At 65.9% G+C, this 57671-nt stretch carries 49 protein-coding genes (1 of these 49 only partly in view); 39 read left to right on the top strand and 10 right to left on the bottom strand.

Annotation, left to right across the window (positions count from 1 at the left end):
- On the bottom strand, window positions 1–848 hold the 5' portion of the coding sequence (locus ACVOMC_RS11560) for a pyridoxal phosphate-dependent aminotransferase (RefSeq protein WP_481524054.1). 346 nt of this gene lie to the left of the window's left edge; the window shows 848 of its 1194 coding nt (coding positions 1–848); its start codon is at window positions 846–848; its stop codon lies beyond the left edge, outside the window.
- A gap of 104 nt (window positions 849–952) precedes the next feature.
- On the opposite strand from ACVOMC_RS11560, the gene ACVOMC_RS11555 reads away from it, so the two are divergent.
- The 9 genes from ACVOMC_RS11555 (at window position 953) to hslU (ending at window position 8604) form a co-directional block, all read left to right on the top strand.
- A complete protein-coding gene (locus ACVOMC_RS11555; RefSeq protein WP_481524053.1) occupies window positions 953–3064 on the top strand; it encodes a S9 family peptidase in 2112 nt (703 codons plus the stop codon).
- An 18-nt stretch (window positions 3065–3082) separates the two neighbouring features.
- Window positions 3083–3490 carry a YbaN family protein gene (locus ACVOMC_RS11550; protein ID WP_054658502.1) on the top strand — a complete coding sequence of 136 codons (408 nt, stop codon included), beginning with the start codon at window positions 3083–3085 and terminating at the stop codon, window positions 3488–3490.
- A gap of 51 nt (window positions 3491–3541) precedes the next feature.
- Window positions 3542–3796, top strand: coding sequence for an LPS translocon maturation chaperone LptM (lptM, locus tag ACVOMC_RS11545; protein ID WP_481524052.1), 255 nt, complete (start codon window positions 3542–3544; stop codon window positions 3794–3796).
- A complete protein-coding gene (gene dapF / locus ACVOMC_RS11540) occupies window positions 3789–4640 on the top strand; it encodes a diaminopimelate epimerase (RefSeq protein WP_481524051.1) in 852 nt (283 codons plus the stop codon). The genes lptM and dapF overlap by 8 nt, the downstream gene beginning before the upstream one ends.
- Complete coding sequence (locus ACVOMC_RS11535) at window positions 4637–5314, top strand: DUF484 family protein (protein WP_481524050.1); 678 nt, start codon at window positions 4637–4639, stop codon at window positions 5312–5314. The genes dapF and ACVOMC_RS11535 overlap by 4 nt, the downstream gene beginning before the upstream one ends.
- Window positions 5315–5330: 16 nt before the next feature.
- Window positions 5331–6209: a tyrosine recombinase XerC gene (gene xerC, locus ACVOMC_RS11530; RefSeq protein WP_481524049.1), complete on the top strand. Its 879-nt coding sequence runs from the start codon at window positions 5331–5333 to the stop codon at window positions 6207–6209.
- Window positions 6210–6335: 126 nt separating this feature from the next.
- Window positions 6336–6548: a DUF3079 domain-containing protein gene (locus ACVOMC_RS11525; RefSeq protein ID WP_481524048.1), complete on the top strand. Its 213-nt coding sequence runs from the start codon at window positions 6336–6338 to the stop codon at window positions 6546–6548.
- Window positions 6549–6649: 101 nt separating this feature from the next.
- Window positions 6650–7201 (top strand): ATP-dependent protease subunit HslV, encoded by a 552-nt coding sequence (gene hslV, locus ACVOMC_RS11520; RefSeq protein WP_481524047.1) that lies wholly within the window; start codon window positions 6650–6652, stop codon window positions 7199–7201.
- 29 nt (window positions 7202–7230) lie between these two features.
- Window positions 7231–8604 carry an ATP-dependent protease ATPase subunit HslU gene (gene hslU, locus ACVOMC_RS11515; protein ID WP_481524046.1) on the top strand — a complete coding sequence of 458 codons (1374 nt, stop codon included), beginning with the start codon at window positions 7231–7233 and terminating at the stop codon, window positions 8602–8604.
- A 94-nt stretch (window positions 8605–8698) separates the two neighbouring features.
- Here hslU and ACVOMC_RS11510 read toward each other — a convergent pair whose 3' ends face one another.
- A complete protein-coding gene (locus ACVOMC_RS11510; protein ID WP_481524045.1) occupies window positions 8699–9376 on the bottom strand; it encodes a TetR family transcriptional regulator in 678 nt (225 codons plus the stop codon).
- 223 nt (window positions 9377–9599) lie between these two features.
- Between ACVOMC_RS11510 and ACVOMC_RS11505 the strand changes: the two genes are divergently transcribed.
- Entirely contained in the window at window positions 9600–10781 is a 1182-nt protein-coding gene (locus tag ACVOMC_RS11505) for an efflux RND transporter periplasmic adaptor subunit (RefSeq protein ID WP_481524044.1), read from the top strand.
- Window positions 10782–10793: 12 nt separating this feature from the next.
- On the top strand, window positions 10794–13937 hold the full coding sequence (smeE, locus tag ACVOMC_RS11500) for a multidrug efflux RND transporter permease subunit SmeE (RefSeq protein WP_481524043.1): 3144 nt from the start codon (window positions 10794–10796) through the stop codon (window positions 13935–13937).
- 236 nt (window positions 13938–14173) lie between these two features.
- Here smeE and ACVOMC_RS11495 read toward each other — a convergent pair whose 3' ends face one another.
- Together ACVOMC_RS11495 and ACVOMC_RS11490 are read right to left on the bottom strand one after the other, a co-directional pair.
- The gene (locus tag ACVOMC_RS11495) at window positions 14174–14422 is read right to left on the bottom strand and encodes a hypothetical protein (protein ID WP_481524042.1); all 249 of its coding nucleotides are present in this window, start codon (window positions 14420–14422) and stop codon (window positions 14174–14176) included.
- Window positions 14423–14544: 122 nt separating this feature from the next.
- Window positions 14545–14997, bottom strand: a complete 453-nt coding sequence (locus ACVOMC_RS11490; protein ID WP_054658102.1) for a nucleoside deaminase — start codon at window positions 14995–14997, stop codon at window positions 14545–14547.
- Between the two features lie 103 nt (window positions 14998–15100).
- Here ACVOMC_RS11490 and ubiE point away from each other — a divergent pair, with 103 nt between their 5' ends.
- The 4 genes from ubiE (at window position 15101) to ACVOMC_RS11470 (ending at window position 19471) form a co-directional block, all read left to right on the top strand.
- Complete coding sequence (ubiE, locus tag ACVOMC_RS11485) at window positions 15101–15865, top strand: bifunctional demethylmenaquinone methyltransferase/2-methoxy-6-polyprenyl-1,4-benzoquinol methylase UbiE (RefSeq protein ID WP_481524041.1); 765 nt, start codon at window positions 15101–15103, stop codon at window positions 15863–15865.
- Window positions 15866–16008: 143 nt separating this feature from the next.
- On the top strand, window positions 16009–17940 hold the full coding sequence (locus tag ACVOMC_RS11480; protein ID WP_481524040.1) for a M1 family metallopeptidase: 1932 nt from the start codon (window positions 16009–16011) through the stop codon (window positions 17938–17940).
- 151 nt (window positions 17941–18091) lie between these two features.
- Complete coding sequence (locus ACVOMC_RS11475; RefSeq protein WP_481524039.1) at window positions 18092–18826, top strand: hypothetical protein; 735 nt, start codon at window positions 18092–18094, stop codon at window positions 18824–18826.
- Window positions 18827–18835: 9 nt separating this feature from the next.
- Window positions 18836–19471, top strand: coding sequence for an HAD family hydrolase (locus tag ACVOMC_RS11470; RefSeq protein ID WP_481524082.1), 636 nt, complete (start codon window positions 18836–18838; stop codon window positions 19469–19471).
- A 128-nt stretch (window positions 19472–19599) separates the two neighbouring features.
- Here ACVOMC_RS11470 and ACVOMC_RS11465 read toward each other — a convergent pair whose 3' ends face one another.
- Complete coding sequence (locus ACVOMC_RS11465) at window positions 19600–20532, bottom strand: carbohydrate kinase family protein (protein ID WP_054658096.1); 933 nt, start codon at window positions 20530–20532, stop codon at window positions 19600–19602.
- A gap of 277 nt (window positions 20533–20809) precedes the next feature.
- Here ACVOMC_RS11465 and ACVOMC_RS11460 point away from each other — a divergent pair, with 277 nt between their 5' ends.
- The 8 genes from ACVOMC_RS11460 to ACVOMC_RS11425 all read left to right on the top strand — a co-directional run bounded on the left by ACVOMC_RS11460 (window position 20810) and on the right by ACVOMC_RS11425 (window position 30825).
- Window positions 20810–21856, top strand: a complete 1047-nt coding sequence (locus tag ACVOMC_RS11460) for a rod shape-determining protein (RefSeq protein ID WP_005419402.1) — start codon at window positions 20810–20812, stop codon at window positions 21854–21856.
- 126 nt (window positions 21857–21982) lie between these two features.
- Window positions 21983–23074 carry a rod shape-determining protein MreC gene (gene mreC / locus ACVOMC_RS11455; protein ID WP_481524038.1) on the top strand — a complete coding sequence of 364 codons (1092 nt, stop codon included), beginning with the start codon at window positions 21983–21985 and terminating at the stop codon, window positions 23072–23074.
- The gene (mreD, locus tag ACVOMC_RS11450) at window positions 23071–23556 is read left to right on the top strand and encodes a rod shape-determining protein MreD (protein WP_481524037.1); all 486 of its coding nucleotides are present in this window, start codon (window positions 23071–23073) and stop codon (window positions 23554–23556) included. The genes mreC and mreD overlap by 4 nt, the downstream gene beginning before the upstream one ends.
- Before the next feature lie 2 nt (window positions 23557–23558).
- Window positions 23559–25613, top strand: coding sequence for a penicillin-binding protein 2 (mrdA, locus tag ACVOMC_RS11445; RefSeq protein WP_481524036.1), 2055 nt, complete (start codon window positions 23559–23561; stop codon window positions 25611–25613).
- Window positions 25610–26713, top strand: coding sequence for a rod shape-determining protein RodA (gene rodA, locus ACVOMC_RS11440; RefSeq protein WP_481524035.1), 1104 nt, complete (start codon window positions 25610–25612; stop codon window positions 26711–26713). The genes mrdA and rodA overlap by 4 nt, the downstream gene beginning before the upstream one ends.
- 389 nt (window positions 26714–27102) lie before the next feature.
- The gene (mltB, locus tag ACVOMC_RS11435) at window positions 27103–28239 is read left to right on the top strand and encodes a lytic murein transglycosylase B (protein WP_481524034.1); all 1137 of its coding nucleotides are present in this window, start codon (window positions 27103–27105) and stop codon (window positions 28237–28239) included.
- Window positions 28236–29507 carry a septal ring lytic transglycosylase RlpA family protein gene (locus ACVOMC_RS11430; protein ID WP_481524033.1) on the top strand — a complete coding sequence of 424 codons (1272 nt, stop codon included), beginning with the start codon at window positions 28236–28238 and terminating at the stop codon, window positions 29505–29507. The genes mltB and ACVOMC_RS11430 overlap by 4 nt, the downstream gene beginning before the upstream one ends.
- A 103-nt stretch (window positions 29508–29610) precedes the next feature.
- Entirely contained in the window at window positions 29611–30825 is a 1215-nt protein-coding gene (locus tag ACVOMC_RS11425; RefSeq protein ID WP_057505739.1) for a D-alanyl-D-alanine carboxypeptidase family protein, read from the top strand.
- Window positions 30826–30891: 66 nt separating this feature from the next.
- On the opposite strand, the gene ACVOMC_RS11420 is transcribed toward ACVOMC_RS11425, so the two are convergent.
- Window positions 30892–31950, bottom strand: a complete 1059-nt coding sequence (locus ACVOMC_RS11420) for a lipid A deacylase LpxR family protein (protein WP_481524032.1) — start codon at window positions 31948–31950, stop codon at window positions 30892–30894.
- Window positions 31951–32379: 429 nt separating this feature from the next.
- On the opposite strand from ACVOMC_RS11420, the gene ACVOMC_RS11415 reads away from it, so the two are divergent.
- The 14 genes from ACVOMC_RS11415 to folK all read left to right on the top strand — a co-directional run bounded on the left by ACVOMC_RS11415 (window position 32380) and on the right by folK (window position 47747).
- Entirely contained in the window at window positions 32380–34065 is a 1686-nt protein-coding gene (locus ACVOMC_RS11415) for a CsgG/HfaB family protein (protein ID WP_481524031.1), read from the top strand.
- Between the two features lie 371 nt (window positions 34066–34436).
- The gene (locus ACVOMC_RS11410; protein WP_054657866.1) at window positions 34437–35414 is read left to right on the top strand and encodes a CsgG/HfaB family protein; all 978 of its coding nucleotides are present in this window, start codon (window positions 34437–34439) and stop codon (window positions 35412–35414) included.
- A 114-nt stretch (window positions 35415–35528) separates the two neighbouring features.
- Window positions 35529–35807 carry a DUF493 family protein gene (locus ACVOMC_RS11405; RefSeq protein WP_054657872.1) on the top strand — a complete coding sequence of 93 codons (279 nt, stop codon included), beginning with the start codon at window positions 35529–35531 and terminating at the stop codon, window positions 35805–35807.
- A 26-nt stretch (window positions 35808–35833) separates the two neighbouring features.
- Window positions 35834–36496, top strand: a complete 663-nt coding sequence (lipB, locus tag ACVOMC_RS11400; RefSeq protein ID WP_481524081.1) for a lipoyl(octanoyl) transferase LipB — start codon at window positions 35834–35836, stop codon at window positions 36494–36496.
- Window positions 36497–36512: 16 nt separating this feature from the next.
- Window positions 36513–37523 (top strand): lipoyl synthase, encoded by a 1011-nt coding sequence (lipA, locus tag ACVOMC_RS11395; RefSeq protein WP_481524030.1) that lies wholly within the window; start codon window positions 36513–36515, stop codon window positions 37521–37523.
- Between the two features lie 207 nt (window positions 37524–37730).
- Entirely contained in the window at window positions 37731–39905 is a 2175-nt protein-coding gene (locus ACVOMC_RS11390) for a carboxy terminal-processing peptidase (protein WP_481524029.1), read from the top strand.
- 136 nt (window positions 39906–40041) lie between these two features.
- Window positions 40042–40596 (top strand): DUF2242 domain-containing protein, encoded by a 555-nt coding sequence (locus ACVOMC_RS11385; protein WP_481524028.1) that lies wholly within the window; start codon window positions 40042–40044, stop codon window positions 40594–40596.
- Window positions 40597–40643: 47 nt separating this feature from the next.
- Entirely contained in the window at window positions 40644–41858 is a 1215-nt protein-coding gene (locus ACVOMC_RS11380) for a hypothetical protein (RefSeq protein WP_481524027.1), read from the top strand.
- An 8-nt stretch (window positions 41859–41866) separates the two neighbouring features.
- A complete protein-coding gene (gnd, locus tag ACVOMC_RS11375; RefSeq protein ID WP_481524026.1) occupies window positions 41867–42775 on the top strand; it encodes a phosphogluconate dehydrogenase (NAD(+)-dependent, decarboxylating) in 909 nt (302 codons plus the stop codon).
- Window positions 42776–42820: 45 nt separating this feature from the next.
- The gene (locus tag ACVOMC_RS11370; RefSeq protein ID WP_481524025.1) at window positions 42821–43177 is read left to right on the top strand and encodes a BON domain-containing protein; all 357 of its coding nucleotides are present in this window, start codon (window positions 42821–42823) and stop codon (window positions 43175–43177) included.
- Between the two features lie 151 nt (window positions 43178–43328).
- The gene (locus ACVOMC_RS11365; RefSeq protein ID WP_481524080.1) at window positions 43329–45134 is read left to right on the top strand and encodes a sensor histidine kinase; all 1806 of its coding nucleotides are present in this window, start codon (window positions 43329–43331) and stop codon (window positions 45132–45134) included.
- 10 nt (window positions 45135–45144) lie between these two features.
- Window positions 45145–45585 carry a response regulator gene (locus ACVOMC_RS11360; protein ID WP_481524024.1) on the top strand — a complete coding sequence of 147 codons (441 nt, stop codon included), beginning with the start codon at window positions 45145–45147 and terminating at the stop codon, window positions 45583–45585.
- A 6-nt stretch (window positions 45586–45591) separates the two neighbouring features.
- Window positions 45592–47115: a response regulator gene (locus ACVOMC_RS11355; RefSeq protein ID WP_481524023.1), complete on the top strand. Its 1524-nt coding sequence runs from the start codon at window positions 45592–45594 to the stop codon at window positions 47113–47115.
- 143 nt (window positions 47116–47258) lie between these two features.
- The gene (gene folK, locus ACVOMC_RS11350; protein ID WP_481524022.1) at window positions 47259–47747 is read left to right on the top strand and encodes a 2-amino-4-hydroxy-6-hydroxymethyldihydropteridine diphosphokinase; all 489 of its coding nucleotides are present in this window, start codon (window positions 47259–47261) and stop codon (window positions 47745–47747) included.
- A 6-nt stretch (window positions 47748–47753) separates the two neighbouring features.
- Here the strand turns inward: folK and ACVOMC_RS11345 are convergent, their stop codons facing one another.
- Window positions 47754–48491, bottom strand: coding sequence for a pteridine reductase (locus tag ACVOMC_RS11345; protein ID WP_481524021.1), 738 nt, complete (start codon window positions 48489–48491; stop codon window positions 47754–47756).
- 54 nt (window positions 48492–48545) lie between these two features.
- Here ACVOMC_RS11345 and ACVOMC_RS11340 point away from each other — a divergent pair, with 54 nt between their 5' ends.
- Together ACVOMC_RS11340 and ACVOMC_RS11335 are read left to right on the top strand one after the other, a co-directional pair.
- Window positions 48546–49730 carry a class I SAM-dependent methyltransferase gene (locus ACVOMC_RS11340; RefSeq protein WP_481524020.1) on the top strand — a complete coding sequence of 395 codons (1185 nt, stop codon included), beginning with the start codon at window positions 48546–48548 and terminating at the stop codon, window positions 49728–49730.
- On the top strand, window positions 49718–50113 hold the full coding sequence (locus tag ACVOMC_RS11335; protein ID WP_481524019.1) for a VanZ family protein: 396 nt from the start codon (window positions 49718–49720) through the stop codon (window positions 50111–50113). Before ACVOMC_RS11340 ends, ACVOMC_RS11335 begins: the two co-directional genes overlap by 13 nt.
- A 223-nt stretch (window positions 50114–50336) precedes the next feature.
- Here ACVOMC_RS11335 and ACVOMC_RS11330 read toward each other — a convergent pair whose 3' ends face one another.
- The 3 genes from ACVOMC_RS11330 to ACVOMC_RS11320 form a co-directional block, all read right to left on the bottom strand.
- Window positions 50337–52691 carry a beta-N-acetylhexosaminidase gene (locus ACVOMC_RS11330; RefSeq protein WP_481524018.1) on the bottom strand — a complete coding sequence of 785 codons (2355 nt, stop codon included), beginning with the start codon at window positions 52689–52691 and terminating at the stop codon, window positions 50337–50339.
- A 120-nt stretch (window positions 52692–52811) separates the two neighbouring features.
- Window positions 52812–54284: an outer membrane protein assembly factor BamB family protein gene (locus tag ACVOMC_RS11325; RefSeq protein WP_481524017.1), complete on the bottom strand. Its 1473-nt coding sequence runs from the start codon at window positions 54282–54284 to the stop codon at window positions 52812–52814.
- Between the two features lie 163 nt (window positions 54285–54447).
- The gene (locus ACVOMC_RS11320) at window positions 54448–57396 is read right to left on the bottom strand and encodes a TonB-dependent receptor (RefSeq protein WP_481524016.1); all 2949 of its coding nucleotides are present in this window, start codon (window positions 57394–57396) and stop codon (window positions 54448–54450) included.
- Between the last annotated feature and the right edge of the window lie 275 nt (window positions 57397–57671).

The raw sequence follows: 57671 nt of genomic DNA, 5'->3' as shown, positions 1-57671 counted from the left end.
GCCAGCGCCGCATGCTGGGCCATCGACGGCGCGCTGATGTACAGGTTCTGGGCCAGCTTCTCCAGCTCGGGGACCGCCTGCGGTGGCGCCACTAGCCAACCCAGCCGCCAGCCGGTCATGCCGAAGTACTTGGAGAAGCTGTTCAGCACGAAGGCGCCGTCATCGACTTCCAGCACGCTGGGCGCGTCGAAGCCGTAGGTCAGGCCGTGGTAGATCTCGTCGACCACCAGATGTCCCCCGCGCGCCTTCACCGCGCCGGCCAGCGCCGCCAGCTGCACCTTGTCCAGGGTGGTGCCGGTGGGGTTGGCCGGCGAGGCGAGCAGGGCGCCGACGCTGTCGCGGTTCCAGTGCGCGTCGATCAGCTCCGGGGTGAGCTGGTAGCCGGTGGCGGGCCCCGCCGGCACCAGTTGCGCGGCGCCTTCGACCAGACGCAGGAAATGCCGGTTGCAGGGATAGCCGGGGTCGGCCAGCAGCCAGTGCCGGCCAGGATCGACCAGCAGGCTGGAGGCCAGCAGCAGGGCGCCGGAGCCGCCGGGCGTGATGAGGATGCGCTCGGGGTCGATGTCCAGCCGGTAGCGGTCGCGATAGAAGCCGGCAATGGCCTGGCGCAGCGCTGGCAGGCCGCGGGCGGCGGTGTAGCGGGTATGGCCGGCGGCCAGCGCGGCCTGGCCGGCGGCGATGACCGGCGCGGCGGTGGTGAAGTCCGGCTCGCCGATTTCCAGATGGATCACATCGTGGCCGGCCTGCTCCAGTGCGTTGGCGCGGGCCAGCAGCGACATGACATGGAACGGGGCGATCTCATGACTGCGACGGCTGTAGCCGGAAGGAGTGGGGTCGGATGTTTTCATCGCCGCCATGATAGGCGGGGTCCCCGGCATCGGGCCAACGGTGGGCCGTGGCACACTGTGGCCCGTTGCGCGGGCGGCCCGGAGCCAGCCCGCTGGAGCGCCTGATGAAATCCGCCCTTTGCCTGTTGGTTGCAAGCCTGATGATCAATACCGCCGCTGCTGTCTCCCCGCCTTCGCCGCCGGATGTGGAAAAACGCCCGCATACCGTCACCACGCCGTTCGGTGCGCAGCGCCAGGACGAGTACTACTGGCTGCGCGATGACAGCCGCGAAGATCCAGCGATGCTGGCTTACCTCAATGCCGAGAATGCCTATACCGATGCGCTGATGGCACCGCTCAAGCCGCTGGAGGAGAAGCTCTACGGCGAGATCGTCGGCCGCATCAAGCAGGATGACGCCAGCGTGCCGTACCGCGAGCGCGGTTACTGGTATTACACCCGCTACGAGACCGGCAAGGACTACCCGGTCTACGCCCGCCGCGAGGGCAGCATGGAGGCGGCCGAGCAGGTCCTGCTCGACCTGAACCCGATGGCCGAGGGCAAGGGCTATTTCTCCGTTGGTGACATGCAGGTCAGCCAGGACAACCGCCTGCTGGCCTGGGCCGAGGACGATGTCGGCCGCCGCCAGTACACGATCCGCTTCAAGGACCTGGCCACCGGCCAGATCCTGCCCGATGTGATCCAGGGCGTCTCGCCCAACGTGGTCTGGGCCGATGACAGTAAGACCCTGTTCTATGTCGAGAACGACCCGGAAACCCTGCTTACCGTCCGCGTCAAAACGCATGTGCTGGGCATGCCTGTCAGCGAGGACAAGCTGGTCTATGAAGAACAGGACGACAGCTTCTACATGGGCATCGACCGTACCCGCGACGACCGTTACATCGTCATCGGCGTGGACAGCACGGTGTCTTCGGAGCTGCGCTACACCTCGGCCGCCACGCCGGGCGAGTTCACCGTGCTGGCGCCGCGCGCGCGTGATGTCGAATATGACGCCGACCACTATGACGGCCGCTGGGTGATCCGCACCAATGCCGACGGCGCCACCAACTTCAAGCTGGTCACCGCGCCGGAAGGCGCCACCAGCCGCACGCAGTGGCAGGACTGGGTCAAGCACGATCCGCAGGTGCTGATCGAAGGCTTCGAGCTGTTCGACGGCTACACCGCCATCGCCGAGCGCGCCGAAGCCCTGGAACGCGTGCGCCTGCTGTTCGCCGATGGCCGCAGCCAGTTCGTCAAGGCCGACGAGCCGGCCTACTCGATGGGCCTGTCGGTCAATGCCGAGCCGGACACCGATTGGCTGCGCTACAGCTACACCTCGCTGACCACGCCGGCCACCACCTACGAGCTCAACGTGAGCACCGGCGAGCGCCGCCTGCTCAAGCAGCAGCCCGTGATCGGCTATGACCCGTCGCTTTACCAGACCGAGCGCGTCTGGGTGACCGCGCGCGATGGCGCCCAGGTGCCGGTGTCACTGGTCTACAGGAAGGGCTTCAAGAAGGACGGCACCGCCGCGCTGTACCAGTACGCTTACGGCAGCTACGGCATGTCGATGGACCCGGGTTTCAACCAGAGTGTGGTGAGCCTGCTCGATCGCGGCGTGGTCTACGCCATCGCCCATATCCGCGGCGGTGAGGAAATGGGCCGCAGCTGGTACGAGAACGGCAAGCTGCTGCACAAGCAGAACACCTTCAACGATTTCATTGATGTCACCCGCGCGCTGGTGGCCCAGGGGTATGCGGCCAAGGACCGCGTCGCCGCCTCCGGTGGCAGCGCCGGTGGCCTGCTGATGGGCGCGGTGGCCAACCAGGCCCCCGGCGACTACAAGGTGATGGTGGCGCAGGTGCCCTTCGTCGATGTGGTCACCACCATGCTCGATGCCAGCATCCCGCTGACCACCAACGAGTACGACGAGTGGGGCAACCCGGAGCAGAAGCCTTACTACGACTACATGCTCAAGTACTCGCCTTACGACAACGTGCGCGCACAGGCGTACCCGTCGCTGTTCGTCGGCACCGGCCTGTGGGATTCGCAGGTGCAGTACTGGGAGCCGGCCAAGTGGGTGGCCAAGCTGCGTGACGTCAATACCGGCACCGCGCCGATCGTGTTCCGTACCAACATGGAAGCCGGGCACGGTGGCAAGTCCGGCCGCTTCCAGCGGTACAAGGAGCAGGCCGAGTCCTTTGCCTTCGTGCTGTGGCAGCTGGGTCTGGCCGATTGATGCCACCGGCTTCCCGTGATGTCTGATACACCACCGCCAGATGAGCCCCGCCCACCACGCCTGCGCTGGGCGTGGTGGCTGCTGGCCTACGTCAGCTTGGGGGTGGGCATCGTCGGCATCTTCGTGCCGGGGCTGCCGACCACCGTCTTCGTGCTGATTTCGGCCTGGGCCGCTTCCCATGGTTCCGAGCGCCTGCACCGCTGGCTGCTCGATCACCCGCGCTTCGGCCCGGCCATCAGGGACTGGCGGGCGCACGGCGCGGTCAGCCGCAAGGGCAAATGGATGGCCAGCGCCACCATGCTGGTCTGCGCGCTGATCACCCTGTGGTGCGTACCGCTGGCGTGGGTGAAGTGGACCTCGATCAGCATCATGGCCTGCGTCTGCCTGTGGTTGTGGCGGCGGCCTTTGCCGCCGGGCGATGACTGAGCGCTCGCGGCGCCATCCGGATTTCATGGTCCAATCGCTATACTCGGCGCCATGAACAAGACGTCCCGTTGCCTGATTTCCATCCCCGCCACCCTCCTGCTGCTTGCCTTGGCCGCTTGCGGCAACAAGGGCCCACTGGTGATGCCACAGAAGCCGGTGCCGATCGAGGAGCAGGAAGTCGTCCCGGACGATGTGGACGCGGCCGCTTCCGACACGCCGACCGACCAGGCGGAACCAGAGCCGGTCGACCGCGGCGACGATGCGGGGATCAAGCCGGCAGAAAGTGCTGACACCCCCAATGAGTAAGCCGGTTTCAGGGCGCCTTCGCTTCACCAAGATGCATGGCGCCGGCAACGATTTCGTGGTGCTGGACCTGCGTGACGGCAGCCCGCCGCCGGATACGGCATTGGCGGCCCGGTTGGCCGACCGGCATCGCGGCGTGGGTTGCGACCAGATATTGACCATCGAACCGGCGCGCAGCGACGGCGCGGTGGCGTCGTACCGGATCTGGAATTCCGACGGTTCCAGCTCGCAGCAATGCGGCAACGGCGCGCGCTGTGTCGCGGCCTGGCTGGTGCGTGCGGGTGTGGCGCAGGGCGATGAATTCATCATCGACAGCCCGACCCGCAGCCACACCGTGCAGCGGCTGGGTCCGGACCAGTATGCGGTGGCGATGGGGCGTCCGGTGTTCGCACCGGCACAGATCCCGTTGCTGGGTTTCCCGCGCGCGCGGGAGGAATATGTGCTGTCCTTGCAGGGCGAGAATGTCCGCTTCGGTACGGTGTCGATGGGCAACCCGCATGCGGTGCTGGAAGTGGGCCTGATCGACGCCGCGCCGCTGGAGCGGATCGGGCCGCTGCTGCAGCAGCACGCCTCGTTCCCGGAGTCGGTGAATGTGGGTTTTTCCCAGGTCATGGATGCCGGGCATGCGCGGCTGCGCGTGTACGAACGCGGTGTCGGCGAGACATTGGCCTGTGGCAGTGGCGCCTGCGCCGCGGCGGTGGTGCTGATGCAGCGGGGCCGTCTGCGGCGCGATGCGGTGATGTCATTGCCTGGAGGGGATCTGCGTATCCAGTGGCCGGCCGACGACGCGGAAGTGGTGATGTCCGGTCCGGCGGCATTCGTATTCGACGGAGAATGGACGGGATGAACGACACGGTCGAGAAAATCGGTGCCCACGAAGTCGCCGCCTGGCTGCGGCGTCACCCCAGCTTCCTCAAGCAGTTCCCCGATCTGGCGCTGACCATGGTGGTGCCGCGCGATGACGGCCCCACCGCCTCGCTGGCCAGCTACCAGCTGGAAGTGCTGCGCGACAAGAACCGCGAACTGTCGCGGCGGCTGGCCGACCTGGGCAGCAACGCGCAGATCAACGAGCGGCTGGCCGTGCGCACCCACCAGCTGACCCTGGCGCTGATGCGCCAGACCAGCGCCGCCGCCACGCTCAAGGCGATGGCCGCCTCGCTGGAAGAGGATTTCGCCGGCGATCTGGTCAGCCTCATCGTGTTTGATGCGGTGCCCGAACTGGAACAGGCGCCGTGGTTGCAGGTGCTCGCCCATGACGATCCAGCGCTGGCACCGTTCCACGATTGTCTGCTCGATGGCGAGCCGATCTGCGGCCGCCTGCAGCAGGAAAAGAACCAGGTGCTGTATCGCGAACGCGTGGGCGAGGTCGCGTCCACCGCGCTGCTGCCGTTGCCGGGTGTGGGCCTGATCGCGGTGGGCAGCCATGATCCCAACCGCTTCTACCCGGGCATGGGCACGCTGTTCCTGCGCATGATGGGCGAGGCGCTGGCGGTGGGGTTGCAGCGCTTCCGCAGCACCTGATGGCAGGGATGCGGCGATGAGCGCCGTGCAGGCCTTCCTGTCGTATCTGCGGATCGAGCGGCGCATGTCGGCGCATACGCTCGATGCCTACCAGCGCGATCTGGCGGCGTTGTCGCAGTGGTGCGAAGCCCAGGATCTGGGCGATCCGCAGGCATTGTCGGGCGACCGGCTGCGCGAATTCATCGCCAGCGAGCACCGGCGTGGACTGGCGGCCAAAAGCCTGCAGCGGCGGCTGTCGGCGTGCCGCAGTTTCTATACCTGGCTGCTGAAGAACCGTGCCATCGCCACCAGTCCGGCTGCCGGCCTGCGTGCGCCCAAGGCGCCGCGCAAGCTGCCGCAGGTGCTCGATGCCGATGAGGCGGTGCAGCTGGTCGAACTGCCCACCGATGCGCCGCTGGGGTTGCGTGATCGCGCGCTGCTGGAGCTGTTCTATTCCTCCGGGCTGCGCCTGAGCGAGCTGTGCGCGTTGCGCTGGCGCGATCTGGACGTCGCCAGCGGGCTGGTGCTGGTGCATGGCAAGGGCAATCGCGAGCGCGCGGTGCCCGTCGGCTCGCATGCGTTGGCGGCATTGCAGCAGTGGCGGCGCGACAGTGCCGGTACTGCGGAAAAACCGGTATTCCCCGGACGCGGTGGCGGCCCGATCACCCCGCGTGCGGTGCAGATCCGCATCAAGCAGCTGGCGCAGCGCCAGGGGCTGTTCAAGCACGTGCATCCGCACATGCTGCGGCACAGTTTTGCCAGTCACATCCTGGAGTCGTCCGGCGACCTGCGCGGTGTGCAGGAGCTGCTCGGCCACGCCGACATCGCCACCACCCAGATCTACACGCATCTGGATTTCCAGCACCTGGCCAAGGTCTACGACGCCGCCCATCCACGCGCCCGGCGCAAGTCCTGATCCGCATCGCCACCGGCGGGTCCACCGGGCTGAATCGGCGCTGCCTGATTGCACCTTGTTTGACTTGTGTCAGGGCGTCGGCGATGGCATCTGCCCATTGTGGGCAGGACCCGTGGAGAGATCGACATGGCCAAGCCGTTTCCGCTCAAACCCAAGCACCCCGAGCGCATCTGCTGGGGCTGCGACCGCTATTGCGCCGCCGATGCGCTGGCCTGTGGCAATGGCTCCGGGCGCACGCAACATCCGATCGAAACCCAGGGCGAGGACTGGTACGTGGCCTGGGGTATCGAGCCGGAACCCGGGCGTCCCAATCAGGCCCGCAAGCAGCAACCCTGGTGAGTCCGCGCGGCTGAATGCCGACTGTCGCGGCACGGTGGCGGCCAGGCTTGATCGCTGCGGAAACTGTCCCCATGTCCGTGGAACAGTATCCCGGAGGCCGTATGGACCCCAGTCAGAACCCGAATGTTTTTCACGCCACCACCATCTGCTGCGTCCGTCGCGGCGCGAATGTGGCGATCGCTGGCGATGGTCAGGTCACCTTGGGACACACGGTGATGAAGGGCAACGCGCGCAAGGTGCGCCGGCTGGGTCGTGACGGCCAGGTGCTGGCCGGCTTTGCCGGTGCCGCGGCCGATGCGTTCACCCTGTTCGAACTGTTTGAAGCCAAGCTCGAGAAGCACGGCCAGCTGACCCGCGCGGCGGTGGAACTGGCCAAGGACTGGCGCACCGAGCGCCGTCTGGGCAAGCTGGAAGCGCTGCTGGCGGTGGCCGACCGGGAAACCTCGCTGATCATCAGTGGCACCGGTGATGTGATCGAGCCGGAGGACGGCATCATCGCCATCGGCTCGGGCGGCTCCTATGCCCTGAGCGCGGCACGCGCGCTGCTGGCCCACACCGAGATGGATGCCAAGGCCGTGGCGACCGAGGCGATCCATATCGCCGGCGGCATCTGCATCTACACCAATACCAACGTGGTGGTTGAAGAGCTCTGAGCCCTTCAGTCAACGATTGCGAGTACCCCATGAACCACAAGATCGAAGTTTCCTCCGCCACCATGACGCCGCGGGAGATCGTGCAGGAACTGGACCGGCACATCGTCGGCCAGCACGACGCCAAGCGCGCGGTGGCCATCGCCCTGCGCAACCGCTGGCGGCGCATGCAGTTGCCGGCTGATCTGCGCAACGAAGTGATGCCGAAGAACATCCTGATGATCGGCCCCACCGGTGTCGGCAAGACCGAGATCGCGCGCCGCCTGGCGACGCTGGCCAATGCGCCGTTCGTGAAGGTGGAAGCGACCCGTTTCACCGAGGTCGGCTACGTCGGCAAGGACGTGGAACAGATCATCCGCGATCTGGCCGATACCGCGGTCAAGCTGTACCGCGAACAGGCCAAGGTGCGCGTACGCATGCAGGCCGAGGAGAAGGCCGAAGACCGGATTCTCGACGCGCTGCTGCCGCGCCGCAGTGTCGGCATCGGTTTCGACGCCGAAGCCGCGCGCAACGAGCCCTCGGCGCAGGACAATGAAACCCGCATCAAGTTCCGGCGCATGCTGCGCGCCGGGGAACTGGACGAGCGCGAGATCGAGCTGGAGTTCAGCGCCAACCTCAGCATGGACATCATGACCCCACCTGGCATGGAGGAAATGGGCCAGCAGCTCAGGTCCATGTTCGCCAACCTCGGCGGTGCCAAGGCGAACAAGCGCACCTTGACGATCAAGGCGGCCCGTCCGCTGCTGATCGAGGAGGAGGCCGGCAAGCTGGTCAACGAGGACGATATCCGCGCGGCGGCGATCGAGGCCTGCGAACAGCACGGCATCGTCTTCATCGACGAGATCGACAAGGTCGCCAAGCGCGGTGACAACGTCGGTGGCGGCGATGTTTCGCGCGAGGGCGTGCAGCGCGACCTGCTGCCGCTGGTGGAAGGTTCCAACGTGTCGACCAAGTACGGCACGATCAAGACCGACCATATCCTGTTCATCGCATCGGGTGCCTTCCATCTGGCCAAGCCCTCGGATCTGATTCCCGAACTGCAGGGCCGGTTCCCGATCCGCGTCGAGCTGGGGGCGTTGAGCAAGGATGATTTCGTGCGCATCCTCACCGAGCCGAAGGCGGCGCTGACCAAGCAATACGAAGCCCTGCTGGCCACCGAAGGCGTCGAGGTCGATTTCACCGTTGATGCCGTCGACCGTTTGGCCGAGATCGCCGCGCAGGTCAACGAGCGGCAGGAGAACATCGGTGCCCGCCGGCTGCACACCGTGCTGGAGCGGCTGCTCGATACGCTCAGCTATGAAGCGCCGGATCGTGATGGCGACAAGGTCGTGATTGATCGCAGCTACGTCGACAAGCACCTGGGTGAGCTGGTGCAGGATCCGGACCTGAGCCGCTACATCCTGTAGCCGCGATCCCTTACGCGCATAGATGGAACGGCAGCCTCTGGTGCTGCCGTTTCTGTTTGCGGGTGTTCTGGGCGGGAGCCGCGGCGGCCTGGCGTCAGTCCAGCTCGTCCGGATCGAGTTCAGGCAGCGGCAGTGGCGCCGCGCCCGGTGTGAATACGCCCGGTTGCACGTAGTACGACAGCAGCGCATCCATCGTTTCGCGACTGTCGCGCTCCAGGTCGAACCGCTGCGGTTGCAGCATCGCGCTGTACAGCACGCCAGTGAGGCCGGCATGCAGGATGCGCGAGACCACGGTGGCATCCACACCTTCGCGCAGCTGGCCGAGTGCGCCGGCCCGTTCGAGGGCGCGGCGGAAGATCGCCATCTCCTCCTCGATGCTGTCGTGCTGCAGCTGCTGCATGGCCTGGCTTTCGGCCGAAAGGTCATTGCGCAGCATGATCTCCATCAGATCGCGCAGGCGCGGATCGTTGGCCAGCTCGCCCACCGAGATCAGCATCGCCGAGCGCAGGTCGAGGATGGGCGTGTTGCGATGCGGTGAATAGGTGCGACGCAGGCGTTTGATGAAGGGGACGCGCTCGCGGCCGATCATCGCCTCCAGCACTTCGGTCTTGTTCTTGAAGTGCCAGTACACCGCACCGCGTGAGCAGCCGGCGCGCTCGCCGATGGCGGCCAGCGAAGTGCCGGCCACGCCGTTTTCGTGGAAACAGGCCAGCGCGGCATCGAGGATGCCTTCGCGGGTGGCTTGCGCCTCTTCTTTGGTTTTTCTGGCCATTGCGCGGTGCACAGGTGGGATGACGCCAGACTGAACTGTATCCGTTTACAAACAGTCATGCATGTATGTATATTTCCGCCGCTTGCTTTGCAGGATGGCGGTGATCTGCGCCGGGTAGCCGCCGCCCCGGCTGCGCCCGTACCGTATGCGCCAGCGGTTGCGCCGGCTACTGCCAGGTGCCGCCGGATCCTCAAGCGCTATTTTCCCTATTGAGCCTCTCTCCATGCACGCCATCAGCCGCTGCCGTCTCCTCGCGCTCTCGCTCGCACTCACCTTCACGCTGGCCGCCTGCAAAGGGGGCGAGGCGCCGCCGCCGCAAGGTCCTGGCCAGGTCACGGTGGTCACGCTCAAGGCCGAGCCTGTCACCCTGACCCGCGAGCTCGCCGGCCGCGCCACCGGCTACCAGGTCGCCGAAGTGCGTCCGCAGGTCAGTGGCATCATCGCCAAGCGTCTGTTCACCGAAGGCAGCCTGGTCAAGGAAGGCCAGCCGCTGTACCAGCTCGACGATGCCGCCTACCGTGCCCAGGCCAACAGCGCCCGTGCGCAGCTGGCCCGCGCCGAAGCCACTGCCAATGCCGCGCGTCTGGCCGCGCGGCGCAGCGCCGAACTGGTCAAAAGCAAGGTCATCAGCGTGCAGGATGACGAGAACGCGCAGGCTGCCTGGAAGCAGGCTGAGGCCGATGTGGGCGCCGCGCGCGCGGCGCTGGATGCGGCCAATGTGACGCTGGGCTATGCCCGCATCACCGCACCGATCAGCGGCCAGATCGGCAAGTCCTCGGTCACCGAAGGCGCGCTGGTCAGCGCCGGCCAGGCTGCCGCGCTGGCCACCATCAACCAGCTCGACCCGATCTACATCGATGTCAGCCAGTCCTCGGCCGAGCTGCTGCAGCTGCGCCGCGAACTGGCCGCCGGCCGTCTGGAAGGCGCGTCCGAGCTGCCGGTGGCGATCGTGCTGGAAGATGGCAGCACCTTCGCCCACAAGGGCAAGCTGGAGTTCTCCGAGGTCAGTGTCGATCCCGCCACCGGCAGCTATGGCCTGCGCGTGCGCGTGGACAACCCCGAGCAGGTGCTGATGCCGGGCATGTTCGTGCGCGCGGTGCTGGCCAGCGGCGTGCGTCCCGATGCGCTGCTGGTGCCGATGCAGGGCATCGCCCGCGATCCCAAGGGCAATACCACCGCGATGGTGGTCGATGGCGAGGGCAAGGTCGCGCTGCGCCCGGTCACCGTCAGCCGCACGGTCGGTGACAAGTGGCTGGTGGAAGACGGCCTGAAGGCCGGCGACAAGGTCATCGTCGAGGGCCTGCAGAAGATCGGCCCGGGGATGCCCGTGCAGGCCACCGAGAAGGGTGCCGAAGCCGCCCAGCCCGCTGCCGCGCCTGCCGCGGCGCCGGCTGCCAAGCAGTAAGCGGAGAACCATATGGCTCGCTTCTTTATCGACAGGCCCATCTTTGCGTGGGTCATCGCCATCATCATCATGCTGGCCGGCGCGCTGGCGATGATCAAACTGCCGATCTCGATGTATCCGGAGGTCGCGCCGCCGGCGGTGTCGATCTCGGCCAACTACCCGGGCGCTTCGGCCAAGGTGGTGGAAGACTCGGTGACGCAGATCATCGAGCAGAACATGAAAGGCCTGGACGGGCTGATCTACTTCTCCTCCAACAGCTCCTCCAACGGCCAGGCCAGCATCACCCTGACCTTCGAGAGCGGGACCAATCCGGATATCGCCCAGGTCCAGGTGCAGAACAAGCTGCAGCTGGCCATGCCGCTGCTGCCTCAGGAAGTGCAGCGCCAGGGCATCAACGTGGCCAAGTCCAGCTCCGGCTTCCTCAACGTGCTGGGCTTCGTCTCCGAAGACGGCAGCATGGACGAGAACGACATCTCCGACTATGTCGGCTCCAACGTGGTCGATCCGCTCAGCCGCGTGCCGGGTGTGGGCTCGATCCAGGTGTTCGGCGGCAAGTACGCCATGCGCATCTGGCTGGATCCGAACAAGCTGCAGACCTACAAGGTCTCGGTGGACGAGGTCACCGGCGCGGTCCGCGCGCAGAACGCGCAGGTGGCCGTGGGCCAGCTGGGCGGTGCGCCGGCGGTGAAGGGCCAGCAGCTCAACGCCACCATCAACGCGCAGGACCGCCTGCAGACGCCCGAGCAGTTCCGCAACATCGTGCTGCGCACCGAGGCCGACGGTTCCACCTTGAAGCTCGGCGATGTGGCCCGGGTCGAGCTGGGCGCGGAAACCTACGATTTCGTCACCCGCTACAACGGCAAGCCGGCCTCGGGCCTGGCGATCACCCTGGCCACCGGCGCCAACGCGCTGGAGACGGCCGAGGGCGTGCGCAAGGCGTTGAGCGAACTGGAAGCCAGCTTCCCGCGCGGCATGACCGCGGTGATTCCGTACGACACCACCCCGTTCGTGCGGGTGTCGATCAAGGGCGTGGTCAAGACCCTGATCGAGGCGATCGTGCTGGTGTTCCTGGTGATGTACCTGTTCCTGCAGAACTTCCGCGCCACGCTGATTCCGACCATCGCCGTGCCGGTGGTGCTGCTGGGCACGTTCGGCATCCTGGCGGTGCTGGGTTTCTCCATCAACATGCTGACCATGTTCGCGATGGTGCTGGCAATCGGCCTATTGGTGGATGACGCCATCGTGGTGGTGGAGAACGTCGAGCGGATCATGGCCGAGGAAGGGCTTTCGCCGCTGGAGGCCACCCGCAAGTCGATGAGCCAGATCACCGGTGCGCTGGTCGGTATCGGTCTGGTGCTGTCGGCGGTGTTCGTGCCGATGGCCTTCATGAGCGGCTCCACCGGCGTCATCTATCGCCAGTTCTCGGCTACGATCGTCTCGGCGATGGCGCTGTCGGTGCTGGTGGCGATCGTGCTGACCCCGGCGCTGTGCGCGACCATGCTCAAGCCGCTGAAGAAGGGCGAGCACCACGTCGCCCCCACGGGGCTGTCGGGCCGCTTCTTCAACTGGTTCAACCAGGGCTTTGACCGCACCAGCGGCACCTACCAGCGTGGTGTGCGGGGCATCCTCGCCCGTCCGGGCCGTTTCATGGCGGTGTTTGTCGCGCTGACGGTGGTGATGGGCCTGCTGTTCGCCCGGCTGCCCAGCTCGTTCCTGCCCAATGAGGACCAGGGCATCCTGATGGCGCTGGTGCAGGCGCCGGTCGGTGCCACCCAGGAGCGCACGCTGGAGTCGATCTACAAGCTCGAAGACCACTTCCTGAAAAACGAGAAGGACGCCGTGGAATCGGTGTTCTCGGTGCAGGGCTTCAGCTTCTCCGGCATGGGTCAGAACTCGGGCATGGCCTTCGTCAAGCTCAAGGACTGGAGCGAGCGCACCCCGGACCAGGGCGTGGGCCCCATCACCGGCCGCGCGATGGGGGCACTGGGTCAGATCAAGGACGCCTTCATCTTCGCCTTCCCGCCGCCGGCGATGCCGGAGCTGGGTATCGCCTCGGGCTACAGCTTCTTCTTGAAAGACAACGCCGGACAGGGCCATGAGGCGCTGGTCAACGCGCGCAACCAGCTGCTGGGCATGGCCGGGCAGAGTGACAAGCTGGCCAACGTGCGCCCGAACGGGCTGGATGACACCCCGCAGCTGCGTCTGGACATCGACGTGGCCAAGGCCGGTGCGCACGGGCTGTCGCTGGATGCGATCAACTCCACGCTGGCCACCGCCTGGGGGTCGAGCTACGTCGATGACTTCATCGACCGCGGCCGGGTCAAGCGGGTCTATATGCAGGCCGACGACAGCTTCCGCATGAACCCGGAGGACTTCAACCTGTGGACGGTGAAGAACAGTGCCGGCGAGATGGTGCCGTTCTCGGCCTTCGCCAGCCAGCGCTGGGATTACGGTTCGCCGCGTCTGGAACGCTACAACGGCGTCTCGGCGCTGGAAATCCAGGGTGAGGCCGCGCCGGGCGTGGCCTCGGGCGATGCGATGCTGGAAGTGGAAAAGCTGGCCAAGCAGCTGCCGCCGGGCTTCAGCATCGAATGGACCGCCGTCTCCTACCAGGAGCGCGAGGCCGGTTCGCAGACCCCGCTGCTGTACACGCTGTCGCTGTTGATCGTGTTCCTGTGTCTGGCCGCGCTGTATGAAAGCTGGTCGGTGCCGACCGCGGTGCTGATGGTGGCGCCGCTGGGCATCCTCGGTGCGGTGCTGGCCAACACCCTGCGCGGCATGGAGCGCGACGTGTACTTCCAGGTGGCGATGCTGACCACCGTGGGTTTGACCTCGAAGAACGCGATCCTGATCGTCGAGTTCGCCAAGGAGCACCTGGAGAGGGGCGCCGGGGTGATCGAGGCGACGATGCACGCCGTGCGTGACCGTCTGCGTCCGATCATCATGACCTCGCTGGCGTTCGGTCTGGGTGTGCTGCCGCTGGCGATCGCCTCCGGTGCCGGTTCCGGTGCGCAGCGTGCGATCGGTACCGGTGTGCTTGGCGGCATGATCGTCGGCACCCTGCTGGGCCTGTTCTTCATCCCGCTGTTCTTCGTGGTGGTGCAGCGCCTGTTCAACCGCAAGCAGCTGGCCGCCGATAGAGATCCGCAGCGATAACGCGCTGTGCAGATCGCTGGAAACGCCGGGCCATGCCCGGCGTTTTCTTTTCCGGCTCCCGCAGGGCTTCTGCCGCCGCGCAGCGCGGATGCTGCCGTTGGCCCAGTGCCCGTGCAGTTGCAAGGGTCGGCCGCTGTGCTGCTGCGGACCTGGCCGGTCGTCACCGATTCCCGGCGATGCATAAAAAAACGCCGGGGCAATGCCCGGCGTTTCTGGATAGGACAGGACCGGTCCTGTCAGCTGATCTCCAGCGGGTCCAGCAGCTGGGCTTGTTCCACTGCGCCCAGGCGTTGGGCGAGCACGGCCAGGCGGTTGCACAGCTCGGTACGCAACTCGGGAAACTCGGTGGTCAGTTCAGCCTGGATCTGCTGGTAGGCATCCCAGAACGCGGCGGTGCTTTGATGGCGCGCGTAGTGGGCGCGCAGGCGCTCGCCCGCCTGCTGGAACGAGTGGTGACTGCGGTGGGATAAAACGGGCGCGTCCATGGCGTTACCTTTAATGGCTCTGCCCCCTGTGGCTGCAGCATAGTCCTGAATCCGTGCGCTGCCCACGCCCGCGGTCTCAATTCAGCATATGCACCGCACGAGCGGTCAGCGGCGGGCCGGTGTCACTCGCCGATGTCTTCGTTCCAGACATCCGGGTGCTCGGCGATATAGCGGCCCATCATCTCGATGCAGCCCGCATCGTTCAGGTCGATGACCTTGACCCCGTTCTCGCGCAGCCAGTCGATACCGCCGGGGAAACTGACCGATTCACCGACCACCACGGTGCCGATGTTGAACTGGCGCACCAGCCCGCTGCAGTACCAGCACGGCGCCAGCGTGGTGACCATGATGGTGTCGCGGTAGCCGCGCTGGCGCCCGGCCTTGCGGAAGGCGTCGGTTTCGCCGTGGATGGACGGATCGTCCTCCTGGATACGGCGGTTGTGGCCGCAACCCAGCAGCCGGCCGTCGTTGTGGTAGAGCGCGGCACCAATCGGAATGCCGCCCTCGGCCAGCCCCTGGCGGGCTTCGGCGATGGCGGTTTCCAGCAGGGCACGGTAGTCGGGGGTGGTGATCATGGAACTCCTCATGGCGCGACTGCGCCGGCAGAGGACCATGATAGCGGTCGTGTTCAGCCCGCCGGCAGGGACGTGGGGCGGCGGCGGTGCGATAATCGCCCACATGAGCGAATCCCCCTACAAGACCGGCACCACCCACTTCGGCTTCCGCGACGTACCGGCCAAGGACAAGCAGAAGCTTGTCGGCCAGGTGTTCACCTCCGTGGCCGATAACTACGACCTGATGAACGACCTGATGAGCCTGGGCATCCATCGGTTGTGGAAGCGCTACTTCGTGGCCACCGCGCAGGTGAAGCCGGGCGACCGCGTGCTGGATCTGGCCGGCGGTACCGGCGATATCGCGGTACTGCTCAAGGAGCGCATCGGCGCCGAGGGCAGCGTGGTGCTGGGCGACATCAACGCCGGCATGCTGTCGGTGGGCCGCGACCGGCTGACCAACCGCGGCCAGGTCTCGGGCTTCGAGTGGGTGCAGCTCAACGCCGAGGCATTGCCGTTCCCGGACCAGAGCTTCGATCTGGTAACCATCTCCTTCGGCCTGCGCAATGTCACCGACAAGGACGCGGCGCTGCGTGAGATGTACCGCGTGCTGAAAGTCGGCGGGCAGGCGCGGGTGCTGGAGTTCTCGGAAGTGACGGTGGACTGGTTCAAGCCGGTCTACGACTTCCACTCGTTCAAGGTGCTGCCGAAGCTGGGCAAGTTGTTCGCCCGCGGCGATGCCGACAGCTACCAGTACCTGGCCGAAAGCATCCGCAAGCATCCGCCGCAGGAAGAACTCAAGGCGATGATGACCGAGGCCGGTTTTGGCCGCTGCCACTACAAGAACCTCAGCGCCGGCATCGTTTCGATCCACTCCGGCTACAAGCTGTAACCCCGGGCGACGGGGCTGGACAGGGAGCGGCGCAAGCCGCTCTTTGCGTTTCCGGGCCGGCGGCTGTGCCCTGGGACGTGCGGCCTCGACACGCCGCAATCGGTTTAAACTTCGGGATTATTCCCTGAACCGGTTGCTGATCCATGCGTTCTCCGTTCCTGATGCTGCCGCTGGCCGTCGCGCTCGTCGCCGGCTGTGCCAAAGAACCCGCCACGCCTGTTGCCGAGCCCGTCGCCGAGAAGCCCGCCGCCGTGAGCACCGTCAACCGCAGCCATGATGAAAGCTCCTACGCCGAGCCGGACAAGGTCGTCATCAAGGATCTGGCGCTGGACCTGAAGCTGGATTTCGATACCCGGCAGATCGGCGGCACCGCCACCTACACGCTGGAGTGGAAGGACAAGGCCGCCACGCAGCTGCTGCTCGATACCCGCGAGCTGAGCATCGAGAAAGTCGAGGCGATCGCCGCCGATGGCGCCGCATCGCCGCTGCAGTTCACGCTGGCCCCGGCCGACAAGGTGTTCGGCAGCAAGCTCAGCATCGAGGCTCCGCAGCAGCCGGTCACCATCGCGATCACCTACCACACCGCGCCGACCGCCTCGGGCCTGCAGTGGCTGGAGCCGTCGATGACCGAAGGCAAGCAGCTGCCCTTCATGTTCAGCCAGTCGCAGGCCATCCACGCCCGGTCGTGGGTGCCGCTGCAGGACACCCCGAGCGTGCGCTTCACCTACAGCGCGCACGTGGCCAGCCGCCCGGACGTGATGGTGCTGATGAGCGCCGACAACGATCCCAAGGCCGCGCGTGACGGCGACTACAGCTTCAAGATGCCGCAGCCGATTCCGTCCTACCTGCTGGCCATCGCCGCCGGTGACCTGGTGTTCGAGCCGATCTCGCAGCGTTCGGGCGTGTGGGCCGAGCCGGCCATGGTCAGCAAGGCCGCCAAGGAGTTCGAAGACACCGAGAAGATGATCGGCGCCGCCGAGAACCTGTACGGCGAATACCGCTGGGGCCGCTACGACATGCTGGTGCTGCCGCCGTCGTTCCCGTTCGGCGGCATGGAGAACCCGCGCCTGACCTTCGCCACCCCGACCGTGATCGTGGGCGACAAGTCGCTGGTGTCGCTGATCGCGCACGAGCTGGCGCACAGCTGGTCCGGCAACCTGGTGACCAACGCCAGCTGGAAGGACATCTGGCTCAACGAAGGCTTCACCACCTACGTGCAGGGCCGCATCACCGAGGCGCTGTACGGCCCGGAAATGGCCGAGATGGAGCGCGAGATCGACCAGAGCGATCTGCTGGCCGAAGTGAAGGGCATGAGCCCGGCCGACCAGGCGCTGGCGCTGCCGCCGCTGACCGAGCGTGACCCGGACGAGGCGCTGAGCAACGTCGCCTATGTCAAGGGCGCCTGGTTCCTGCAGTTCCTGGAGCAGCGTTTCGGTCGCGCCGTATTCGATCCGTTCCTGCGCGGCTGGTTCAACGACCACGCCTTCCAGAGCGCGAATACCGACCAGTTCGTCGCCTACATGAAGAAGAACCTGCTGCCCAAGAACCCGACCGCGGTGACCGAGGCCGAGCTGACCGCGTGGCTGGACGAGCCGGGCATTCCGGCGTTCGCGATCAAGGCCCGCGCGCGCAACTTCGCCGTGGTCGATACCGCGCGTATCGCCTACCTGGGCAGCGACAAGGTGCCCAGCAACCAGGTCACCGCTGAGTGGGGTACCCAGGAATGGGTGCGTTTCATCGATGGTCTGGGGCAGAAGCAGCCGCTGGAGAAACTGGCGCAGCTGGATGCGGCCTACCACTTCACCGGCACCCCCAATGGCGAGATCGCCATGCGCTGGTATCCGCTGGCCATCCGCAGCGGCTATGGCGAGGCGCAGGCCGCAGCCGGTGAATTCATCCAGCGTGTGGGCCGCCGCAAGCTGATCCTGCCGGTCTATGCCGAGCTGGTGAAAACGCCCGAAGGCCTGGCCTTCGCCAAGGACGTGTTCGCCCGCGCCAAGCCCGGTTACCACCCGATCACCACCGCCTCGGTGGAGGACATGATCGCCAAGGCCGAGGCGGCGCCGAAGCAGTAACCGCTTGCGCAAGCGGTTGTGTCACCGGAACGGCGGGCTTCGGCCCGCCGTTTCCCGTTGGCGTGCGTGGTCACGGCAGCCGGCGGATGTTTAAAGTAGCCCCATCCGGCGTTCGCGCCGGCCTGTTCCTGCCCGACAACGGAGTGGCTTGATGAAACCTTTGATCTTCGGCGCGCTGTGCGCCTTCGCCCTGGCCGGCTGTACCGATCCGGAGGTCGAGCGGCAGAAGCAGGAAGCGGCCGCGGCGCAGGAACGCGCGCGCCAGGAGCAGGCCGCCGAGGTCATTGGCAAGCAGTACGACAGCGCCGTCACCGCTTCGGAATGGGAGAAGGCGCGTGTCCACGGCGTGGCACTGCTGGACCAGTATCCGGATTCGGACACCGCCCGCCGGATCGAACCGGGCCTGGCCGAGGTGAAGCAAAAGGCCGAGGCCGCGCGTGAGCTGCGGCGCATGCAGGCGCTGTGGAACTACAACCAGGTGCCGGCCAAGGGCGGCGTGCAGCGGTCGGCGATGATCTACAGCAAGGAGCGCGTGGACTTGGATGGCAGCGGCGCCAAGCCGGTGCAGCTGGTGTTCCGCGACCATCCCGAGTGGAAGCGCCATGCCTATCTGGTGCTGCAGGCCAGCGACTTCGCCAAGGCCTGCTATGCCAGCTGCCAGGTCACGGTGACGGTGGATGACCAGGCGCCGCGCCGGATGGCCGCGCATCGCCCGGATACCGACGAGGCCATCGCCATGTTCATCACCGACAACCGCGGCCTGTGGCGGCTGGCGCGCAAGGCGAAAGTCATCCAGATCGAATTTCCGGTGAAAGCCGGTGACAGCCGCAGCGCGGTGTTCGAAGTCGGCGGGCTCGATGGCAGCCAGCTGCCGGGCTGGGATTGAGGCGTGGGTATTGTCGGATCGCCGCCGCTGGCGCCGGTGCCAGGCGTGGTGGACAGCCGCCATTGGGTGTTCGACATGGATGGCACGCTGACGCAGCCGCTGCATGATTTCGAGTTGATCCGGCGTGAGCTGCAGATTCCAGCCGGTGCGGACATTCTTGAACATCTGGCCAGCCTGCCAGTCCAGCAGGCGGCCGCCAGCCATGCCTGGTTGATGCGGCACGAGCGGGAACTGGCCGAGGCTTCCGTGGCGGCACCCGGTGCGGTGGCCTTGATCCGCGCGCTGCATGCTGACGGTTGCCGGCTGGGCATCCTTACCCGCAATGCGCGTGAGCTGGCGGAAGTGACGTTGGCGGTGATCGGGGTGGCGGATTGTTTTGCCGCTGACGAAATCATCGGCCGCCGGGACGCGGAGCCCAAGCCGTCACCGGCCGGCTTGCAGTTCTTTGCCGCGCGCTGGCAGGTACCGCCGGCGCGGATGCGGATGGTGGGGGACCATTACTACGATCTGGCCACCGCCCAAGCGGCGGGTGTGCCGGGAATTCTGATCAATGTGCCGGATGATCCCTGGCCAGGCATGGCACAGTGGCAGCTGCGTGATTGCGCGCAGTTGCTGCAGCATTGGCGCGCCGCGGCGTCGGGATAGCGGCGCGCAGGGCCTGGCGGTCGCATTGCCGACGGCGGCAGTGCCCGGCAGGGCCCGACCCTGGCGTTTGCCATCGGCAGGATCGGTAGTGGCACGCAAAAAAAAACGGCGCCGAGGCGCCGTTTTTCCTAGAGGCTGTAGCCGAACTGCTGCTTGAACTGGTCGTTGAACTCGGCGAAATCGAAGCGCTGGTTCTGGGTGCCGGGGTGTTCGACCTTCAGCGCACCCATCAGGTTGCCCATGCGGCCGATGGTCAGCCAGTCATAGCCCTTCTCGATGCCGAAGATCAGGCCGGCACGGAACGCATCGCCGCAGCCGGTCGGGTCGACCACGCGGCGCTCGTGCGCCGGCGGGATGTCGAAGCTCTTTTCCGGGGTGTGGATGATCGCGCCACGCGGGCCCTGGGTGGTGATGTAGGCCTTGACCCGGCTGACGATGTCTTTCTCGTCCCAGCCGGTGCGCTGCTGCAGCAGGTTGGACTCGTAGTCGTTGACCACCACGTAGTCGGCCTGCTCGATGAAGGTGCGCAGCTCCGGACCGTTGAACAGCGGCAGCGCCTGGCCGGGATCGAAGATGAAGGGGATGCCGCATTCCACGAACTCGGCCGCGTTCTGGATCATGCCTTCGCGGCCGTCCGGCGCCACGATGCCGAAGCTCACGCCCGGCACGTCGCGCACGTGGTTGTCGTGCGAACGCATCATCGCGCCCGGATGGAAGGCGGTGATCTGGTTGTTGTCGTGGTCGGTGGTGATGAAACACTGCGGGGTGAACATGTCTTCCAGCACCCGCACCTGGCTCAGGTCGATGCCCATGCGCTCGAAGTGCTCGCGGTACGGGCCGAAGTCCTGGCCCACGGTGCCCATCGGGATCGGGCTGCCGCCCAGCAGCTTCAGGTTGTAGGCGATGTTGCCGGCGCAGCCGCCCAGCTCCCGGCGCATCCGCGGCACCAGGAACGACACGTTCAGGATGTGCACCTTGTCCGGCAGGATGTGGTTCTTGAACTGGTCCGGAAACACCATGATGGTGTCGAAAGCAAGGGAACCACAGATCAGAGCGGACATCGGGAACAGACCTATACGGAAAAGGGGAAATTCCCGCCATGCAGGCGCACGCGGGTCGGCGCGATCGGGGCGCCAAAGTGCGTAAGGGTACCGGCTGCGGCGACGCACGACCAGAACCGCAGATGTCCGCAGGGGCGCCGAATCGGGCCAAAGCCCCGATTCACAATGGATTGTCCTTGCCCGCACCGGGGGGGATTGATAGGCTAGCGGACCTCATTTTCTGCCCATTTTTTCGCCAATCGGCGTGGGCACGACACCCCTCAGGATCACTTCCCAGATGTTCAAGAAGCTGCGTGGCATGTTCTCCAATGACCTGTCCATCGACCTGGGCACGGCCAACACCCTGATCTATGTGCGCGGCCAGGGCATCGTGCTCAACGAGCCGTCGGTCGTGGCGGTGCGTCAGGACCGTGCCATCGGCGGTACCCGCTCGGTGGCTGCCGTCGGCGCCGAAGCCAAGCAGATGCTCGGCCGTACCCCGGGCCATATCACCACCATCCGCCCGATGAAGGATGGCGTCATCGCCGACTTCACCTATACCGAGGCGATGCTCAAGCACTTCATAAAGAAAGTGCACAAATCGCGCGTGCTGCGCCCGAGTCCGCGCGTGCTGGTCTGCGTGCCGGCCGGCTCGACCCAGGTCGAACGTCGCGCCATCAAGGAATCGGCCGAAGAGGCCGGTGCGCGTGATGTGTTCCTGATCGAAGAGCCGATGGCCGCGGCGATCGGCGCCGGCATGCCGGTCACCGAAGCCCGTGGCTCGATGGTCATCGACATCGGCGGCGGCACCACCGAGGTGGCGGTGATCTCGCTCAACGGCATCGTCTATTCGGCCTCGGTGCGTATCGGTGGCGACCGTTTCGACGAGTCGATCACCAATTACGTGCGCCGCAACCACGGCATGCTGATCGGTGAAGCCACCGCCGAGCGCATCAAGGTGGAGCTGGGCTGCGCCTACCCGCAGGCGGAAGTGATCGAGATGGAGATCTCCGGCCGCAACCTCGCCGAGGGCGTGCCGAAGATGATCAAGATCAGCTCCAACGAGGTGCTCGAAGCGCTGCACGAGCCTTTGTCGGGGATTGTCTCGGCGGTCAAGCTGGCGCTGGAGCAGACCCCGCCGGAACTGTGCGCCGACGTGGCCGAGCGCGGCATCGTGCTGACCGGCGGTGGCGCGCTGCTGCGCGACCTGGACCGTCTGATCTCCGAGGAAACCGGTCTGCATGTGCAGGTGGCCGATGATCCGTTGACCTGCGTGGCCCGCGGTGGCGGTCGTGCGCTGGAGCTGGTGGACATGCACGGCAACGAGTTCTTTGCGCCGGAATAAGCCGTTCCGGTCGCGTATCGCGGCCACGCCCGAACGGCGTGAGCGGCCGTCCGCACACGCCCCGTGCAGCCCACCGCCGGGGCGTCGTCGCATCCTTTTTCCGCATTTTTCCAGTCGAAGCCTGACGTGCCGCCCTACGCCGGTCCTCCCGTAGCCTCCCGCCAGGGCGATGCCAGCAGTCCGTTGCGCCTGCTGGCCTATCTGGCGTTGGCCATCACCCTGATCGTGCTCGATGACCAGGGCGGCTGGCTGTCGCGCCTGCGCCAGCAGGCCAACGTGCTGGTGCAGCCGGTGTGGGCGCTGGCCGGCGTACCCGGGCGCGTGGGCGCCTCGGTCCGCGACAATGCCGCCAGCCACAACCAGCTGGTGGCCGAGAACCGCGAACTGCGCAACCAGCTGCTGCTGGCCAATGCGCGGCTGACCCGGCTGCAGACCGCGGCGCTGGACAACGCGCAGCTGCGCGAACTGCTCAATGTGGCCGAACGCAGCGGGCTGGACGTGCAGCTGGCGCCGATCCTGGATATCGACCTGGACCCGGTGAGGCAGCGGCTGGTGCTCGATGCCGGCCGCCGCGAAGGCGTGCATGTGGGCCAGGCGGTGATCGATGCCGGCGGGCTGATGGGCCAGGTGATCGCGGTGACGCCGGCGCATTCGACCGTGCTGCTGCTGACCGATCCGGATCATGCGGTGCCGGTGACTGTGGCCCGCAACGGCGTGCGCCTGATCGCCTACGGGCGCGGCGACACCCTGGAACTGCGCGATATCCCGCTCAGCGCCGGGGTCGAGGTGGGCGATGAGATCGTCACCTCCGGACTCGGCGGGCGGTTCCCGTCCGGTTTCCCGGTGGGCAAGATCATGAAACTGCGGCCCGACGATACCCACGCCTTCCTGGTGGGCGAACTGGAGCCGGCGGCCAAGCTCGATCGCGGCCGTGATGTGCTGCTGCTGCGCTCGGTGCCGACGATTGCGCGACGGCCGGTGACCGATGGTCTGGAGCTGCCGGCCACGAGCGCCAGGCCGGCGCCGGGCCTATCGCCCGCCGCTGTCACCGCGCAATCGGGCGGGGCTGCCGCGAGCTCGGTCGCGCCTGCGCTAAACACGGCCACTGCCGGACCGGCCGCGCCGCCGGCAGCGGCGCCAGCCAGCTCCACGCCCGCGACTGGACAGGCTGCTGATCCTTCCTCTCCGGCGGCCGCGCCGGCGCAGGTGCGCCCATGAGCCGGTTGCGCAACAAGGGCTGGGTGCTGCCGCTGAGTTTCGCGCTGGCGCTGCTGCTTGGGCTGGTGCCGCTGCCGGAGCTGCTGCTGCCGCTGCGGCCGTACTGGCTGGCGCTGGTGCTGGCGTACTGGGTGATCGAAACCCCGGACCGGGTCGGGCTGGGCTTTGCGTTCTGCATCGGGCTGCTGGCCGACCTGATGTTCGGCGGCATTCTGGGCGAACAGGCGCTGCGGCTGGTGGTAATGGCCTTCATCCTGCAGCGCTTCCGCGCGCGCATCCGTTTCTTCCCGCTGTCGCAGCAGGCCTTGGCCATCGGCGGGTTGCTGCTCAATGACCGGGTCATCGATGCGGCGATCCACCTGCTGGTCGGCGAGCCGCTGTTGCGCTGGAGCTACTGGTGGGCGCCGCTGCTGGGCATGGCGCTGTGGCTGCCGCTGTATGTGGCGCTGGATGCGGTGCGGCTGGGCAAGCGCGGGCGCTGAGCATGTACCGTCGCCGACCGTCCAAGAACCTGCATGCCGAAACCGAGCAGTTCCGGCGTCGCGCGGCGCTGGGCTTTGCCGGGGTGCTGCTGACCCTGGGCTTCCTCGGCGGCTGGTATTTCAAGCTGCAGGTGCTTGATCACGAGATCTACGCCACCCGCTCGGAAGCCAACCGCATCAAGGCGCGGCCGGTGGTGCCGGGGCGCGGACTGATCTACGACCGCAACGGCCGCCTGCTGGCCGAGAATGTGCCGGCCTTCCGCCTGGATGTGACCCCGGACAAGGTGCAGGACATGGAGGCCACCCTGGCCGGCCTGCAGAAGATCTTCGCGCTGACCGACGAGGACATCGAACGCTTCCGGCAGTCGCGCAAGGCGCGCCGCAGCTTCATGCCGGTGACCCTGAAACTGCGGGTCAGCGACGAGGAGATGGCGCGTTTCGCGGTGGACCGTTGGCGCTTTCCCGGGGTGGAGCTGGAGCCGTACCTGACCCGGCGCTATCCCTACGGCGACCTGTTCGGCCACATCATCGGTTACGTCGGCCGGGTCGATGACAAGGACCTGGAGGAGCTGGGCGAGGGCAACGCGGCGCTGAGCCATATCGGCAAATCCGGGCTGGAGCGGTTCTACGAAGCGCAGCTGCGCGGCAAGATCGGCTACGAGCAGGTCGAGACCAATGTGCAGGGGCGGGCGATCCGCACCATCGGCCGGGTGCCGGCGCAGTCGGGTACCGACCTGCGGCTGTCCATCGATGCCGACCTGCAGCGGGCGATGGTGGCCGCGTTCGGCGAGCAGGAGGGCTCGGCGGTGGCGATCGATCCGCGTACCGGCGAGATCCTGGCCATGGTCAGCCTGCCCTCGTACGACCCGAACCTGTTCGTCAACGGCATCTCGCATGCCGATTTCAAGCGCCTGAACGAAAATCCCTCGCGCCCGCAGTTCAACCGGCTGGTGCTCGGCGGTGTGGCGCCAGGCTCCACGATCAAGCCGTTTGTCGGTCTGGCCGGGCTGGACAGCGGCGTGCGCCGGCCGGAGGACAAGATCCTCTCGCGCGGCATGTTCTACCTGCCGGGCGTGAGCCGCGGCTGGGGCGATGCCAACCGCGGCGGCCATGGCTGGACGGACCTGCGCAAATCCATCGCGCAGTCGGTCAACACCTATTACTACCAGCTCGGTATCGACCTGGGCATCGAGCGTTTTGACCAGTATCTGGGCAGCTATGGCTTCGGCCAGCACACCGGCATCGATCTGGCCGGCGAGATCGACGGCATCCTGCCCTCGCCGCAGGCCAAGCTCAAGGCGCGCAATGAGCGCTGGTATCCGGGCGATACGGTCAATGCCAGCATCGGCCAGGGCCTGTGGAAAGTGACCCCGTTGCAGCTGGTGCGCGGAATTGGCGGGCTGGCCAGTGGACAACTGCGCCGGCCGCACCTGGTGACCGAACAGCGCGCCGGCTTCGATCACGACTGGGCACCGTTGCCGCAACCGGCAGGCAAGCCGATCACCCCCAACCCGGCCAATCTGCAGGCGGTACGCGAAGGCATGATGGCCACGATGCAGCCCGGCGGCAGCGGCTGGCGCGTGGCTGCCGGGGCGCAATACCGCATGGCCGGCAAGACCGGTACCGCGCAGGTGGTCAGTCGCAAGGGGACGGCTGCGGTCAATCCCAAGAGCCTGCCGATGCACCTGCGCCATCGCGCGCTGTTTGTCGGCTTCGCCCCGGCCGAAGATCCGGTGATCGCCATTGCCATCGCGGTGGAGGGCGGCGGTTACGGTGGCTCGGCCGCGGCGCCGATCGCGCGCAAGGTGTTTGATGCCTGGCTCCTTGGCGAGATGCCCGAGGGCCTGCAGCCGCTGGATGCCGAGCGCGGCACCGTGGCGCTGGGGGTGACCGGTTTCGATACCGAAGATCCGGCGCTGCTGGCCCGTGGCGAACAGGCCGCGCTGGCACTGGAGGAGCTGCCGGTCCTGGTCGGCGCGCCGGTGGCGCCGCCGTCGCCGCAAACCCCGCCACCGCCAGCGGCGCTTCCGGCACCGGCCACGGGAGAACGTCGATGAGGGATTTCCTGCGCTGGGCGCTGGAGATGGGCCAGCGGCTGACCCGCGGCCTGGACTGGCCGCTGTTGATGGCGCTGCTGGCGCTGATGGTGATCGGCCTGGCGGTGCTCGACAGCGCCGGCGGACCGGGGCTGGTGATGGCCCAGGGGGCCCGGTTCGCGGTCGGCCTGCTGGCGATGTGGGCGATCGCGCGTACCTCGATCCTGCGCATCCGCGCCTGGACCCCGGCGATCTATGCGATCTCGATGCTGCCGCTGCTGGCGGTGTTCGTCCTGGGGACCGGCAAGTACGGCCGGCAGTGGTTGAACCTGGGCTTTTTCTACCTGCAGCCGGCCGAGCTGCTCAAGGTCAGCCTGCCGATGATGGTGGCCTGGTACCTCAACCGGATGCCGTTGCCGCCCCGCGTCCCGGTGGTGCTGGTGGCGGCGGTGATCATCGGCGTACCGACCGGACTGGTGATGCTGCAGCCGGACTTCGGCACCGGCGTACTGATCGCCGCCAGCGGCGCCTTCGTGCTGCTGCTGGCCGGTCTGCCGTGGTGGTGGGTCGGCGTGGGGGTCGGCGGCGCGGCCGCGGCCGCGCCGGTGGCCTGGTTCTGGCTGCTGATGCCCTACCAGAAGGACCGCATCCTGATGTTCCTGGACCCGGAGAGCGATGCGCTGGGCGCGGGCTGGAACATCATCCAGTCCAAGATCGCCATTGGCTCCGGAGGATTGACCGGCAAGGGCTGGGGGCTGGGCTCGCAGTCGCATCTGAACTTCATTCCCGAGCAGACCACCGACTTCGCCTTCTCGGTGCTGAGCGAGGAGTTCGGCTGGATCGGCGTGGCCGTGGTGCTGGCGCTGTATCTGTTCGTGATCGGCCGCTGCCTGTGGATCGCGGTGGAATCGCGCGACGGCTACTCGCGGCTGCTGGCCGGGGCCACCGGCCTGGCGTTCTTTGTCTACATCCTGGTCAACGGCGGCATGATCTCCGGATTGTTGCCGGTGGTGGGCGTGCCGATGCCGCTGATCAGCTACGGCGGCACCTCGGCGGTGTCGCTGCTGGCCGGGTTCGGGCTGGTGATGGCGGTGCGCGAGCATCGTCCGGTGCACGGTTGAATGGGCAGGATGTGCAAGCTTTGATCCAGATCAAATACTGGATTTAACTTTCGCTTCACAATAATGACCGTCGCCGGACGCTGTCGCGCCGCGATGGTCGGCAGGTGCTCCGGGCACGTCGACTGGTCGGATCCAAGGGCATGACATGGGGAGATGTCACGCTTCCACGATTGGAGTCCGGCCTGAGCGCCGGTTGTGCCTGCGGGGATGGGGGCACAACCGGCGCTTTTTTTTGCGCGGCGGGTGCGGAGGCATTGCCGTATTCAGCGGCGAGGGGACCATTTCCGGTCCTGCAACGGCAATTTCCGCCATCGTTTCCGCGCTTCAATCTGCTTGGGATTCATGGTCTTATTGATGGAAATTCATCTTTGACCTGCTAACCTCGCCTGATGATTCGACGCGCTTTGATCTGCTGCATCACCCTGGGTCTGGTCGCCTGTGCGACCCCGCCGCAGGTCCCCGCTCCTCCCGCCACGCCGGTGGGAACGCCGGTCACGCCGGGCACCGGCCCGGCCGAGGCGGTCCCCGAGGCCAAGGCCGATCTGCCGCCGGTGGACCTGACCCCGGTGCCGTTCGAGACCGCCCGCGCCAATTTCATCCGCGACACCGCCGCCCGCTACGGCATCGAGCCGGGCTACATCGAGGCCACACTGGCCCAGGCGCAGGTCCGTCAGCCGATCATCGCGGCGATGTCGCGTCCGGCCGAGCGGGTCAAGCCGTGGAACGAATACCGGCCGATGTTCATCAGCCAGGCGCGGATCGATGGCGGCAAGCAGTTCTTCGCCGCCCACCGTGACGAGCTGCTGCGGGTGCAGGAACGTACCGGCGTGCCGGCCGAGGTGATCGTGGCGATCATCGGCGTGGAAACCAGCTACGGCAAGAACGCCGGCAACCACCGCGTGCTCGATGCGCTGTACACGCTGGCCTTCAACTACCCGCGCAGCGGCGACCCGGCCAAGCTCGAACGCGAGGTGCGCCGCGAGCTGTTCTTCCGCGACGAGCTGGCCAAGCTGTTCGATCTGGCGAAGTTGGAAAAGCTCGACATCACCGCGCTCAAGGGCAGTTATGCCGGGGCGATGGGCATGGGCCAGTTCATGCCGTCCAGCTACCTGGACTACGCGGTGGACGGCGATGGTGATGGCCGCCGCGACCTGTTCAACAACTATGACGACGTGTTCTCCTCCATCGCCAACTATTTCGTGAAGAAGGGCGGCTGGATCCGCGGCGGCACGGTGGCGGTGCCGGCCACGCTGCAGGCGGGGTTCGCCGAGCTCAATCCGGCCGACTGGACGCCGAGCCTGACCGTGACCGAGCTTGCGGCCCGTGGTTACCGCCCGGTCACGCCGGTGCTGGCGGTCAATGCCAAGGCCACCCCGGTCACCCTGGAAGGCAGTGACGGCAAGCAGTACTGGCTGGGCTTCCAGAACTACTACGCGATCACCCGTTACAACATCTCCAAGATGTACGCGATGGCGGTGTTCCAGCTGTCCCAGGCCATCGCCGGCAAGGAGCTTCCCCCGGCATGAACAGCAAGTGGCTGGTCCCTGCGTTGATCGTGCTCGGGCTGGCCGCCTGCAGCAGCGCGCCGAAGAAGTCCGCCGCTGGTGCCAGCGGCTCCAGCGCCCAGCGCCCGGCCACCGTGGTGCAGGGCACAGGCAGCGCGGGCGGCCAGTGCCCGGACGGTTCGCCCTATGCCAAGGCACAGGAAGACCTGTCCACGCGCGGCAACTACACCGCCGGCGGCCTGTACAAGCCCGGTGTCAGCGACAGCACGCCGACCTATGTGCCCAACGTGGCCTGCATTCCCGAGCCGGAGGTGGTCAGCGAGCCGCGCTCGCCGGTGGGCAACAAGTCGCCGTATTCGGTGCTGGGCAAGTCCTACCGGGTGATGGACCGGGTCGATGACTACGTCGAGCAGGGCACCGCCTCCTACTACGGACAGAAGTTCCACGGCCGCCTGACCTCCAACCGCGAGGTCTATGACATGTACACCTTCAGCGCCGCGCACAAGACCCTGCCGCTGCCCAGCTTCGCCCGCGTGACCAATCTGGACAACGGCGAATCGGTGGTGGTGCGGGTCAATGATCGTGGCCCGTTCCACGAGGGCCGGGTGATCGACCTGAGTTATGCCGCGGCGGTGAAGCTGGGCATCACCCAGCGGGGTACCGGCCGGGTGGAAGTGCGCGCACTGACCCCCGGCGACAACACCGTTGTTTCCGGCGACAGCCGCCGCGCCCGCCGCGAGCGCACCGCCGCCGTGGCCAGCGCCCCGGCGCGCCGGGCAGCAGCGACCAGCCGCATGGACCAGCTGGTGGAGAAGCTGCCGCCCGTCACGCAGGCCCGTCCGGTCGCGGCCAGCGCCGAGCATTTCGATACCTGGATGAAGGACAACGGTGCGCGTGTGGCGACCGGTCGTCCGGCCACCACCACCGCTGCCGGCGACGCGCCGGCGGCGGCCAGGGTGCAGGCGCTGGCGCCGTCGGTTGCCACGGGTGCACCTGCGGCCGCTGCAACGCCGGTCGTTCCGGTACCGGACAAGGCCGATGCTGCCGCGCGCGCGCTGGGCACTATCCTGCTGCAGGTGGCCAGTTTCTCCAGCCGCGACAACGCCGCCCGTGCGCTGGGCCAGCTGTCTTCGGCCGGAATCGCCGGTGCCAGCCTGAGCGATATCGTCAGTGGCGGCCGGACCCTGTGGCGCCTGCGCGTGCCGGCCCGCGACCATGACAGCGCGGCCGAGCTGGCCGGGCGTATCGCCGGACTGGGTTTCGGCCGGCCGCAGCTGGTCCGCGATTGAGCCGGGCCATTAACCCCGGCCATATGCCGGTGCCGCAGCCGCAGTGCCAGCGCCCTACAATGGCCCCCCGCTTTTTTCCTCGTCCATCAGGAACCGTTTTCCGATGAAATTCCGTTTCGCCGCCGCTGCACTGGCCACGACGCTCGCTGTCGGTCTTGCCTCCGCCCAGACCCCCACGCCCATGCCGGCACCGGCACCTGCCGCTGCGGCCGCCCCGGTGCAGGTGGCCACGCCGCCGGCGCCCGTGCCAACCACCGCCAGTGCCTGGGTGCTGATGGACTACGCCACCGGGCAGGTGCTGGCCGGCGAGAACATCCACACCCCGCTGCCGCCGGCCAGCATCACCAAGGTGATGACGTCCTATGTGCTTGCCGCGGAAATGAAGAACGGCAAGATCAAGCCCGACGACCAGGTGATGATGAGCGAGCGCGCCTGGCGTGAAGGCGGTGCCGGCACCGATGGCAGCTACAGCGGCTTCCCGGTCAACCAGACCGCACGGCTGGAAGACATGGAAAAAGGCATGGCCGTCCAGTCCGGCAACGACGCGGCGATCGCACTGGCCGAACACGCCGCCGGCAGCCAGGAGGCCTTCGCCGCGCTGATGAACAGCTACGCCGCCAAGATCGGCATGAAGGATTCGCACTTCGTCAATGCCCACGGCCTCACCGCCGAAGGCCACCAGTCCAGCGCCTACGATCTGGCGCTGCTGGGCCGCGCGTTCGTGCGCGACTATCCGGAAACCTACGCCTACAACAAGATCAAGGAATTCACCGTAGGCAAGATCACCCAGCCCAACCGCAACCTGCTGCTGTGGCGCGATGCCAGCGTGGACGGCATCAAGACCGGCCACACCTCGGCGGCCGGTTACTGCCTGCTGAGCTCGGCCCAGCGCGGCGACCAGCGCCTGATCGCGGTGGTGCTGGGCGGCGCCTCGGAAAAACAGCGCGCCGATGACAGCCTGGCGCTGCTGAACTGGGGTTTCCGCTTCTTCGAGACCCACCGGCTGTACGAGCCGGGCAAGGCGGTGACCGCGCAGCATGTGTGGAAGGGCAAGGCCGATGAAGTGCAGCTGGGCGTGGCCCAGCCGATGCTGGTGAGCGTGCCGCGTGGCCGTTACAACGATCTGAAGCCGTCGATGGATGTGCCCAAGCAGCTGGTGGCGCCGATCGCCGCCGGTCAGCAGATCGGCACGGTCAAGGTCTCGCTGGACGGCAAGGTGGTGGCCGAAGCGCCGCTGGTGGCGGTGCAGGCGGTGGAGGAGGGTGGCTTCTTCAAGCGCCTGTGGGACGCCTTCATGATGTGGTGGAAGTCCGAGTAAGGACCCGCCACACCGCAGCGAAAAGCCGGCGCCCGCGCCGGCTTTTTTGTTTTCCGCAGTGGCCCGCTACAGGGTGCGGCTGACAGTGAAGCTGCCGAACACCGGTGTCTGCCGCTGGCCTTCAAATTCGCGGCTGCGGTGGTAGCGCGCCAGTGCGAACTTCCACTTGCCGCGCATCACCGCCAGCCCGTAGCCGAGTTCCCCGACCAGCGGGCGCTTGTCCACGCGATGGCTGCGGCGGAAGGTGTTGCCGTCCAGAGTGATGTCGCGCAGCACCCAGCGTGCATCGGCGGTCATGAACAGGTGGCCGGACCAGCCCTCGGCACGGCCGCGACGGGTGGGGGCGGTGTTCTCGCCGGCCGGGCGCAGCGGCGAGCTGCCGAAGTCGTCGGGCAGCTTCCAGCCGAAACGCACCTCGCCACCGCCATTGGCATAGGTGGCCAGGTTGCCCAGGGCGCCGCCCCCGTGGCTGATCGCATCCCAGCCCCAACCTTCCGCGTTACCCTCGGCCGGCCAGCGCTGCAGGCGTTCGTGCAGCAGCTTGAACACCGGCTCGTCGCGCAGCTGGTGCTTCCAGCCCCGGAACTTCTCATCGCCGAGCAGGCCGTGCACGCCGTCCTGCACCTGCTTGCCCTGCGCTGACGGACCGACCATGCCCAGGGCCAGCTGGGTGGTGCGCAGGTGGTTCCGGTGGCGGGCGTTGAAGCCGAAGGTGGCCAACAGCACTGCGGCATACGGACGGTCATCGCCGATCAGGTCGCTGCGGGTGTGATCGGTCGGGGTGAACAGGCCCTGGCCGACACTGAAGATCATGTTCTGCTGCTCGAACCGGCCCGGATACAGGTGCTCCAGATACTGGTTCACCCTGCGCGCCGGCCGTGGCAGGCAGGGGTCGTCGGTGTAATCGCGCAGGTTGGGCGAGACCAGCGTCAGCAGCGCGCCATTGGTATAGCCCTGGTCCTGCTGGGCGCCGCCGAACAGGTCGTTGTCCACGCGGAAGTTGAGCGCCGGCGGCTGTTCAAGCAATGCGCCGGCGGTGCAGGTGGCGGCCGTCACCCCTCCGGCCGGGGCGACAAGCCCGAACAACACGCCCCATGTCAGGCGGGCCCCAGTGCTGGCTTTCATTCAATCGGCTTTGCGGGAAAAGGGAGTGGCAGCGTAGTGCCGCGACCAGGCCCGCCCTATCCCGCTGGGTGGATCGGAGCGTTGCAGCGCCCCCGGTGCGCCGCAACGCCCGGTGGCGCGGGCGCTCCGGCGCCCGGCACGCGTCGCTTCAACGGGCGGGAACCTGTGTTCCATTTCGCGGCGGGAGCGCGGGATATTGCGCAAATCAAGACGCCGGGGTGCCGCGCCTGAAACGTGAGAGCCCGTGGTGCCGGACTTTCGTGGGAGCAGGCGGCGCGGGATCGGTATATTCGTATTCAGTAATGTATATTTCAGATGAAGTAATTTCTGCCGAAGCAGGGACCTGCATGCCCTGTGAGGGAGTGCGGGCATCACTTTCACACGCGATACAACCAGGCCGGCATGCAGGCGACGGCCACAGGGGAAAACATGAAAAAGTATTCTGCAGCGCCGGTTCTGGGTGCAGCACTGGCGTTGGCTCTGTTCGCACCGGCCGCCCAGGCGCTGGATTTCAAAATGAGTCTCCGCGGTGGCCTGAAGTGCAAGAAGCCTGAAGGCACGATCCGTATCGTCGAACCCGATGACGGGCAGGCGCTGTGGGCCAGCCATGGCCTGCCGGCGCCGACGCGCATGCTGCGGGTGATGGTGACCGATTCCAATTGCTTCACGATCCTGGACCGTGGCGTGGGTTTTGCCGCCGCGCAGGCCGAGCGTGAACTGGTGGCCGGCGGTCATATCCAGGAAGGCGCGAATCTGGGCGGAGGGCAGATGCTGGCCGCCGACTTCATTCTGATTCCCGATCTGGTCTCGCAAAATCCCAACGCCGGCGGTTCCAACGTCGGTGGCGGTGCCGGTACCGACAAAAAACGCGGCCTGATCGGTGGCCTGGCCAACGTGGCCACGCTCGGCGTGGCGGGCAAGATCGCCGGCGGCATGAGCTCGCGCAAGCAGACCGCCGAGGTGATCTTGACCATCACCGATTCGCGCACCGCCGAACTGCTGGGTACCGCCTCTGGCGAGGCCAAGCTGACCGACCGTGACTGGAACCTGATGGCCTCGGCCTCGGCCAAGGGGATCAATGGCGGAATTTCGGCCGGTGCCTACGAGAACACCGAGTTCGGCAAGGTGATCAAGGAAGCCTATGGCGAAGCGTTCCAGGCGCTGCTTGAGCGGGTGGAGAAGGTCGATTTCGCCGCCCGGGTGAGGTCGGCGCCCACTGCCACCTCCAAGCCGCAGCTGGCCAGTGCCGCCACCACCTCCTATCCGGCTGGTGGCAATCCGACCGCGACGGCCTCGGCGATGCCGGCCAGCGCAATCGCTGCGCAGCAGGCCTTGCAGATCCAGCAGATGCAGTTGCAGATGCAGCAGATGCAGGCGGCCCAGCATCTGGCACAGCAGCAGATGCCGATGGTGCCGCCGCCGGTGGCGGTGCTCCCGGTGCAGCCTTCGCCCTATGACCAGCAGGGTTATGCGGCAGCGCAGGCCGGTGCCGCGCCGTTGGCAGGCCAGACGGCCGGCGCCATGCAGCAGGGCGCCGGTGCCATTGTCGGTGGATTGGCGCAGGCGGCGGTACAGCAGCTGGTGCCGGAGCAGATGCAAGCCGGTGCCTCGCAGCTGGCCGGTGCGGCGCAGTTGGCAGGCCAGGTCGTCGGCGGCATGCAGCAGGGTGCAGGTACCGGTGCCATTGTCGGCGGATTGGCACAGGCGGCGGTGCAGCAGCTGGTGCCGGCACAGATGCAGGCCGGCGCTTCGCAGCTGGCCGGTGCGGCGCAACTGGCCGGGCAGGTGGTCAATGGCATACAGCAGGGGGGTGTCGCCGGTGCGGTGGCCAGCGGGTTGACGGCGGCGGCCCAGCAGTACGCCCCCCAGGTGGTTGCTTCGCAGCAGCAGGCCGCCGCGGCGCTGCGCCGGGTGCTGGTGCTCAATGAGCCGGTCAACCTGATGCAGGACCATTCCGGGCGCGGTGCGGTACTGCGGACGCTGCAGCCGGGCATGAGCCTGATCCTGACTGGCGGTACCCAGGGCGCGATGCTGGAAGCGCACGACCAGACCGGTGTGTACGGCTGGGTGCCGGCCACCACGCGTGGCACGGTACAGCCTTCGCACAACCAGTAATGAAACGATCCGGGAACCGGTCGCGGCGGCTGATCGTCGCGCTGCGGATTCCCGGAAACACCGGCCGCCTCACCCATGTCGTGGTGGCATGGCTGGGGCGGACTGCCTATCCGGCACGGGCCCGGACAGCCGCTCCACCGGCGCATGCCGGTGGCACGGTGGCCTCTCGTCCGTCAGCACGGCGGCGTTCAGTGACGCGGTTCCCTGAATGTCCGCTTGCTGGATGGAATCTGAAAAAGCGCTGGGTTACGATCCGGGCGGACCTGCGGCACTTGCCTGATCCCGTATCAGCAAGGAACAGGATGTTGTTGCAAGGTTTCTAAACCAAAGGAACGCACCTCGAAAGGTGCAGGTAACGGGGAATCACGTAGATGCGTAATGTTTTTTCGCCGCTGGTTGCAGCGGCTCTCACGGCGGGTATTGCCGCCGCTCTCACCAGCCAGCCGGCTGACGCCGCCTTCAAGCAGAAGGGCACCCAGGCGCAGGAACAGCGCAAGGCTGCCGCCGCCCAGATTCCCACCTGCCCGCGCCCGATCGGCACCTTGTCGGTGATCGAGCCGGAGGACGCCACCCACTGGTGGACCGGCCAGCAGCTGCCTGCGCCGTCGCGACTGATCAAAGCCTTCGTCAACCGTTCGCGTTGTTTCACCCTCGTGGACCGTGGCGCGGGCATGGCTGCCGGGCAGTTCGAGCGCGAGCTGGCTGCCAGCGGCGACCTGCGCGGCCGTTCCAACGTCGGCAAGGGCCAGGTCCGTGCCGCCGATTACGTGATGATCCCGGACCTGATCTCGCAGAACACCAATGCCGGCGGCAACGCCATCGGTGGCCTGCTGGGCGGGCTGATCGGTGGCAAGGCCGGTGCGATCGTCGGCGGCCTGAATTTCACCAGCAAGACCGCCGATGTGGTGCTGACCGTCACCGACGTGCGCTCCTCCGAGCAGGTGGCGATCGCCGAAGGTTCCGCACGCAAGAGTGACATGGGCTTCGGCGCCAGCGGCGGCCTGTTCGGTGGTGGCGGCCTGGGAGCGGCGGGGGTGGGCGGTTACGCCAACACCGAGATCGGCCAGGTGATCACCATGGCCTACCTGCAGGCCTACACGGACATCATCGCCCAGCTGGGTGGTCTGCCGGACAATGCTTCGGCGGCCGGTGCGCAGCAGGCGGTGACGGTCACCCGCGCCGGCCGGTTGCTGGCCAATGCCAAGGGCACCGGCGCGGCGGTGCGCTCGCTGGAGCCGGGCATGATGCTGTACCCCACCGGGGTGAAAGAAGGCGTCATGTGGGAAGTGGAGGATGAAATGGGCAACAAGGGCTGGGTGTCTTCCACCATGCTGGAACTGTCCAGGTAAGCGTCTGAAGCTGTACACAGCGAAGGGCCGCGCAAGCGGCCCTTCGCATTCAGGGGCGATGGCGGACTGCAGCCGGCCTTGGGTTTGACCGCCGGCGCCCCGATAATGGCGGGCATGGAAATCAAATCCGACAACCCTGAACACGGCTTCCAGTTCCCCGGCACCTTTGAGCTCAGTGCCATGGGCACGGCCGATACCGGTCTGGAGACCGAGCTGCCGCGGCTGCTGCAGCAACACGGCGTCGAGGTGCTCAGCGAGCGCATCAGCTGGAAGCATTCCTCCAACGGCAAGTATGTATCCGTGCGCATCAGCTTCAAGGCCGAAAGCCGCGAGCAGTACGATGCCGCGCATGAAGCGCTGCGTAACCACCCGGAAGTGAAGTGGACGCTGTAAACAGCGGCACCGGGCCGGCGGCTCGCGTGGCGGCGCGGACGGCCACGCTGCGTGATCTGGGCCGGCAGGGCTATGAGCCGGTCTGGCATGCGATGCAGCGCTTCACCGACGCCCGCGACGACAGCACCACCGACGAGCTGTGGCTGGTCGAGCATGATCCGGTGTTCACCCTGGGCCAGGCCGGCAAGGACGAGCACGTGCTGGCGCCAGGTGATATCCCGGTGCTGCATGTCGATCGGGGCGGTCAGGTGACCTATCACGGCCCCGGCCAGATCGTGGTCTACCCGCTGCTGGACTTGCGCCGGCTGGGTATCGGGGTGCGCGATTACGTGTGCCGCATCGAGCAGGCCATCATCGACACGCTGGATGAATGGAATATCGGTGCCGAACGCCTGGACGGTGCGCCCGGCGTGTATGTGGGCGGCGCCAAGGTGGCCGCGCTCGGCATCCGTGTTCGCCGTGGCTGCAGCTTTCATGGACTGGCGCTCAATGTGGCGCTGGATCTGGAGCCTTTCCACCGCATCAATCCCTGTGGTTATGCCGGGATGCAGGTGACCTCGGTGCTAGACTTGGGCGGTCCTTCCGGGATCGATCCGGTCAAGCCGGTGCTGCTGTCCCATCTGGCCAAGCAGTTCGGTCTTGAGCTGCATCCCACTCCCGACTTGCCCGATCTGAACTTCGCGGCCTGAGGCCGCCGGTACCGTCATGACTGAACCCACCACGCGTTCCATTCCCCTGCAAGTCCTGCAGGACGACATTCCGTCCGCGCCGTTGCAAACGGGCGTCAAGCAGCTCGGTGGCGACAAGATCGGCCGGTCGCCGGTGCAGTTCGCCGATGCGCCGGTACTGCGCAAGCCGTCGTGGATCCGCGTGCGCATTCCCTCGGGCAATGCGGTGGCCAACCTGAAGGCCAAGCTGCGCGAGAACCGTCTGGTGACGGTGTGCGAAGAAGCCAGTTGCCCGAACATCCATGAATGCTTCGGCCACGGCACCGCCACGTTCATGATACTGGGCGAGGTCTGCACCCGTCGCTGTTCGTTCTGCGATGTGGCCCACGGCCGCCCGAAGCCGCCTGATTCCAGTGAGCCGGCCAGCCTCGGTCAGACCGTGGCCGACATGGGCCTGAAGTACGTGGTGGTGACCAGTGTGGATCGCGATGATCTGCGTGATGGCGGCGCGCAGCATTTCGTCGATTGCATCAGTGCCATACGTGAGAAATCGCCGGGCACGCGCATCGAGGTGCTGACCCCGGACTTCCGTGGCAAGGGCCGCATGGAGCGCGCGCTGGAGATCCTCGCGCAGAACCCGCCGGACGTGTTCAACCACAACATCGAAACCGTGCCGGATCTGTACCGCAACGTGCGTCCGGGCGCCGACTACCAGTGGTCGCTGACCCTGCTCAAGAACTTCAAGGCGCAGCACCCGAACGTGCCGACCAAGTCCGGCATCATGCTCGGCTTGGGCGAGACCCTGGAGCAGGTCCAGGCAACCCTGCGCGACCTGCGTGCGCATGACGTGGAAATGGTGACCATCGGCCAGTACCTGCAGCCGACCGCGCACCATCATCCGGTGCTGCGTTACTGGACGCCGGAGGAGTACAAGGCGTTTGAGGACTACGGCTACGAACTGGGCTTCACCCACGTGGCTTCCGGCCCGATGGTGCGTTCGTCCTATCACGCCGACCAGCAGGCGGCCGGTGCCGGCGTCGGCGTCTGATCGGTTCGCCCCGATCCCGTGACGGCGGCATGCCGTCTGCGGGATCGTAATGCTTGTTCCGCGCGTGCCGGGGCGATTCACATTCTGCTACTGGGCAGCGGCTAGTCTGCTCTGACGCAGGGTGACAAGTGCAGAAACTTTCGGCACTGTCTTGGTGTCCGAACTGCGTGCAGTCTCCCCCCACCGTCTGGCGTCACGAGTATCTAGATGAATTATCGAGTTCCCGCCTTTTTGCTGGCCTTGGCGCTGACGGCGCCGGCCGCGTTGCTGGCGCGTGCCGACACGCCGGTGCTGTCCTCGACGGCCACCGTCGATCAGGCGACCACCTCCAAGCTGGTGTACGGACTGCTTTCGGACAGCCGCTATGCCTATCGCCCGCGTCCATTGGATGCGGCGACTTCGCAGGATGTGTTCAAGCGTTATCTGGAATCGCTGGACGGTGGTAAACAGTTCTTCACCCGTGAGGATGTGGAGCGCTTTGCGCCGCTGGCCGCCAGTACCGGAACGGCGATCCGCAGCGGGGAGCTCGACCCGGCCTTCCAGGTGTTCGCGGTGTACCGCCAGCGGGTGGCCGATCGCGTGGCCTACGCCCGCGGGCTGCTCAAGCGCGAGCCGGATTTCACCCTGGAAGAGCGCTTTGAATACGACCGCAAGGACGTGCCCTGGAGCACCTCGGCGGAGCTGGACGAGCTGTGGCGCAAGTCGGTCAAGAACGACTGGCTGCGGCTGAAGCTGGCCGGCAAGTCGGCTGCCGATATCCGCAAGACCCTGGACAAGCGTTACGCCACGCTGCTCAAGGGCATCAACGAGTCGAAGAACGAGGACGTGTTCTCGCTCTACCTCAACGCCTACACCCGCGCGGTGGACCCGCACACCGACTACTTCACCCCGCGTACGGCGGAGAACTTCAACCAGGCCATGTCGCTGTCGCTGGAAGGCATCGGCGCGCAGCTGCAGCGCCAGGACGATGTGGTGGTGATCCGCGAAGTGGTGCCGGGCGGTCCGGTGGCGATGGACGGCACGCTCAAGCCCGGTGACCGCATCGTCGGCGTGGGCCAGGGCAAGTCCGGCCCGCTGGAGGATGTGATCGGCTGGCGCATCGACGACGTGGTGGCCAAGATCCGCGGTGCCAAGGACACCCAGGTACGGCTGGAATACATTCCCGCCGCCGAGGGACTGGATGGCAAGCACCGCATGGTGACGCTGACCCGGCAGAAGATCCGCCTGTCCGAACAGGCCGCCAAGGGCGAGACGATGACCATTCCGGGCGCTGCCGGCGAGCCGGAGCGCCGCATCGGCATCGTCAAGCTGCCCACGTTCTACCAGGACTTCGAAGGCCGTCGTCGCAACGCGACCGATTACGCCTCGGCCACCCGCGACGTGGCCAAACTGCTGGCCGGTTTCAAGGCCGACAAGCTCGACGGCGTGGTGCTGGACCTGCGCAACAACGGCGGGGGTTCGCTGGATGAGGCGATCGAACTGACCGGCCTGTTCATCGAACAGGGCCCGGTGGTGCAGGTGCGCGAATCCGGCGGCCGCGTCACTGTCAACAGCGACCGCAACCCGGCGGTGGCCTGGGACGGTCCGCTGGCGGTGTTGATCAATCGCGGCTCGGCCTCGGCCTCGGAGATTTTCGCCGGTGCCATCCAGGATTACGGCCGCGGTCTGGTGATCGGCGAGACCACCTTCGGCAAGGGCACCGTGCAGAACGTGGTGCCGCTGGACCGTTGGCCGGCCAGCGAGAAAGAGCGCTTCGGCCAGGTCAAGCTGACCATCGCCCAGTTCTTCCGTGTCAGCGGCTCTTCCACCCAGCACAAGGGTGTGGTGCCGGACCTGGCGTTCCCGGCCAGTGTCGATGCCAGCGAATTCGGCGAGAGCACCTACGACAACGCGTTGCCTTGGACCCGCATCGCCGCGGTGCCGCACACCCAGTACGGCAATTTCGCGCCGATCCTGCCGCGGCTGGAAACCCGCCATGCCGAACGCGTGCGTAGCGACCGCGAGTTCCAGTGGTGGGAAGAGGATGTGCAGCAGTTCCGCAGCGAGGCCGCCAAGAAGTACATCTCGCTCAACGAGGCCGAGCGCCGCGCCGAGCGGGAAAAGCAGGATGCCCAGCGCAAGCAGCGCCAGCAGATCCGCAAGGAGCTGGGCCTGCCGCTGGATCCGCTGGCCGAGGACAGCACCGATGACGGTCTGACCGGCAACGAGCGCGACATCGTCAAGGATGCCGAGCGCGAGAAGGCTGCCGAGAAGCGCCCGGATCCGTTGCTGAGGGAGTCGGCCGCGATCCTTGCCGACGCCCTGAATCTGCTGGAAAAGGACCGTCCGCTGTCGGCGCAGGTGCTGCCGCAGTCCAGTGGCCCCGGACGCTGGGCCGACTGATATTCCTGTGTGCCGGGCGCGGTAGCGGCCGGCGCCCGGGTACAGTGCCAGTATCGGTGCGCTGTGAATGACGCCGTCAACGTCCCGCGACGTTGGCGGCGTTATGCTGAGTGCCTTCGGTAAACGAGGAGCGTCCATGCTTGGCTGCCGGTTGCATCTGCTGGTCGGAACCGTCTCGCTGGCGCTTGCCGCATGTGGCGGCAAGGTTGCCGACAGCACGGTGCTGCGCGAGTCGTTCGATTCGGGTGACACCTATTCGCGCAATCTCGAGGTGGCGCCGGCCCAGGCCTGCGAGGCTGCTCGTCGCGCGCTGCTCAGCCAGGGTTATGCGGTCACCCGCGCCGATGCGGGCAGTGTCGAAGGCAGCAAGAATTTCCAGCCCAAGGAGGAAGTGCACGAGCAGCTGTTGTTGCGGGTGTCGTGCGTGGGCCGCGCCGATGGCCGCGCGCAGGTGTTCGCCAGTGCGGTGCAGGAGCGCTATGCGCTGAAGAAATCCCCGACCTCGGCTAGCGTCGGTGTCGGTGCGCTGGGTTCGGTGTCGGTGCCGTTTGGCAGCAATGACGATTCGCTGGTGCGCGTGGCCAGCCGCACCGTGCAGGATGCGCTGTTCTATCGCAATTTCTTCGGCCGCCTGCAGCAGTATGTGGAGGAGGTGGCCGCGCCACAGATACCCGACGGGGCGGCCCGGTGAGCCCTCACCGCGGCCGGGCATGGCAGGCCGCGGCGTGCGGATTGGTGTTGTGCGCCGTGTCTGGCTGGCCGCTCGCCGCACAGGCGCGTACCGGTTGCGGCATTGCGCTGCTGCAGGAGCTGGGCTGGCGGATCACGCCGACGTCCGGAGCGGAGCCGCAGGTGCTGGCTGGCCGACCGTGCGAGCGGGGATCGGTGATGGAGGCGCAGCGCCTGGGCGATCTGCAGGTACATATTCCCGCCCGCTACAGTGCCAGCCAGCGCGAGCAGTTCGCCGCGGGATTGCTGCAGAGCCCCGCCAGCGTCTGCGCCTATGCGTTCCGGCTCGGTGATGCGGCACGCACCGCCACGACACGACTGCAGGCCAATGCGAACTACCGCTTTTCCGCATTGCAGCTGGGCTGGATCGGCTTCGGGGTGGGCGGCGCGCGGGCGCAGGGGTGGCAGCGCTTCCGCAGCTTCGGTCGGGGGTATGCGCCCGTGGCTGGCAATGCGCGCGCGATGGATGCCTTCTACCGCGGCAGCGTGCGTTCCGAATGCGGAGTCGGGCGGCAGATCGCCCAGTTGGCCACCCAGCGCGAGTTGTATGGCGATGTATTGTTCGACCGCGAGTTCACGGCCGCGGAGCTTTCGATCGGCACGTTCCTGACTTTGCACGATACGCAGAGCATCCTGCTCGGCAGCAGTGCCGGCGAGCTGTTCGCCGATGGCAAGGCGGTGCGCACCTCGGCACGGGGGCGCCAGGCGTTCATGGCGGTGCCGGGGTTCATCGAGCATGTGTTCGAGCGCAGGTTTCTGGATGACATCAACAACCAGGCCGAGAACTTCATCATCGCCGATCTCAGTGCAGCGGCCGCACAGGCGCTGGCGCGGCATGGCGGATTTGCCCACTACGACCGCGTCAACCGGCAGATATGGCAGCTTTCACAACAGATGCCGGGAAGTGGGTGGCGTCGTTTTGAACGTCTGTTGCATGAGCGCGATCCGGCACTGCGCGCCGCGCTGCCGGCGGAACAACAGGCGGTGCTGGCCCGGATCGATGCGCTGCTGGCCGATCCGGTGTACCGGGAGTTGCTGATCTACGTACATCCCAAAGGCGTCAAGCCGCTTGGCTACCATATCGTGCGCCTGCTGGATCGCAATCCACGTACACCTTTCAGCATCGACCTGGCATTGCACAATGTGCATTCCACGCTCTATCAGCGCTGGATCGGCGCCCGGCTGCGCGAGTGCGGCAATGAAATGTCTTTCAGCACAAGATGAGGTGCGGCGTGCAACTGGGAATGATCGGTCTGGGGCGTATGGGCGCCAACATGGCGCAGCGGCTGCATCGCGCGGGTATCCATGTGCAGGGCTTTGATCCCGCGGCCCAGGCCCGGGAGCAGGTATCGGCTGCCGGTATTGCCACCAGCGACACGTTGCAGGATCTGGTTCACGCAATACCCGCGCCCCGGCGGCTGTGGCTGATGGTGCCGTCCACGGTGGTGGATGCAACGCTGGATGCGTTATTGCCGCTGCTGTCGAACGGAGACGTGGTGATCGATGGCGGCAACTCCTGGTACAAGCAGTCGCAAGCGCGGGCGGCCCGCTGCGTTGAGTGTGGGGTCGCCTTCGTCGATTGCGGCACCAGCGGCGGCATCTGGGGACTGGAGGAGGGCTACTGCCTGATGGTGGGCGGCGATGTCGGCACGGTGGCCGGACTGGCGCCACTTTTCAGGGCGCTGGCGCCGGCCATGGACCGGGGCTGGGCGCACGTTGGACCGGTGGGTGCCGGACACTTCTGCAAGATGGTCCACAACGGCATCGAGTACGGAATGATGCAGGCCTATGCCGAAGGCTTTGCCTTGATGGAAAAGAAGGCCGAGTTCGCACTGGATCTGGCCCAGGTGGCCGAGCTGTGGCGCCATGGCAGCGTGGTGCGCTCCTGGTTGCTGGATCTCGGTGCCGACGCGCTGCGGGATAATCCCACGTTGGCAGGGATCGCCCCTTATGTCGAGGATTCGGGGGAAGCCCGTTGGGCGGTGGCCGAGGCGATCGATCTGGAGGTGCCGGCGCCGGTGATCACCCTGTCGTTGCAGGAGCGCTTGCGCTCACGTCAGCGCAATTCCTTCACCGACCGGATGCTGGCGGCGATGCGCCGTCAGTTCGGTGGTCACGCGATCAGGAAGGCAGATGCATAGCGATGGAGGCATCAGATGGGTACAGGTCGGCGGAGCAGTGCTGCGATGAACAAGACAACGCGGGGGTTCGTGCTGGGCCTTGTCTGCGCACTGCTGGTGGATGCCGCGATCGCGCAGCCAGCCAGCGGGACAGATGCCGTGCCAACGCCTCCGGCCGATGCATCCACGGCATCGGGTGATGCGTGGATTTCCACCCGGATCAAAGCCGCGCTGGTCCCGCTGGTGCGTGAGCGTCGTGCCGCAATCGCGGTCGAGGTATCGCAGGAGCGTGTTGTGCTGGCAGGAACCGTGGAAGGGGAGCTGACCCGGCAGCAGATCATCGCGTTGTGCATGCAGACCCGCGGCGTTGCCACGGTCGATGCTTCCGCGCTGAAAATCACGGGATTTGCCATGCCGCGTTGAACGTCGCATGAAGCCGGACGCGGCGTTCACTCCGCGGGTAAATCATGCAATGCTTCGGCCGCAGGTATCCGGCGGGAAAGTTCGAACCTGCTCCACGCAGGTGATAGACCTACCCGGCTATTTGTAACGGCCAGCAATGCAAGGGGAGATGATGCTGTCAAGGTTCACCGATGATGGTTGGGATCGCTGGCGATTGATCGGCCTGGGCCTGGCGGCCTTCCTGATCATCGTGGTTCCAGCACTTACCATGCGGCAGTTGTCGCGTGAAAGCGTCAATGCCGCCAACTGGGTTGCCCATACCCAGGCGGTGGGCGCGCGCCTGTACAACCTGCAGGCCGATATCCGCGATGTGGAGTCGGCGGCACTGACCCTGTCCAAGGGTATCCAGTCTCCAGCCCTGGATGAGCGTTTGCAGAGGATGGACCGCATGCAGTCCACCATGCAGGAGCTGGCCGAGCTGGTCAAAGACAGTCCGGAACAGCTGGTACGCATGGGCCGCATCGAGTCGATGCTCGAGCGCCGCATGGAGCTGGCCAAGGAAGTGGCACAAAGTCCTGATTCCCCGCACCAGCGGGCGATGATCGAGGAGATGACGTTCCGCTATCCCATCCGCATGCTGGTGGAGGAACTGCAGCAGCACGAGGAAAAGCTGCTGGCCGACCGCGCCGCCACCGCCGAACGAAGGCAGCGTGTGTCGTCGATCGTCTCGTGGAGCGCGCTGGTGGTGCAGCTGCTGTTGCTGAGCCTGGTGTTGTGGCTGCTCAAGCGCCAGATAGGCGGCCGTGCCGAGGCGGAGTTGCGCCTGATCAAGGCCAGCGCCCGCGCCAACTCGGTGCTGCAGACCGTCCGCGAGCCGATTGTGCTGCTGGATCATGAACAGCGGGTGGTGCTGCACAACACCGCGTTTTCAGAGTTGTACAGCGTCAACCACGAGGACATCAACCAGCGGCCGCTGCAATCGATCGGAGATGGAGTGTGGGCCGATGCCATCATCCGCCAGCGGCTGGCCGACGTGCTGTTGCGTGGACGCGAGTTGTGGGATTTCGAGCACGAGCAGCGCAGCATCGATGGCATGGTAAGAACCATGCTGATCAATGCCCGGCGCATGCCCTTGCCGGATGCGGACGATGAAGTGGTGCTGATGACCGTCAGTGACATCACCTTGCAGCGCGCCGTGCAGGTGCGGGTGGAGGAGCTCAACCGCCAGCTGGAAGGCAAGGTCGAGCAGATGGCCGAGGTCAATCGCGAGCTGGAGGCGTTCAGCTACTCGGTATCACACGATCTGCGTGCACCGTTGCGGCATGTGGCCGGATTCGCCGACAAGCTCGGACGCCATCTGGGCGACGGCGCCGACGAGAAGACGCGCCACTATCTGGAGGTGATCACCGGTTCGGCGCAACGGATGGCGGCGCTGATCGATGACCTCCTGGTCTACTCGCGCCTGGGACGCGGTGCGATGCGGATGCAGACGGTGGATATGCAGTCGCTGGTGGACGATACCCGCTCGTTGCTGGATTCCAATCTCAAGGCCGAGGAGCCGGAGAATGGTGCCCACCGCGAGATCGAGTGGAAGATCGGGCCGCTGCCGGTGCTGATCGCCGACGAGAACATGATGCGGCAGGTGTGGTTGAACCTGCTGGGCAATGCGGTCAAATACACTGCCGGTCGCGACAAAGCGGTGATCGAGGTGACGTCCCGGGCACTTGCCGACGGCGGTCAGCAGTTCTCCGTGCGTGATAATGGCACCGGCTTCGACATGCAGTACGCCGGCAAGCTGTTCGGGGTGTTCCAGCGGCTGCACAAGGCCAGCGACTACCCGGGTACCGGCATCGGGCTGGCCAGCGTGCGCCGGGTGCTGATGCGCCATGGCGGACGCATCTGGGCCGAGGCCGAGACCGACAAGGGCGCAACGTTCCATTTCATTATTCCCCCGCAAGCGCCTGAGGCGCACAGTTGAAGGTTGTGACATGAATCCACTCCGTACGATCCTGATTGCCGAAGACAGTTCCGCCGACGCCGAAATGGCGATCGACGCTTTGCGTGATGCGCGCCTGGCCAATCCCATCGTCCATGTGGAAGACGGCGTGGAAGCGCTGGATTTCCTGCTGCGCCGTGGCGCCTTCGCGGGTCGCGAGGATGGACTGCCGGCGGTGTTGCTGCTGGATATCAAGATGCCGCGTATGGATGGCCTGGAAGTGCTGCAGCGCATCCGCGCCGAGGAAGAGCTGAAACGGCTGCCGGTGGTGATCCTTTCGTCCTCGCGCGAGGAAAGTGATCTGGCCCGCAGCTGGGATCTGGGCGTGAACGCCTATGTGGTCAAGCCTGTCGACGTCGACCAGTTCTTCAGCGCGGTCAAGACGATCGGTACCTTCTGGGCGGTGATCAACCAGGCCCCCGAGCTGGAGTGACGGCAGATGCCAAATATGGGAGCTCCGTTGGGCCCGCTGCGGATCCTGCTGGTGGAGGACTCGCAGGAAGACGCAGAGTTGCTGTGCGACCAGATTCTGGACGCCGGGCTGGAGGCGCGTTTCGAACGCGTTGACAGCGAGCAGGATCTGCTGGACGCGTTGGCGGAGGAAGCGCCGGATATCGTGCTGTCGGATCTGAGCATGCCGGGTTTTTCCGGCTATCAGGCGCTGCGGATCGTGCGTGAGCTGCATCCACAGACTCCCTTTATTTTTGTTTCCGGCACCATGGGTGAGGAAACCGCAGTGGAAGCACTGCATAACGGCGCCAACGACTACATCATCAAGCACCTCCCGGCCCGGCTTCCTTCCGCGGTCGCACGCGCCATCCGTGATGCGCGCAGTGCGCAGGAGCGCGCGCGCGTCGAGGAGGAGCTGATGCGTGCGCAGCGTCTGGAAAGCCTGGCGCTGCTGGCGGCGGGCTTGAGCCATGATCTGCGCAATATCCTGCAGCCGCTGCTGATCGTGCCGGATCTGATCCGTGACCGCAGCGATGATCCCAAGGTGATCCGCCTGGCGGATGTGATCGCCGAATGCGGGCGTCGCGGTCATGAGATGGCCGAGTCGATGCTGTCTTTCGTGCGCGGTTCGCGGCAGCCCAGCGAATCGGTCGGAATGTCGCGCCTGTTCCAGGCGGTGGGAATGCTGCTCAAAAGCAATATTCCCGCGTCGGTCGAGCTGCATCTGGAGGTGGCCGACGAACGGCTGGCGGTGGAGGCCAACTACACGGAGCTGCAGCAGGTGCTGCTCAATCTGTGTCTGAACGCGATCCAGGCCATGCCCAATGGCGGGCAGTTGCGGCTGGTTGCCGAGCGCGCGTTTGATCCGGTGGCAGGCGAACAACTGTGCATCCGCGTGCAGGACCAGGGCGTGGGCATGGATGAAGCGACGCTGCAACGGCTTTTCACTCCATTTTTCACCACCAAGAGTACGGGCACCGGCCTGGGTCTGATTTCATGCCGGCGCATCGTCGAGGGCCTGGGAGGCGTGATCAGCGTCCAGAGCGTGCCCGGACAGGGCACCTGCTTTGATCTGCTGCTGCCGCTGAGTGCGGAGCTGGCGTCTGATGACGGTGAGCGGCCGGCCGCGATTCCGGGCGGACGCGGGCAGCGTGTACTGATCGTTGATGACGAAGCGGTGCGGCTGTCGTTGCTGGGCAACGCGCTTTCCAGTCAGGGCTACCGCTTGCGTCTGGCCGCGGATGGCGCCGCGGCGCTGCGGCACCTGCAGCAGGCAGGATTGCCGGATGTGCTGCTGGTCGATGCGGGCATCCCGCTGCTGTCGGCCGGCCAGCTGCTGGCTGAAATGCACGGCATGGGTTTCCATGGCCCGGCCATCGTGCTGGAAGAGGCCGGTGAGCGGGTTTTCGATCAGATACCTCCGCCGCCGGGCATCCGGGTGCACACCCTGCCCAAACCGCTGGAAATGCAGCGGGTGTTCCGCGCGGTGGCCGATGCCCTTGGCGTCAGCTGAGTTCTGCTGGCGTCAGTACCATGATTTATCCGACGCCAGCGTCGGCATTGCTTCACTGCTGCCCTATCATGTGCGCTCCGATTCCACGCGGCCTTGATGATGGTGCCAACCACCACGGCAGTGCCGCAGGCAAGTGACAACCGATGACCACCGTGCTCTTGAGCCTGGGCAGCAATCTGCGGCCGCAACAATATCTGCATCTGGCGGTGGAAGTGCTGCGCCGGCGTTTTGGCCCGCTGCGCGTGTCCCCGGCCTATCGCACCCCCGCGGTCGGCTTTGACGGGCCGGATTTCCTCAACAACGCGGTGATGCTGGAAACGCAGATACCCTTGTTGGAGCTGGACCAGTGGCTGCATGCGGTGGAGGATGCCCACGGGCGTGACCGCAGCGGCCCGCGCTTCAGTGACCGTACGCTGGATATCGACGTGGTGTATTACGGCGATCTGGTGGTGCAAGGACCGGGCCATCTGCGCATTCCGCGGCCTGAGCTCAAGCACGCGTTCGTGCTCAAGCCGTTGGCCGATATCGCCCCGGATTTCGTCGATCCGGTGCGCCACCAGACCCTGCGTCAAATGTGGCAGGCCCACCCGCAATACGGCCAGGCCTTCGACGTCGTCGAACTGGAAGCCTGATCCGGCTCAGGTCAGCGTGCGGCCGCCATCCAGTCGCAGGGTCTGCCCGGTGATGTAACCGGCATCGTCCAGCAGCCAGCGCACCGCCGAGGCGATTTCGTGCGGGGTGCCCAGACGGTCCAGCGGCGTACGCTCCATCAGCTTCTGTTTGGCTGCCTCACTCTTGCCCTGTTCCGGCCAGAGGATGGCGCCGGGCGCGATCGCATTGACCCGCACGTGCGGGGCCAGTTCCAGCGCCAGCGTGCGGGTGGTCATTTCCAGTGCCGCCTTGGCCGCGCTGTAGGCGGGGTGGTCGCGCAGCGGCTGGGTGGCGTGCAGATCGGTCAGGTTGACGATGGCGCCGCGCTGGCGGCGCAGGTGTGGGGCGGCGGCCTGGGCGAGAAAGAAAGGCGCGCGGGCATTGACCGCAAACAGCTCGTCCCACTGTTCCGGCTGCACCTGTCCGAACGGGGTCGGGAAGAAGTTGGAGGCATTGTTGACCAGCGCATCCAGCCGCCCGAAGTGGCTGACGGCCTGTTCCACCAGATCCGGCAAGCAGGCAACATCGCGCAGATCCGCTTCCAGCGCCAGCACGCTGCCTGGCCGTTCACTTTCCAGATCGAAGGCCAGTGACTGCAGCTCCTCGCCGGATTGGTGGGCGTGCAAGGCGATGCGATAACCATGGGCATGCAGGTGCCGCGCAATGCCGGCGCCGATCCGGCGCGCGCTGCCGGTGACCAGGGCCACCCGTTGGGATTCTGTCATCTGTGGTTTCCTCACTCGGCTATCCTGTGCATTGTCCCCGTAAACCGCCGCATCATGCACGCCGACCTGCCCACGCCCGACTCCGAAGCGCTTGCGCACAGCCAGCAGTTGGCTGACCACCTGCGCGCCGACATCTGCGCCCAGGGCGGTGCGGTGCCGTTTTCACGTTTCATGGAGCTGGCGCTGTATGCCCCGGGCTGGGGCTATTACAGTGCCGGCGCCAGCAAGTTCGGTGCTGCTGGCGATTTTGTGACCTCGCCGGAGATGGGGTCGCTGTTCGCTGCAACCACTGCCAACGCCTTGGCACCGGTGCTGCAGCAACTGGGTCCGCAGGCGCGGATGCTGGAGCTGGGCGGCGGCAGTGGCGCATTCGCCGAGGTCATGCTCAAGCGTCTGCAGGAATTGGATGCACTGCCAGCGCGCTATGCGATTCTCGAACCCAGTGCGGATCTGCGTGAGCGCCAGCGGGAGCGGCTGGCCAAGGCGCTGTGCGCGGAGGTGTTCGCACGGGTCCAGTGGCTGGACCGTCCGTTCGATGACGACTGGGACGGGGTGGTGTTCGCCAACGAGGTGATCGATGCATTGCCGACGCCGCGCTTTCTGGCCAGCGACGGCGAGATCTACGAAGAAACCGTGGAGCTGGATGGCGAAGGCCGCTTCGTGCGCGGCGCGATGCCGGCCGATGCGTTGTTGAGTGCATCGGTCCGCCACATCGAGGCGTATCTGGAGGAGCCGTTCGCCCACGGCTACCGTTCGGAGGTGCTGCCGCAGCTGCCGTACTGGATACAGGCCGTTGCCGGTGGCCTGCGGCGTGGGGCGATGTTGTTCATCGACTACGGCTACCCGCGCGCGGAGTTCTACCGCCATGACCGCACCGATGGCACGCTGCGCGCGTTCTACCGGCATCGCGCGCACAACGAGGTGTATCTGTGGCCGGGGCTGCAGGACATCACCGCATCGGTGGATTTCACCGCGCTGGCCGAGGCCGGTACCCACGCCGGTTTTGATCTTGCCGGTTACAGCAACCAGGCCAGCTTCCTGCTCGGCAACGGTATTACCGGGCTGCTGGAACAGGCCGAGCAAGACGCGGATGAACGGGGGCGGGTAGGTCTGCGCAATCAGCTCAAGAAGCTGACCTTGCCCAGCGAGATGGGCGAGCGTTTCCAGGTGATGGGCTTCAGTCGCGACGTGGATTTCTCGGCGGCCTTTCTGATGGGCGATCTGACTTGGCGCCTGTGAGCACGGTGCTTAAACCGTTGCGGCACGCGCGGTGGTGGTTGGGATTGTGGTGCGTGGCATTGCTGGGTGTGATTGCGGTGTGTCTGATTCCACCGCCGCCGCTGGCATTGCCGCCCAACAGCGACAAGCTCGAACACTTCCTCGCGTATTTCGTGCTGGCCGCCTGCGCCGTGCAGCTGTTCGCCACACGTCGCGCGCTGGGCGCGGTTGCGCTGGGACTGGTGCTGACGGGAATTGGCATCGAGTGGGCGCAAGGTGCGCTGACCGCCACCCGCATGGCCGATCCGATGGATGCGCTGGCCAACACCGGCGGAGTTGTCGCGGGGATGCTGACCGCCCTGACACCACTGCGCGATCTGCTGCTGCGTTTGCAGCCGCGTTGAGCGGCGGTTCCAGTCTGGAATCCGGGTTGCCGCTGCAACCAGCGGGTGTGGTGTGCCGCGGAAGTGCCGTCGCTCACTATCGGCTTTTCCACACGCGGGCGGGCTGCTACGGTTGGCAGGTCACCGGGCCCTGCGCGGCACCGGTGACGGCTGTAAAAGATGGCGCGGTGCGGGCCGCAGGGTGGAGAGGACCCTGGGGAACGCACCGCGCCCTCCCGGGTAACTACTTGGCCGGTTGCAGGCGGATCTGGTCCAGCACCCACATCTGCGGGCGGGTATCGCCACTGAAGGTCATGCACAGATCGGTGATCTGTTCGGTACCCTTGCGCAGCGGTGCTTCCAGTTCGATGAAGCCGTCCTTGCCCGGATGTTGCGGCAGCGGTACCGACGCCAGCACGCGGCCTTCGCAACCGGCGCGTACCTCGAACTCGCCGTGCCTGGCCACAGGCTTGCGGTAGCCGCGGCGGGCCTCTTCTTCCTTCAGCAGGCCGAAGTTGTAGGGGATGCGGCCGGCGCGGACCTTGAACGCGGCGATGTCCTGCAGCTGTGCGTCTTCCCACAGCCAGCACGGGTTGAAGATGCTGACATCGAAGTTGTCCCGTCCGCTGCCCTCCAGCGGATTGTCGTCTTCCAGGCGCAGCAGCAGGCGGCCGCCCTGCGGGCATTGCGCCAGGGTCTTGTCGGTGCGGGTCAATAGCGAGGCGGCATCGAACGTCCAGCCGCTGGGGGCATCGGCGACGGGCTTGCCGTTGAAGAAGGTCAGCGCCTTCAACTCCGTGGGCACCGGGAGCGTCAACGCACCCGGGTAGGCCGGCGATTGTGCAGTGGGCAGGCTGCCGTCGGTGGTGTAGCGGATGTCGCGGTAGCCGAGTGGATTGGACAGCTCTACTGTCACCTTGTTGCCGGCGCGGTCGTCCTGCCGTTTCATTGCCACGGCCAGTGCGGTCTGGCCATAGGCGATATCCAGCGCCTTGTAGCGTTGCAGCTGTGCCGGCAGACGGGCCAGGAAGTCGTCGTAGCTTTTGCGCGCCAGCGGCGTCCAGGCGATCTCGGCCAGCGCCGACATGCGTGGAAACAGGTTGTGCTGCAGACGTTCGAACGTGCGGGTGTGCTCGGTCCACATATTGGCCTGAACGCCCAGCACATGCTTGCGCTGTTCGGCATTCAACTGGGCCGGGACCGGATCGAAGGCGTAGATGCGCTGCATCGAGGTGAACTTCGGGCGGCCCGGCGGCTCATCCGGCAAGTTGGTCTGCAGGAAGTCCAGATACAGCGTATTGCCCGGTGTCATCACCACATCGTGGCCATGGGTGGCTGCCTCGATGCCGCCCTCGATGCCACGCCATGACATCACCGTCGCTTCCGGAGGCAGACCGCCTTCGATGATCTCGTCCCAGCCGATCAGCTTGCGGTCGTGGCTTTCCAGGAACTTCTCCAGACGCTTGAGCATATGCGACTGCAGCGCTTCCTCATCCTTCAGCCCCAGCTCGCGGATGTAGGCCTGCACCTGTGGCGAGTCCTGCCACTGGTACTTGACCGCCTCGTCGCCGCCGATATGCACGTACTGGCCGGGGAACATCCCGATCACTTCGCTCAGGATGTTCTCCAGGAACTGCAGGGTTTCCTCGCGCGGATTGAACAGATAGGGATTCACGCCCCAGTTGTGCGAGGTCTGGGTCGGGCCGTTGACCACCCCATGTTCCGGGTAGGCGGCGACAGCAGCCTGGGCATGGCCTGGCACGTCGATTTCCGGCACCACGGTGATGTGGCGGGCGGCAGCGTAGGCCACGACATCGCGGATCTGGTCCTGTGTGTAGTAGCCGCAATACCGGTTGGGTGAACCGTCGGCCTTGACGCCTGCCTCGCCGGCCGGCACGCGGCAGCTGCCGACCTCGGTCAGCTTCGGATAGCGCTTGATCTCCATGCGCCAGCCCTGGTCGTCGGTCAGATGCCAGTGGAAGGTGTTGAGCTTATGCGTGGCCATGGCATCGAGCAGGGTCTTGATCTGCTCCACGCTCTGGAAGTGGCGGGCCGAATCAAGCATGAAGCCGCGCCAGGAAAAACGCGGCGCATCATCGATGCGCACTGCATCCACTGTCACCGAAGCGGACTGTGCAGGCGCCAGCATCTGCCAGATCGACATCGCGCCGTAGAACAGGCCGCGGTCGTCGCTGGCTTCCACCACGATGCCGTTGTTGTCCACGCGCAACGCGTAGGCCTCGGCGGAGGCGCCATCGCGCGCGGCAACCCGCTGGAAGCTGATGCTGTTCTTGCTGGATTGTCCGGTCCCTGGCTGCAGCTTCAGTGGCGAAGTGTCGCCCAGCATCTGGATGAACTGGCGTGCGACGGCCGCGGTGTCGCCATTGGCGATCACACGGGTGGAGGCATCAACGGTGAAACGGCCGCTGAGCGGCTGCAGCACGACAGGACGGGGAATGATGCTGGCACTGCTCGCATCCACCGGTTGCATCTGCGCCGACGGGCTGGCGTGTGCGGTCCCGGCTTGGCTTGTGGTGCTGGCGAGAATGGCCAGCATTGCCGCATGCAGGAGGTGGGTGGAGAGTCGGTGTCGGGTCATCGTGAATCCTCTTGGTCGATGTCAGGTGGCCGTGGCCAGCCGATTGCTGCGTTTACAGCTGGTTGTTGGAATGACGGGGGCGATCCGGGCGGGGGAAAAAAACACACGATGCACTCTGGGTCAGGGTCTGTGTGCCGTGGTCCGCGCTGTGGCCGAGGTTGTACGGAGCATCGCATCCAGATCAAACCCCATCAGCACACCCTCGATGTCGGCGGCTACCAGCGTTGTCGCATCACCGGAAACACTGCCGGCGATGCCCCACTGGAAGCCGCGTCCGGGCGGTAGCGAGTAGGCGGAAAGCCAGCGCCCATCACGTCGATCCAGCACACCGATACCGGCGCCGTGATCGAGAAAATAGGGGTGGCCAGCGGCCATGCCGATCACCAGGTGATCGCCCAGCGCCAGCGGCGTGCCCCAGCTCCAGCCGCCGACATCGGTGCGCCAGAGGACGCGACCGTTGATGATGTCGATGGCGCTGACCTTGCGCAGGTCGGAGGAGCCGATGTACAGCGTGTTGCCGTCGAAGGCAGGTTCCGATTCGATCCACGAAGTCCAGAACTGGGTCAGCCACAGTGCATTGCCGGTGCGTGCATCGACGGCATGCAGCACGCCACTGCGGTCGTTGCAGAATACCCGGCCGCGATACACCACCGGGGCTGCCCCGGGACGTGCCGGCATGCGGTATTGCCACAGCGGGCTGCCGGTACGGGCATTGAGCGCCTGCAGCACGCCTGCTTCGGTAACCACAAACAATTGCTGGCCATCGCTGGCGAGGCTGTGCAGGATGCGACCGGACAGCTGGCGCTTCCAGCGACTGGCGCCGGTATGCATATCCAGCGCTTGCACGCTGCCGTCGCTACCGCCGATATGGAGCTGGCCATTGGCAAGCAGCGGGCGTGGGCCCTGCCACTCCCAGGCGGCGGATTGCGGGTTGGGCGGTTCACGGCTGCTGCGTGCGTCCTGGATCGACGAGCGCCATTGTTCGCGCCCGCTTTTGCGGTCAAGCCGGTGCAGGTAACCGCCATCGCTGCTGATGAAAACCGCATCGTCGGTCAGCAGCGCGGTTGCATAGATCGGATAGCCGAGCGCGCTGCCCCAGCGCACGCTGCCATCGGCAAGATCGATGGCATACAGGCTGCCAGCGGTGGTGCCGATATAGGCGACGCCGCCGTCGGCTACCGGCGAGGCGAAGATCTGGCCACCCAGATGGGCCTGCCAGCGTGGGTCCGGCAGGGATGCGGGGGCATCGGGCGCGCTTGTCGTGGGCAGCGTGTCGCGCTCGCCACGCCGCAGGCGCATACGTTCGCCGTTGCCAAGCAAGGTGCCGACGAGTTCGTTTCCCTGCCTGCGCAGCGCCATATGCAAGCTGCGGTGAACCAGGGTGCCGCTGTCGTCCAGGTCGGCCTTGCCATGCAACGGCAGGGCGCGCAGATGGGCGATGGGCAGATCCAGCTGCATGTCGTAGCGGCCGTGGGCGTCTGCCTGCAGATTCAGGCCGATGCTGACTTTCTCGCGCGGACTGCCGATCTCGCCAAGCCAGTAGCCGGAGAGATCATCAGCGGCGATGGCTGACAGGCCCAAGGCAAGCAGCATCAGCAGCACAACGCCTTGCACTGTGGGTGCGAGCAGAAGCGGCCGGTGGGGGGCCTTGGCAAAGAAGGGGTGTCTCATGCGCGCGATGACCTGTACGAACTGCGGAGTGAGCTTGAGCCTGGCGGGAGCTCTCGGCTCCCGCCAGGTGGTTTTGCATTACGGCTTAGAAGGCGAAGCGCAGTGAGGCCATGTAACGGCGGCCACTCTTGTAAGCGCCATTAAGCAGCTTTTCGGCGCCAAAGTAGCTGTGATACTGCTCGTCAAGCAGGTTCATGCCTTCAAGTCCCACGCTGAGATTGTTGGTGATCTTGTAGGAAACCGATGCATCCAGTGAGTGGTAGTCCATCGTCCACAACTGCTGGCTGCCATTGATGCGAGTGAAGTACTTGTCACGCCAGTTGTAGGTGATGCGGGCAGTAAAGCGGTCGTTCTCGAAGTATGGGCTGATGTTGAATTGGTTCTTCGAGTTGTAAGGCAGCGGCAGACCACCACTGGCTTCACCGTCGGAATAGGTGTAGTTGGCGATCACGCCGAAACCAGCTCCAATGTTCTGTTGCCAAGCGATTGATGCGCCCTTGATTTTGGCGTCACCACCGTTTACCGGACGGTCAACCCGATACACCGCATCGTCGCGCTGGTTGTCGTTCCAGTGGGTTTCGTCCTGCGCCACATTGACGATGTAGTCGGCAACATCGCGGTAGAACAGGGAGCCGGCCAGGATCGCGTCCTCACTGAAGTACCACTCCGCCGAGAAATCAAGGTTGCTGGAGCGATATGGCTTCAGGTTCGGGTTGCCTGCTGCACCGGTCAGGGTCTGGTCGGACAGCCACATGTAACTGGATAGGTCCGAGTAGCCCGGGCGTGCCATGGTCTTGGCCGCGGACAAGCGCAGTACCAGGTCGTCGCTGGCCTCGTACGCGAGATTGAGGTTGGGCAGTACGCTGTTGTATTTGCTCTTGCGGGTAACGTAGTCAAACGAGGCGGCGATGCGTTCCTGACTCCATTCGCGCTCGGTGCAGCTCTTCAGCCCGGTGTTGCATTCATAGGCGCTGGAGGCGGATTCGGTGCGGACATAGCGTACGCCGATGTTGCCGCGCAGGCGGTCGAGGCTGAAGTCGGCCTGCACATAGGCGGCCTTGATGTCCTCCTCGATGGTCCAGGTGTTACGCACGAACTCCAGGTTGCCCAGCGTGGTGGATACCGGGGCACTCTGCCATGGCGCCAGCCAGTCGCCGCTGTTGATGTAGTCGGCGAGCTTCCAGCCATCAATAGTGAACCGGTTGCCCAAGTCACCATAGCCACTGAAGCCGTCGAGGTAGTTGCCGGGAAGCTTGCGTGGGTCGAACATGTCGGCCGTGGCATCGCCGTATGTGGAGACTGAGTCGAGCACCACGCCGCGCTGCATCTGGCCGGTTTCGTGCGAACGCTGCTTGTAGCCGGCGCGGATCAGGTAGACCGGGGAGTCGAGTTTGAAGCCGAAATCCACTTGACCGTAGGTCTCCTTGTCAAGCGTGGGCTTCTCGATCAGGTTGCCACCCCAGCCGCTTCGCCAGTTGCTTTGTGTCGGCGCATCGGTATGCCACGGGCTGGCGTAGCCCCCGTCCATGCGGAACATTTCCGGGTTGGTGAAGGGGTTGTCTCCGATGATCTTCAGCGTCGCAGGCGTTCCCGGGCCGTTGCCGATGGACCACTCGTAGTCCGCCGGTGCCAGGAAGCTGGCGTACACCTGCTCCGGACCGCCCTCAGCCTTGGTGCTGCCGATGTGTGTGGACGCGTACCAGCGATCGCCGTTCCAATCGAGTTTGATGTCGTAGGTCTCAGACTCGATCTTGGCGCGGCGGTTTTGCATATCGAACGTCATACGACCGCCCTTGTGCTTGCCGCCCGTGATCAGGCCGTCTTCGATGGTGACGTCAGTCAGCGTCATCAGGCTGCCGTAGGTATTTCCCGGCCATGCGAACATTGACTGCGCCATGTGGTCGAAGCTGGCGTCGATCTTCAGCGCATTGATTTCGATATTCAGTTGCTCAACCGGCTTGAACTGAAGGGAGGCGGAGTAGGTATTCCGCTTACGCTCCTGCTCGAAGAAGTGTGCACTGATTGTGCTGGGTCCGATCGCCTCAGGGTTGGAATTGAGCGCATCCGCACAGGCGCCCTGGCAGGTGCCTGGTTTCTGAGGCTGCTTGCCGTTGGGAAGTGCCGGCTGTGACCAGTCGTCGCCGGTGTTGTTGACCGAGCCGGCGGCACCATCCAGACCATCGCGGTAGTTTTTCGCACGCACCGTGTTGTAGGACTCGATGCCGTCGCGGCGGATACTCTCGTTGCTGGACTGGGCTGAAAGGATGAAGCCGAAATTGTCGGCGCTGTTCTTCCAGCCAAAGGCTGCGGACGCACTGGGGTCAGTCTTTTCGACGCGATCATTGCGGGCATAGCTGACCCGGCCGGTGATACTGATCTGCTCGGGCATATCCAGCGGCTTGCGTGTGGAAACGTTCACGGTACCGCCTATGGAGCCCTCGTCCAGACGCGCTTCCGGCGACTTGAACACTTCCACCTTGCCCACCAGCTCTGGTGCCAGCAGCGAGTAGTTGAAGGTCCGGGTCGGAAAGTCGGACATGTTCCAGTCGCCCGAGGCGATGGACTGGCCATTGAGCAGGGTGCGGTTCAAGGCCGGGTCGACGCCCAGGATGCTGACGCGTTCGCCCTGGCCGTAGGCGCGGTCGATGGTGACGCCGGGGATGATGGTCATCGCCTCGGCAACGTTGGTGGCCGGGAACTTGCCCACGTCCTCGGCGGTGATGACATCCACGATGGCGTCGGCATTGCGCTTGGTTTCCAGCGACTGCTGAAGGCTGGCGCGGATGCCGGTGACGACAACGCGGTCAAGCTCGGTGGCATCGTCCCGGGCGTCCTGCGCGACAGCCGAGAAGCTCAATGCCAGACAGCTGACGATGGCCGCGGTGAGCGGCGACTTGCGATGGTTCAAAGGTCTCTCTCCCTTTGCTGGTGGTGGCCAGCGGAGGGGCTGGCCGGCGATGTCCGCATGCGGGTTGCTTGCGGGAAAGCGTCGCGGGCGAAGCGCCGCGGATATGAGGACCCGGTCGTCGAGCAAGGACGGCCAGGTCGCGCGGCAAGCCGCCCTGTGCGATCGGGGTTGGTGAAGGCTTTCGATGGACTCGCCACAGAACTGCACGCAGGGCCGCCGGTGGCGAGGGCGCTATATCCGAGTGGCTGCACGGCTGGCTTGTCCACGTCATTCCTTTGAGTGCGTCATGGATGGCGCTGAGGTGTGGGTGAAGTGTGCAGTCAGCATTCGGTTAAATGCAAAAAAAATTCTCATGAAAATCAGTCGGAAATTTTTCTCATTTTCGTAACCATATGTTTGTT

It is taken from the genome of Stenotrophomonas sp. STEN014 (genome assembly GCF_056760315.1).
The sequence above is the reverse complement of the archived record's forward strand: the minus strand, read 5'-3'. Positions and strand labels throughout refer to the sequence as shown.

Coding starts and splice junctions, on each gene's coding strand:
- ACVOMC_RS11370 (WP_481524025.1), top strand. CDS start 42,821: ATGAACAAGACAACGCGGGGGTTCGTGCTGGGCCTTGTCTGCGCACTG.
- dapF (WP_481524051.1), top strand. CDS start 3,789: ATGAGTAAGCCGGTTTCAGGGCGCCTTCGCTTCACCAAGATGCATGGC.
- ACVOMC_RS11490 (WP_054658102.1), bottom strand. CDS start 14,997: ATGATCACCACCCCCGACTACCGTGCCCTGCTGGAAACCGCCATCGCC.
- ACVOMC_RS11460 (WP_005419402.1), top strand. CDS start 20,810: ATGTTCAAGAAGCTGCGTGGCATGTTCTCCAATGACCTGTCCATCGAC.
- folK (WP_481524022.1), top strand. CDS start 47,259: ATGACCACCGTGCTCTTGAGCCTGGGCAGCAATCTGCGGCCGCAACAA.
- ACVOMC_RS11390 (WP_481524029.1), top strand. CDS start 37,731: ATGAATTATCGAGTTCCCGCCTTTTTGCTGGCCTTGGCGCTGACGGCG.
- smeE (WP_481524043.1), top strand. CDS start 10,794: ATGGCTCGCTTCTTTATCGACAGGCCCATCTTTGCGTGGGTCATCGCC.
- ACVOMC_RS11505 (WP_481524044.1), top strand. CDS start 9,600: ATGCACGCCATCAGCCGCTGCCGTCTCCTCGCGCTCTCGCTCGCACTC.
- ACVOMC_RS11325 (WP_481524017.1), bottom strand. CDS start 54,284: ATGCTGCTTGCCTTGGGCCTGTCAGCCATCGCCGCTGATGATCTCTCC.
- xerC (WP_481524049.1), top strand. CDS start 5,331: ATGAGCGCCGTGCAGGCCTTCCTGTCGTATCTGCGGATCGAGCGGCGC.
- ACVOMC_RS11330 (WP_481524018.1), bottom strand. CDS start 52,691: ATGACCCGACACCGACTCTCCACCCACCTCCTGCATGCGGCAATGCTG.
- ACVOMC_RS11345 (WP_481524021.1), bottom strand. CDS start 48,491: ATGACAGAATCCCAACGGGTGGCCCTGGTCACCGGCAGCGCGCGCCGG.
- rodA (WP_481524035.1), top strand. CDS start 25,610: ATGAGGGATTTCCTGCGCTGGGCGCTGGAGATGGGCCAGCGGCTGACC.
- ACVOMC_RS11475 (WP_481524039.1), top strand. CDS start 18,092: ATGAAACCTTTGATCTTCGGCGCGCTGTGCGCCTTCGCCCTGGCCGGC.
- ACVOMC_RS11365 (WP_481524080.1), top strand. CDS start 43,329: ATGCTGTCAAGGTTCACCGATGATGGTTGGGATCGCTGGCGATTGATC.
- ACVOMC_RS11480 (WP_481524040.1), top strand. CDS start 16,009: ATGCGTTCTCCGTTCCTGATGCTGCCGCTGGCCGTCGCGCTCGTCGCC.
- ACVOMC_RS11385 (WP_481524028.1), top strand. CDS start 40,042: ATGCTTGGCTGCCGGTTGCATCTGCTGGTCGGAACCGTCTCGCTGGCG.
- ACVOMC_RS11550 (WP_054658502.1), top strand. CDS start 3,083: ATGTCTGATACACCACCGCCAGATGAGCCCCGCCCACCACGCCTGCGC.
- ubiE (WP_481524041.1), top strand. CDS start 15,101: ATGAGCGAATCCCCCTACAAGACCGGCACCACCCACTTCGGCTTCCGC.
- lipA (WP_481524030.1), top strand. CDS start 36,513: ATGACTGAACCCACCACGCGTTCCATTCCCCTGCAAGTCCTGCAGGAC.
- ACVOMC_RS11495 (WP_481524042.1), bottom strand. CDS start 14,422: ATGGACGCGCCCGTTTTATCCCACCGCAGTCACCACTCGTTCCAGCAG.
- ACVOMC_RS11430 (WP_481524033.1), top strand. CDS start 28,236: ATGAACAGCAAGTGGCTGGTCCCTGCGTTGATCGTGCTCGGGCTGGCC.
- ACVOMC_RS11420 (WP_481524032.1), bottom strand. CDS start 31,950: ATGAAAGCCAGCACTGGGGCCCGCCTGACATGGGGCGTGTTGTTCGGG.
- hslV (WP_481524047.1), top strand. CDS start 6,650: ATGGACCCCAGTCAGAACCCGAATGTTTTTCACGCCACCACCATCTGC.
- ACVOMC_RS11555 (WP_481524053.1), top strand. CDS start 953: ATGAAATCCGCCCTTTGCCTGTTGGTTGCAAGCCTGATGATCAATACC.
- ACVOMC_RS11360 (WP_481524024.1), top strand. CDS start 45,145: ATGAATCCACTCCGTACGATCCTGATTGCCGAAGACAGTTCCGCCGAC.
- ACVOMC_RS11535 (WP_481524050.1), top strand. CDS start 4,637: ATGAACGACACGGTCGAGAAAATCGGTGCCCACGAAGTCGCCGCCTGG.
- lptM (WP_481524052.1), top strand. CDS start 3,542: ATGAACAAGACGTCCCGTTGCCTGATTTCCATCCCCGCCACCCTCCTG.
- ACVOMC_RS11525 (WP_481524048.1), top strand. CDS start 6,336: ATGGCCAAGCCGTTTCCGCTCAAACCCAAGCACCCCGAGCGCATCTGC.
- mltB (WP_481524034.1), top strand. CDS start 27,103: ATGATTCGACGCGCTTTGATCTGCTGCATCACCCTGGGTCTGGTCGCC.
- hslU (WP_481524046.1), top strand. CDS start 7,231: ATGAACCACAAGATCGAAGTTTCCTCCGCCACCATGACGCCGCGGGAG.
- mreD (WP_481524037.1), top strand. CDS start 23,071: ATGAGCCGGTTGCGCAACAAGGGCTGGGTGCTGCCGCTGAGTTTCGCG.
- ACVOMC_RS11465 (WP_054658096.1), bottom strand. CDS start 20,532: ATGTCCGCTCTGATCTGTGGTTCCCTTGCTTTCGACACCATCATGGTG.
- ACVOMC_RS11410 (WP_054657866.1), top strand. CDS start 34,437: ATGCGTAATGTTTTTTCGCCGCTGGTTGCAGCGGCTCTCACGGCGGGT.
- mrdA (WP_481524036.1), top strand. CDS start 23,559: ATGTACCGTCGCCGACCGTCCAAGAACCTGCATGCCGAAACCGAGCAG.
- ACVOMC_RS11510 (WP_481524045.1), bottom strand. CDS start 9,376: ATGGCCAGAAAAACCAAAGAAGAGGCGCAAGCCACCCGCGAAGGCATC.
- ACVOMC_RS11355 (WP_481524023.1), top strand. CDS start 45,592: ATGCCAAATATGGGAGCTCCGTTGGGCCCGCTGCGGATCCTGCTGGTG.
- ACVOMC_RS11425 (WP_057505739.1), top strand. CDS start 29,611: ATGAAATTCCGTTTCGCCGCCGCTGCACTGGCCACGACGCTCGCTGTC.
- ACVOMC_RS11340 (WP_481524020.1), top strand. CDS start 48,546: ATGCACGCCGACCTGCCCACGCCCGACTCCGAAGCGCTTGCGCACAGC.
- ACVOMC_RS11405 (WP_054657872.1), top strand. CDS start 35,529: ATGGAAATCAAATCCGACAACCCTGAACACGGCTTCCAGTTCCCCGGC.
- ACVOMC_RS11415 (WP_481524031.1), top strand. CDS start 32,380: ATGAAAAAGTATTCTGCAGCGCCGGTTCTGGGTGCAGCACTGGCGTTG.